55 protein-coding genes (2 of these 55 cut by a window edge) are annotated in these 55009 nt (G+C 71.1%); 21 read left to right on the top strand and 34 right to left on the bottom strand.

Annotation, left to right across the window (positions count from 1 at the left end; translation table 11 throughout):
* Nucleotides 1-896, top strand: the 3' portion of a protein-coding gene (locus ACIOD2_RS20150; protein ID WP_400539936.1) for a Gfo/Idh/MocA family protein. The gene continues 61 nt to the left of window position 1, outside the view; the window shows 896 of its 957 coding nt (coding positions 62-957); its start codon lies off the left edge, out of view; its stop codon occupies nucleotides 894-896.
* Between the two features lie 16 nt (nucleotides 897-912).
* Here the strand turns inward: ACIOD2_RS20150 and ACIOD2_RS20155 are convergent, their stop codons facing one another.
* Nucleotides 913-1638 carry a hypothetical protein gene (locus ACIOD2_RS20155; protein WP_400539938.1) on the bottom strand — a complete coding sequence of 242 codons (726 nt, stop codon included), beginning with the start codon at nucleotides 1636-1638 and terminating at the stop codon, nucleotides 913-915.
* Nucleotides 1635-2144, bottom strand: coding sequence for a SigE family RNA polymerase sigma factor (locus tag ACIOD2_RS20160; protein WP_400539940.1), 510 nt, complete (start codon nucleotides 2142-2144; stop codon nucleotides 1635-1637). The genes ACIOD2_RS20155 and ACIOD2_RS20160 overlap by 4 nt, the downstream gene beginning before the upstream one ends.
* Before the next feature lie 124 nt (nucleotides 2145-2268).
* Between ACIOD2_RS20160 and ACIOD2_RS20165 the strand changes: the two genes are divergently transcribed.
* The 3 genes from ACIOD2_RS20165 (at nucleotide 2269) to ACIOD2_RS20175 (ending at nucleotide 4121) form a co-directional block, all read left to right on the top strand.
* Nucleotides 2269-2898 carry a hypothetical protein gene (locus ACIOD2_RS20165; RefSeq protein ID WP_400539942.1) on the top strand — a complete coding sequence of 210 codons (630 nt, stop codon included), beginning with the start codon at nucleotides 2269-2271 and terminating at the stop codon, nucleotides 2896-2898.
* Nucleotides 2899-2952: 54 nt separating this feature from the next.
* A complete protein-coding gene (locus ACIOD2_RS20170; RefSeq protein WP_400539944.1) occupies nucleotides 2953-3546 on the top strand; it encodes a hypothetical protein in 594 nt (197 codons plus the stop codon).
* Between the two features lie 113 nt (nucleotides 3547-3659).
* Nucleotides 3660-4121, top strand: coding sequence for a hypothetical protein (locus ACIOD2_RS20175; protein WP_400539946.1), 462 nt, complete (start codon nucleotides 3660-3662; stop codon nucleotides 4119-4121).
* A 1-nt stretch (nucleotide 4122) separates the two neighbouring features.
* On the opposite strand, the gene ACIOD2_RS20180 is transcribed toward ACIOD2_RS20175, so the two are convergent.
* The 4 genes from ACIOD2_RS20180 to ACIOD2_RS20195 are packed head-to-tail and all read right to left on the bottom strand — an operon-like array spanning nucleotide 4123 to nucleotide 8060.
* The gene (locus ACIOD2_RS20180) at nucleotides 4123-4749 is read right to left on the bottom strand and encodes an acyltransferase (protein WP_400539948.1); all 627 of its coding nucleotides are present in this window, start codon (nucleotides 4747-4749) and stop codon (nucleotides 4123-4125) included.
* Nucleotides 4736-5941 carry a glycosyltransferase family 4 protein gene (locus tag ACIOD2_RS20185; RefSeq protein ID WP_400539950.1) on the bottom strand — a complete coding sequence of 402 codons (1206 nt, stop codon included), beginning with the start codon at nucleotides 5939-5941 and terminating at the stop codon, nucleotides 4736-4738. Before ACIOD2_RS20185 ends, ACIOD2_RS20180 begins: the two co-directional genes overlap by 14 nt.
* A gap of 32 nt (nucleotides 5942-5973) precedes the next feature.
* Nucleotides 5974-6903, bottom strand: a complete 930-nt coding sequence (locus tag ACIOD2_RS20190; protein ID WP_400539952.1) for an NAD-dependent epimerase/dehydratase family protein — start codon at nucleotides 6901-6903, stop codon at nucleotides 5974-5976.
* A 23-nt stretch (nucleotides 6904-6926) separates the two neighbouring features.
* A complete protein-coding gene (locus ACIOD2_RS20195) occupies nucleotides 6927-8060 on the bottom strand; it encodes a DegT/DnrJ/EryC1/StrS family aminotransferase (protein WP_400539954.1) in 1134 nt (377 codons plus the stop codon).
* A 127-nt stretch (nucleotides 8061-8187) separates the two neighbouring features.
* Between ACIOD2_RS20195 and ACIOD2_RS20200 the strand changes: the two genes are divergently transcribed.
* Nucleotides 8188-11289, top strand: coding sequence for a BTAD domain-containing putative transcriptional regulator (locus ACIOD2_RS20200; protein WP_400539956.1), 3102 nt, complete (start codon nucleotides 8188-8190; stop codon nucleotides 11287-11289).
* Here the strand turns inward: ACIOD2_RS20200 and ACIOD2_RS20205 are convergent.
* Both ACIOD2_RS20205 and ACIOD2_RS20210 read right to left on the bottom strand, forming a co-directional pair.
* The gene (locus ACIOD2_RS20205) at nucleotides 11267-11755 is read right to left on the bottom strand and encodes a nuclear transport factor 2 family protein (protein ID WP_400539958.1); all 489 of its coding nucleotides are present in this window, start codon (nucleotides 11753-11755) and stop codon (nucleotides 11267-11269) included. The genes ACIOD2_RS20200 and ACIOD2_RS20205 overlap by 23 nt on opposite strands.
* A complete protein-coding gene (locus ACIOD2_RS20210; protein WP_400539960.1) occupies nucleotides 11752-12348 on the bottom strand; it encodes a TetR/AcrR family transcriptional regulator in 597 nt (198 codons plus the stop codon). Before ACIOD2_RS20210 ends, ACIOD2_RS20205 begins: the two co-directional genes overlap by 4 nt.
* A gap of 95 nt (nucleotides 12349-12443) precedes the next feature.
* Here ACIOD2_RS20210 and lhgO point away from each other — a divergent pair, with 95 nt between their 5' ends.
* Nucleotides 12444-13628, top strand: coding sequence for an L-2-hydroxyglutarate oxidase (lhgO, locus tag ACIOD2_RS20215; RefSeq protein ID WP_400539962.1), 1185 nt, complete (start codon nucleotides 12444-12446; stop codon nucleotides 13626-13628).
* Here the strand turns inward: lhgO and ACIOD2_RS20220 are convergent.
* Both ACIOD2_RS20220 and serS read right to left on the bottom strand, forming a co-directional pair.
* Nucleotides 13625-14626: a DUF3558 family protein gene (locus tag ACIOD2_RS20220; protein WP_400539964.1), complete on the bottom strand. Its 1002-nt coding sequence runs from the start codon at nucleotides 14624-14626 to the stop codon at nucleotides 13625-13627. The genes lhgO and ACIOD2_RS20220 overlap by 4 nt on opposite strands.
* Before the next feature lie 71 nt (nucleotides 14627-14697).
* A complete protein-coding gene (serS, locus tag ACIOD2_RS20225) occupies nucleotides 14698-15960 on the bottom strand; it encodes a serine--tRNA ligase (RefSeq protein ID WP_400539966.1) in 1263 nt (420 codons plus the stop codon).
* 120 nt (nucleotides 15961-16080) lie between these two features.
* Here serS and ACIOD2_RS20230 point away from each other — a divergent pair, with 120 nt between their 5' ends.
* Nucleotides 16081-17373 carry an aspartate aminotransferase family protein gene (locus ACIOD2_RS20230; RefSeq protein ID WP_400539968.1) on the top strand — a complete coding sequence of 431 codons (1293 nt, stop codon included), beginning with the start codon at nucleotides 16081-16083 and terminating at the stop codon, nucleotides 17371-17373.
* Between the two features lie 166 nt (nucleotides 17374-17539).
* Here ACIOD2_RS20230 and ACIOD2_RS20235 read toward each other — a convergent pair whose 3' ends face one another.
* From ACIOD2_RS20235 to ACIOD2_RS20250, 4 genes are all read right to left on the bottom strand, one after another.
* Nucleotides 17540-18445: a haloalkane dehalogenase gene (locus ACIOD2_RS20235; RefSeq protein WP_400539970.1), complete on the bottom strand. Its 906-nt coding sequence runs from the start codon at nucleotides 18443-18445 to the stop codon at nucleotides 17540-17542.
* A gap of 70 nt (nucleotides 18446-18515) precedes the next feature.
* Nucleotides 18516-18968 (bottom strand): DUF350 domain-containing protein, encoded by a 453-nt coding sequence (locus ACIOD2_RS20240; protein ID WP_400539972.1) that lies wholly within the window; start codon nucleotides 18966-18968, stop codon nucleotides 18516-18518.
* A gap of 44 nt (nucleotides 18969-19012) precedes the next feature.
* Nucleotides 19013-20179: a glutathionylspermidine synthase family protein gene (locus ACIOD2_RS20245; protein ID WP_400539974.1), complete on the bottom strand. Its 1167-nt coding sequence runs from the start codon at nucleotides 20177-20179 to the stop codon at nucleotides 19013-19015.
* Entirely contained in the window at nucleotides 20180-20791 is a 612-nt protein-coding gene (locus ACIOD2_RS20250; RefSeq protein WP_400539976.1) for a hypothetical protein, read from the bottom strand.
* 94 nt (nucleotides 20792-20885) lie between these two features.
* Here ACIOD2_RS20250 and ACIOD2_RS20255 point away from each other — a divergent pair, with 94 nt between their 5' ends.
* From ACIOD2_RS20255 to ACIOD2_RS20265, 3 genes are all read left to right on the top strand, one after another.
* The gene (locus ACIOD2_RS20255; RefSeq protein WP_400539978.1) at nucleotides 20886-21926 is read left to right on the top strand and encodes a septum formation family protein; all 1041 of its coding nucleotides are present in this window, start codon (nucleotides 20886-20888) and stop codon (nucleotides 21924-21926) included.
* The gene (locus ACIOD2_RS20260) at nucleotides 21926-22276 is read left to right on the top strand and encodes a metallopeptidase family protein (protein ID WP_400539980.1); all 351 of its coding nucleotides are present in this window, start codon (nucleotides 21926-21928) and stop codon (nucleotides 22274-22276) included. Before ACIOD2_RS20255 ends, ACIOD2_RS20260 begins: the two co-directional genes overlap by 1 nt.
* A 107-nt stretch (nucleotides 22277-22383) precedes the next feature.
* Complete coding sequence (locus tag ACIOD2_RS20265; protein ID WP_400539982.1) at nucleotides 22384-22869, top strand: hypothetical protein; 486 nt, start codon at nucleotides 22384-22386, stop codon at nucleotides 22867-22869.
* Here ACIOD2_RS20265 and ACIOD2_RS20270 read toward each other — a convergent pair.
* From ACIOD2_RS20270 to pheA, 3 genes are all read right to left on the bottom strand, one after another.
* Nucleotides 22866-23510 carry a DUF4232 domain-containing protein gene (locus tag ACIOD2_RS20270; protein ID WP_400539984.1) on the bottom strand — a complete coding sequence of 215 codons (645 nt, stop codon included), beginning with the start codon at nucleotides 23508-23510 and terminating at the stop codon, nucleotides 22866-22868. The genes ACIOD2_RS20265 and ACIOD2_RS20270 overlap by 4 nt on opposite strands.
* A 121-nt stretch (nucleotides 23511-23631) precedes the next feature.
* Nucleotides 23632-24249 carry a histidine phosphatase family protein gene (locus ACIOD2_RS20275; protein ID WP_400539986.1) on the bottom strand — a complete coding sequence of 206 codons (618 nt, stop codon included), beginning with the start codon at nucleotides 24247-24249 and terminating at the stop codon, nucleotides 23632-23634.
* Nucleotides 24246-25154 carry a prephenate dehydratase gene (gene pheA / locus ACIOD2_RS20280; protein WP_400539988.1) on the bottom strand — a complete coding sequence of 303 codons (909 nt, stop codon included), beginning with the start codon at nucleotides 25152-25154 and terminating at the stop codon, nucleotides 24246-24248. The genes ACIOD2_RS20275 and pheA overlap by 4 nt, the downstream gene beginning before the upstream one ends.
* A 98-nt stretch (nucleotides 25155-25252) precedes the next feature.
* Here pheA and ACIOD2_RS20285 point away from each other — a divergent pair, with 98 nt between their 5' ends.
* The 3 genes from ACIOD2_RS20285 to ACIOD2_RS20295 all read left to right on the top strand — a co-directional run bounded on the left by ACIOD2_RS20285 (nucleotide 25253) and on the right by ACIOD2_RS20295 (nucleotide 27319).
* On the top strand, nucleotides 25253-25873 hold the full coding sequence (locus ACIOD2_RS20285; protein WP_400539990.1) for a macro domain-containing protein: 621 nt from the start codon (nucleotides 25253-25255) through the stop codon (nucleotides 25871-25873).
* Between the two features lie 114 nt (nucleotides 25874-25987).
* Nucleotides 25988-26920 carry a type I pantothenate kinase gene (coaA, locus tag ACIOD2_RS20290; protein ID WP_400539992.1) on the top strand — a complete coding sequence of 311 codons (933 nt, stop codon included), beginning with the start codon at nucleotides 25988-25990 and terminating at the stop codon, nucleotides 26918-26920.
* A gap of 210 nt (nucleotides 26921-27130) precedes the next feature.
* Entirely contained in the window at nucleotides 27131-27319 is a 189-nt protein-coding gene (locus ACIOD2_RS20295) for a hypothetical protein (RefSeq protein WP_400539994.1), read from the top strand.
* A gap of 30 nt (nucleotides 27320-27349) precedes the next feature.
* On the opposite strand, the gene ACIOD2_RS20300 is transcribed toward ACIOD2_RS20295, so the two are convergent.
* The 3 genes from ACIOD2_RS20300 to ACIOD2_RS20310 all read right to left on the bottom strand — a co-directional run bounded on the left by ACIOD2_RS20300 (nucleotide 27350) and on the right by ACIOD2_RS20310 (nucleotide 31400).
* Nucleotides 27350-28861 carry a hypothetical protein gene (locus tag ACIOD2_RS20300; RefSeq protein ID WP_400539996.1) on the bottom strand — a complete coding sequence of 504 codons (1512 nt, stop codon included), beginning with the start codon at nucleotides 28859-28861 and terminating at the stop codon, nucleotides 27350-27352.
* A gap of 186 nt (nucleotides 28862-29047) precedes the next feature.
* Nucleotides 29048-30391, bottom strand: coding sequence for a hypothetical protein (locus tag ACIOD2_RS20305; protein ID WP_400539998.1), 1344 nt, complete (start codon nucleotides 30389-30391; stop codon nucleotides 29048-29050).
* 88 nt (nucleotides 30392-30479) lie between these two features.
* Nucleotides 30480-31400, bottom strand: a complete 921-nt coding sequence (locus tag ACIOD2_RS20310; protein WP_400540000.1) for a nitrate- and nitrite sensing domain-containing protein — start codon at nucleotides 31398-31400, stop codon at nucleotides 30480-30482.
* Between the two features lie 134 nt (nucleotides 31401-31534).
* Here ACIOD2_RS20310 and ACIOD2_RS20315 point away from each other — a divergent pair, with 134 nt between their 5' ends.
* Nucleotides 31535-31852, top strand: a complete 318-nt coding sequence (locus ACIOD2_RS20315; protein ID WP_400540002.1) for a nucleotide pyrophosphohydrolase — start codon at nucleotides 31535-31537, stop codon at nucleotides 31850-31852.
* Here the strand turns inward: ACIOD2_RS20315 and ACIOD2_RS20320 are convergent.
* From ACIOD2_RS20320 to ACIOD2_RS20330, 3 genes are read right to left on the bottom strand one after another with little or no spacing between them, the layout of a single operon-like run.
* Nucleotides 31849-32154, bottom strand: a complete 306-nt coding sequence (locus tag ACIOD2_RS20320) for a DUF3024 domain-containing protein (RefSeq protein ID WP_400540004.1) — start codon at nucleotides 32152-32154, stop codon at nucleotides 31849-31851. The genes ACIOD2_RS20315 and ACIOD2_RS20320 overlap by 4 nt on opposite strands.
* Entirely contained in the window at nucleotides 32151-32558 is a 408-nt protein-coding gene (locus ACIOD2_RS20325) for a hypothetical protein (RefSeq protein WP_400540005.1), read from the bottom strand. Before ACIOD2_RS20325 ends, ACIOD2_RS20320 begins: the two co-directional genes overlap by 4 nt.
* Before the next feature lie 10 nt (nucleotides 32559-32568).
* Nucleotides 32569-33936, bottom strand: a complete 1368-nt coding sequence (locus ACIOD2_RS20330; RefSeq protein WP_400540007.1) for a PolC-type DNA polymerase III — start codon at nucleotides 33934-33936, stop codon at nucleotides 32569-32571.
* A 194-nt stretch (nucleotides 33937-34130) separates the two neighbouring features.
* Here ACIOD2_RS20330 and ACIOD2_RS20335 point away from each other — a divergent pair, with 194 nt between their 5' ends.
* Both ACIOD2_RS20335 and ACIOD2_RS20340 read left to right on the top strand, forming a co-directional pair.
* On the top strand, nucleotides 34131-34913 hold the full coding sequence (locus tag ACIOD2_RS20335) for a thermonuclease family protein (protein ID WP_400540009.1): 783 nt from the start codon (nucleotides 34131-34133) through the stop codon (nucleotides 34911-34913).
* 14 nt (nucleotides 34914-34927) lie between these two features.
* A complete protein-coding gene (locus ACIOD2_RS20340) occupies nucleotides 34928-37201 on the top strand; it encodes a helicase-associated domain-containing protein (protein ID WP_400540011.1) in 2274 nt (757 codons plus the stop codon).
* Here ACIOD2_RS20340 and ACIOD2_RS20345 read toward each other — a convergent pair.
* On the bottom strand, nucleotides 37198-37854 hold the full coding sequence (locus ACIOD2_RS20345; RefSeq protein WP_400540013.1) for a class F sortase: 657 nt from the start codon (nucleotides 37852-37854) through the stop codon (nucleotides 37198-37200). The two genes, ACIOD2_RS20340 and ACIOD2_RS20345, sit on opposite strands and share 4 nt — an antisense overlap.
* Nucleotides 37851-38345, bottom strand: coding sequence for an excalibur calcium-binding domain-containing protein (locus ACIOD2_RS20350; protein ID WP_400540015.1), 495 nt, complete (start codon nucleotides 38343-38345; stop codon nucleotides 37851-37853). Before ACIOD2_RS20350 ends, ACIOD2_RS20345 begins: the two co-directional genes overlap by 4 nt.
* A 303-nt stretch (nucleotides 38346-38648) precedes the next feature.
* Between ACIOD2_RS20350 and ACIOD2_RS20355 the strand changes: the two genes are divergently transcribed.
* Nucleotides 38649-39275, top strand: coding sequence for a response regulator transcription factor (locus tag ACIOD2_RS20355; protein ID WP_247059859.1), 627 nt, complete (start codon nucleotides 38649-38651; stop codon nucleotides 39273-39275).
* Between the two features lie 207 nt (nucleotides 39276-39482).
* Here the strand turns inward: ACIOD2_RS20355 and ACIOD2_RS20360 are convergent, their stop codons facing one another.
* From ACIOD2_RS20360 to ACIOD2_RS20380, 5 genes are all read right to left on the bottom strand, one after another.
* On the bottom strand, nucleotides 39483-40634 hold the full coding sequence (locus tag ACIOD2_RS20360; RefSeq protein ID WP_400540430.1) for a histidine kinase: 1152 nt from the start codon (nucleotides 40632-40634) through the stop codon (nucleotides 39483-39485).
* A 452-nt stretch (nucleotides 40635-41086) separates the two neighbouring features.
* The gene (locus tag ACIOD2_RS20365; protein ID WP_400540017.1) at nucleotides 41087-44797 is read right to left on the bottom strand and encodes an ATP-binding cassette domain-containing protein; all 3711 of its coding nucleotides are present in this window, start codon (nucleotides 44795-44797) and stop codon (nucleotides 41087-41089) included.
* Nucleotides 44794-45801, bottom strand: coding sequence for a cytochrome d ubiquinol oxidase subunit II (gene cydB / locus ACIOD2_RS20370; RefSeq protein WP_400540019.1), 1008 nt, complete (start codon nucleotides 45799-45801; stop codon nucleotides 44794-44796). Before cydB ends, ACIOD2_RS20365 begins: the two co-directional genes overlap by 4 nt.
* A gap of 204 nt (nucleotides 45802-46005) precedes the next feature.
* The gene (locus ACIOD2_RS20375; RefSeq protein ID WP_400540021.1) at nucleotides 46006-47481 is read right to left on the bottom strand and encodes a cytochrome ubiquinol oxidase subunit I; all 1476 of its coding nucleotides are present in this window, start codon (nucleotides 47479-47481) and stop codon (nucleotides 46006-46008) included.
* Nucleotides 47482-47560: 79 nt separating this feature from the next.
* Nucleotides 47561-48520 carry a S41 family peptidase gene (locus ACIOD2_RS20380; protein WP_400540023.1) on the bottom strand — a complete coding sequence of 320 codons (960 nt, stop codon included), beginning with the start codon at nucleotides 48518-48520 and terminating at the stop codon, nucleotides 47561-47563.
* A gap of 187 nt (nucleotides 48521-48707) precedes the next feature.
* Between ACIOD2_RS20380 and ACIOD2_RS20385 the strand changes: the two genes are divergently transcribed.
* Together ACIOD2_RS20385 and ACIOD2_RS20390 are read left to right on the top strand one after the other, a co-directional pair.
* Nucleotides 48708-49295 (top strand): TMEM165/GDT1 family protein, encoded by a 588-nt coding sequence (locus ACIOD2_RS20385; RefSeq protein WP_400540431.1) that lies wholly within the window; start codon nucleotides 48708-48710, stop codon nucleotides 49293-49295.
* Nucleotides 49296-49412: 117 nt separating this feature from the next.
* Nucleotides 49413-50084, top strand: a complete 672-nt coding sequence (locus ACIOD2_RS20390) for a DUF998 domain-containing protein (protein WP_400540025.1) — start codon at nucleotides 49413-49415, stop codon at nucleotides 50082-50084.
* On the opposite strand, the gene ACIOD2_RS20395 is transcribed toward ACIOD2_RS20390, so the two are convergent.
* The 3 genes from ACIOD2_RS20395 to ACIOD2_RS20405 all read right to left on the bottom strand — a co-directional run bounded on the left by ACIOD2_RS20395 (nucleotide 50081) and on the right by ACIOD2_RS20405 (nucleotide 52038).
* On the bottom strand, nucleotides 50081-50461 hold the full coding sequence (locus tag ACIOD2_RS20395; protein WP_400540027.1) for a DUF6188 family protein: 381 nt from the start codon (nucleotides 50459-50461) through the stop codon (nucleotides 50081-50083). The two genes, ACIOD2_RS20390 and ACIOD2_RS20395, sit on opposite strands and share 4 nt — an antisense overlap.
* 84 nt (nucleotides 50462-50545) lie before the next feature.
* Nucleotides 50546-51187 (bottom strand): helix-turn-helix domain-containing protein, encoded by a 642-nt coding sequence (locus tag ACIOD2_RS20400; protein WP_323325547.1) that lies wholly within the window; start codon nucleotides 51185-51187, stop codon nucleotides 50546-50548.
* Nucleotides 51184-52038 carry a hypothetical protein gene (locus ACIOD2_RS20405; protein WP_400540433.1) on the bottom strand — a complete coding sequence of 285 codons (855 nt, stop codon included), beginning with the start codon at nucleotides 52036-52038 and terminating at the stop codon, nucleotides 51184-51186. Before ACIOD2_RS20405 ends, ACIOD2_RS20400 begins: the two co-directional genes overlap by 4 nt.
* Before the next feature lie 85 nt (nucleotides 52039-52123).
* Here ACIOD2_RS20405 and ACIOD2_RS20410 point away from each other — a divergent pair, with 85 nt between their 5' ends.
* Complete coding sequence (locus tag ACIOD2_RS20410; protein WP_400540030.1) at nucleotides 52124-53296, top strand: homogentisate 1,2-dioxygenase; 1173 nt, start codon at nucleotides 52124-52126, stop codon at nucleotides 53294-53296.
* Here the strand turns inward: ACIOD2_RS20410 and ACIOD2_RS20415 are convergent.
* Nucleotides 53286-53567 (bottom strand): hypothetical protein, encoded by a 282-nt coding sequence (locus tag ACIOD2_RS20415; protein WP_400540448.1) that lies wholly within the window; start codon nucleotides 53565-53567, stop codon nucleotides 53286-53288. The two genes, ACIOD2_RS20410 and ACIOD2_RS20415, sit on opposite strands and share 11 nt — an antisense overlap.
* On the opposite strand from ACIOD2_RS20415, the gene ACIOD2_RS20420 reads away from it, so the two are divergent.
* Nucleotides 53452-55009, top strand: the 5' portion of a protein-coding gene (locus ACIOD2_RS20420) for a substrate-binding and VWA domain-containing protein (protein WP_400540032.1). It continues 173 nt past the right edge of the window; only the first 1558 of its 1731 coding nucleotides appear in the window; it begins with the start codon at nucleotides 53452-53454; its stop codon lies off the right edge, out of view. The genes ACIOD2_RS20415 and ACIOD2_RS20420 overlap by 116 nt on opposite strands.

The raw sequence follows: 55009 nt of genomic DNA on the forward strand, positions 1-55009 counted from the left end.
TCGCCGCCAACGAACGCGTCGACCTGGTCCGCGTGATCGATCCGCGCGAAGAAGCCGGCAAGGCCGTCGCCGAGCGGTACGAAACCCAGTGGACGCCGGAGATCGGCTCACTGTCCGATGTGGACGCGGTGGTGCTCGCCTCGGCCACCGAGGTGCACTACGACCTGGCGCAGGAGATCCTCGGCCAGGGCAAGCCGATGCTGGTCGAAAAGCCGGTCTGCAACAGCTACGAGAAGTCGCAGGAAATCGTTGCCCTGTCGAAGAAGCAGGGTGTCGCGCTGATGTGCGGGCTGCTCGAGCGCTACAACCCGGCGGTCATGACCGCGCGGGCGCTGGTGCAGGAGCCGATCCACCTGATGGCCCGCCGCCACGGCCCGTACGCGCCGCGCATCAAGACCGGCGTCGCGTGGGACCTGCTGGTGCACGACGTCGACCTGGCGATCCAGTTCTTCGGCGGCGCCGCGCCGGCGCGCGTGACGTCCGGCGCCGGGTACTTCCACCCGTCGTCGGTCGAGGGCGCCGAGGACGCCATCGAGACGGTGCTGTCGTTCCCGACCGGCCTGGCGACGGTGTCCGCGTCCCGCTTGGGGCAGAAGAAGGTCCGCTCGCTCGTGGTGTCCGAACTGGACCGGCTGATCGAGATCGACCTGCTGCGCCGCGACGTCACCATCTACCGGCACGTCTCGCACGACTCCGTCACCCCGGACGGCCTCGGCTACCGCCAGCAGACGGTCATCGAGATCCCGGAGCTGGTCACCGCCCGGGAGCCGCTGGCCACCCAGCTGGACCGCTTCTGCGACCTGCTGGAGGGCAAGGTCGACGCCGACACCGAGCGCGACCTGATCCTGCCTTCGCACCACGTCGTCGAGCAGGTGCTCACCCAGGCCGCCGCCTGACCGCGGAACCGGCTCGCTACTTGGTGAGCCGGTTCCCGTTCTTGTCGTAGGCGATCAGCGGGGTCAAGGACGCCGAGTCCGGGACGTCGGCGGGGTTGAACCAGAAGATGACCACATTCGGGTCCTCGGTCCAGTTCACCAGGTTCGCCTCCGCGGTCTTGCCGTGCACCGTCGTCGTGATCCTGGTGGCCTGGCCGACGAAGTAGCCGAACACCGGGATGACCTGGTCCTGCAGGACTTCGCCGCCGTCGGTGGCATGGAAGCCGAAGGAGCGGTCGGAGCCGCGGAACTCGTTGGTGGCCAGCACCGGTTCCAGGTTCCCGCCCTTGCGGAAGCCGGCGACCAGGCCGAAGTGGATGCCCGGCAGGATCTGCGGCTCGTCGACCGTCTTGGCGAAGATCACGATCTCCCCGGCCGCGGTGCTGATCCCGGTGCCGACGACGTCGCCCAGCGGCTTGGGCGGAGGCGAGCTGTCAGACGCCGGAGGCGGGACCGACGACGCCGAGGACAAGGGCGCCGGCGGTTGCGCGACCGGTGCGGAGGACGGCTGGCGCCACTGGACGGCGAACGCGACCACCAGGACGACGACGACCGCGGCGGCGAGCCCGCCGGTGGTCGTCAGGACCCGGCGGCGGCGCCGGATGCGGGTGCCGTCGGCCATGATCCTGGTCAGGTCCGGCTCGGCGAAGGGCTCGCTGGGCGGCTGCCGGAGCGCGGCGCGGAAGTCGTCGAGGTCGTTCATCGCCCGCTCCCTCCGATCAGCGTGTCTTCGGTGTCCGCTTCGATCCGCAGCTTGGCCAGGGCCCGCGAATTCGTGCTCTTCACGGTACCCAGCGAAACGCCGAGTTCGCGCGCTACGTCGGCTTCGGGCAGGTCGAAGAAGTGCCGCAGCACGACGACGGCGCGTTCGCGGTCGGTCAGCGTCTTGAGCACCGACGTGAGCCATTCCCGCTGGGTGACGGCCTGGTCGACGTCGACGCGGTCCGGCCCCTCGGGCATCGTCTCGGTCGCGTATTCGCGGATCGGGCGGCGCCAGCCGTCGATGACGTGGTTCATCAGCACGGTCCGGGCGTACCCGTAGGCGTCCTTGTGGCGGACCCGCGACCAAGCCGCGTAGGTGCGCGTGAAAGCGGTCTGCGCGGCGTCTTCGGCCTGGTGCCGGTCACCGGTGAGCAGGAACGCGGCGTGCGTGAGCCGGGCCGAGGACGCGCGCACGAAGTCCGCGAACTCGTCGTCACCGCGCGCCATGCGTCTCCCCTTTCGCCCCCAGCGACGGCCGGGCCCCGGAAAGGTTGCGCGGGCGCGTCTCAACCTTTTCGAGCGTACGCCCGTAATCCCCGGTGGCCGATCTTGCCTACGAGGGAGCAAACCCATGAAGAAACGCCTCGTCATCGCCGGCACCGTCGCCGTCGCGTGCGGCGCCCTGGCGGTGTCCGGCGTCCTGACCAGCGCGAACGCCGAGACGACGCCAGCCGCGCCGGTGACCGCCGCGGCGCAGCTGGCCGCGGCTCCGGTCTCGCCGCCGCCGACCCGGGCCGCCGCTTCGGAGCACGAGGTGCTCGGCGAGGTGATCGGCACCGGCATCCGCGACAGCTCCGGCGAGCTGGTCTTCTACGGCGTCAAGGTGACGGAACCGCGGCTCCCGCAGACGACGTTCGGCATCATGGGCGGCATCCGCGACGCGGCGGGCGGGCTCAAGGACGTGATCATCGTCAACGAGACCTCGGGCAGCGACAAGGCCCCGGGCTTCCACGGGGTGACCGGCGGCGCCAACCTCGACGGCCACGACGTCCCGAGCTTCGGCTACTACGCGGGTCCGGCGGCGAAGATCACGGCTCAGGTCGGGGGTGCTTCGGTGGTGGCGCACCAGGCCCGCTGGAGCGCGGACCCGAACGTCGTCGTGTTCTGGTTCGACACCGCGGCCGACCCGGGCCGGCTGCGCGCCTACAACGCGGCGGGTGACAAACTGCCGTCGGGACGCACGGACGTCGGCCACGGCTGAAACGTTGCGTAACCGATATCCTGCACTCGGTGACCGGGCGCTAGATTGTGCTCCGTGCGCACCTTGGGGGGAATCTTCGCCGCCGCATGCCTGCTGACCTGCGTCACAGCGTGTTCAGGCGGTTCCACGGCGGCGGCGCCGGCGATCACGTCGGCGTCGCCGTCATCCACTTCCGCGAGCAAGCCGAAGACGACCACGACGGCTCCGACACCGACGTTCGCGGCGGTCGTCTCGCCGGCCAAGGTGACGGCGGCCTGCCCGTTCCTCGGCGGGTCCGAAGTCCGGCAGCTCACCGGAAGGCCGGACGAGCGGGGCGAGGGCACCGAAGGCGCGCCGGAGAAGGTCGGTTCGGGCATGGCCTACCGGTGTTCGTACGGGCTGAACGGCGAGCTGTTCGTCGTGGCGATCCCGGGCGCCCAGAACCCGACGGCCACGATCGGCAAGCTCAACAAGGAGTGCATCGAGGCCGCGGTGCCGCTCCCGGGCATCGCCGAGTACACGACCCAGTGCAAGGGGCCGGACCACGAAGAGATGATCGCGGTGGGCAAGCGCGCACACGGCCAGACCCGGGTCGCGCAGTTCTACGTCCCGCTGACGCGCAGCGACGTGTACCTCTCGATCGCGAAGCTGCTCGGGGACCGGCTCTGATGCCCCGTATCGCGGGAGTTCTCGCGGCCTGTTGCGTGCTCACGGCGACGGCGTGCACGAGCGATCCCGCGCCGAGGCCCGTCTCGACGACACCACCGCCACCTTCCACCTCGGTGGCCAAGCCGACGACAACCGCACCGACGTTCACCGCGGTGGTTTCACCGGCCGACGTCACCGCGGCCTGCCCGTTCCTCGGGAACACGGAACTCGCGGAAGTCCTCGGCAGCACCGAGAAAATCCGGCAACCGATCGAAGTCGAGGCGAAGCCGGCCGGGCCGTCGAAGACCTACCACTGCTCGTACGCCCTCGGCGACCTCTACGTCACGGCCTTCGACAGCGACGAACTGCCGTCGCCGTTGATCGATCAGAAGCGGGAGAAGTGCGAGGGTGCGCCCTCGCCGATCCCGGGCGCCGGTGAGGTCGCGAGCCGCTGCGACGTCCAAGGCGGCACCGCCACGGTCGCGATCGCGAAGCGGAGCCACAAGCAGTCGCGGATCGCGCGCTTCGACCTTGCCAGCCGCACCAGGACGGACGCTTACACGAGCCTGGCGAAGTTGCTCGGCGACCGGCTCTGAGCTACTCGGTGAAGTCTCCCGACGGCGCGCCCCAGCCGGTGGCGTCACCGCCACGTTCCTCGGCCAGCTCGCGGCGGCGGGTGTTCTCCGCGCGTACCCGGTCCACTTCGGACTGGATGTACTCCTCGTCGTAGCGCTGGAACACGCGGGCCGGGTTGCCGGCCACCAGGGTGCGGGGCGGGACGTCCTTGGCCACCACCGAGTTCGGCTGGACCGTGGCGAAGTCGCCGATCGTCACGCCCGCCATGATGACGACCAGGCCGCCGATGAAGCAGCCCTTGCCGATCTTCACCGGCTTGCGCTCGATCAGGTCGCTGCCCGAGTGGTTCTGCAACGTCATGTTCGCGAGCCAGCTGGAGTGGGTGAAGATCAGCGTGTTCAGCCCGATGCTCGTGTGCTCGCCGATCTCGAGGCCGCCGCTCGCGTCGAGCGCGGCGCCCTCGCCGACCCAGCAGTGGTCGCCCATTTTGAGGTTCTCGGGGCTGATGATCTTGACGCGCTCGCGCACGCGGCACGTCTCGGGCAGGCCGTAGTACTTCGCCCGCTCGGCGTCGTTCATGTACTGCGAGACGAGCTCGGTCAGGATCTGCGGGCGCAGCCGGTGGCTGCGCTCGTCATCGAAGAACATCGGCTTCCGAGGCTTCCGTCACCAGTTTTTCGAACGTGCGCAGGTGTTCTTCGGCGACGACGTCGAGGCCGAAGTTCGACCGCACCATCTCGCTCTCGCGCTGCGCGATCACCGCCCGCCGCTCCGGGTCGTCGAGCAGGCCGATGACCGTCGAGGCCACGGCTTCCGCGTCGTCCGGGCGGACCAGCAGCACGTTCTCGCCGTTGCGCAGCTCGATGCCCGGGTAGTTGTCCTCGGTGACCGACGCGATCGTCGCCGTCCCCGAAAGCATCGCCTCCAGGGACGCCGTGCCGCAGCCGCCGTTGAGGTCGTGCGTCACGATGTCGGCCGCCGCGAAGTACGCCGGGACGTCCTCCTTCGGCACCGCGCCCGTGACGACCAGCGCCTCGGAGACGCCCAGTTCGGCGGCCCGCTTGAGGAACGCGTCGTGGTAGACACGGCCGACGATCACCACCCGCACGCCGGGGTGCTTGTCCAAAATGGACGGCAGGGCTTCGATGAGCGGCAAGCGGTTGCGCAGCGGGATGACGTGCCCGAGCGAGACGATCAGCGGCGCGTCGCCGATTTCGTGCTCCGCGCGGACGTCCTTCGTCACCGGCTTCGCGAAGTGGCCGGTGTCGACCGCGATCGGGAAGTACTCCGAGTTCGCGTCGCTGGTGCCGTAGCGCTCGACGCAGTAGTCGACACCGAGCTTGTCGAGGATGACGTACCGCGGCCGGATGTAGGCGAGGATCGGCCGCACGAGCACCGCGTCGAGCATCCGGAACACGCCGCCGTACAGCTTGTTGTCGCTGATCAGCAGGGTGTGGATGGTCAGCAGCACCGGGATGTTCCGCCGGCGCGCGTAGATCCCGGCCAGCCACGACAGGTCGAAGAACTGGCCGTGCAGGTGGATCGCGTCCGGCTTGAACTCGTTGAGCAGCTTCCACAGCCGCCGCCAGTTGCCCGGCCGCACCGACGCGAAGCTCATGTCGAAGTCGATCGACAGGCCGACCTGGGGCATCTTCGTGGCCGGGAGGCGGACGACGCGGTAGCCGTCACGCTCCTCTTCGGCCGGGGCGTCGGCGTAGGCGGCCGTGATCGCCAGGACCTCGTGGCCCTCTTCGACGAACTGCGCCGCCAGCGACGCCGACATGTGCGCGCTCCCGCCCACTCGCGGCGGGAAGAAGTTGTTGACCACCGCGATGCGCATCGCACGTCCTTGGGCAGGGCCCGCGGTGGTGCTCACTCGGAGTCCTTGACCAGCTGCCGCATGCCCTCTTCGACAGTGATCCGCGGCTCCCAGCCGAGCACGTCGCGGGCGCGGGTGATGTCGGCGGCGCGGCGCGTGACCAGCACGTCGCGTTCGTTGAACAGCGGCTCGACGTCGACGCCGACGGCCTCGATGAGGATCTTGGCCAGCGCGGCGATCGAGGTGTCGATGCCGGTGCCGATGTTGATCGGCAGGTTCGCCTGCTCCGACTCCAGCGCCGCGACGACCGCGCGCGCCAGGTCGGCGACGTGCACGAAGTCCATCGACTGGTCGCCGCGGCCGTCGATGATCGGCGGCTGGCCGGCGCGCAGGCGCTGGATGAAGTGGTTGATCACCGAGGTGTAGTAGGCCTCGATCTTCTGGCCCGGGCCGTACACGTTGAAGAAGCGCAGCGCGTTCCAGGACAGGCCCTTGGTGCGCTCGTAGAAGCCGAGCATGTCCTCGCCGGCGCGCTTCGAGATGCAGTACGGCGTGAGCGGCTTGAGCTCGTCGTCCTCGTGCATCGGCAGCCGCTTCGGCTCGCCGTAGACCGACGCGGTCGAGGCGAACACGAGTCGCTCGACACACTCGTCGGCGGCCGCGGCGAAGACGTTGTGGTTGCCGACCATGTTGATGTCGATCGACTCGGCCGGGTCGGCGATCGACTTGTTGATCGACACCGTGGCGAAGTGGATGACGTGCGTGCAGCCGCGCATGGCCTCGCGGACCGCGCCGCCGTAGCGGACGTCCTGCTCGACGAGCTCGACCTTGCCGGTGGCGACGAACTCGTCGACGCGCGCGCGGTCGCCGCGGGTCATGTTGTCGAAGATGCGGACGGTGTAGCCGCCCTCGATCAGCAGGGGGATGACGTGTGCGGCGATGAACCCACCGGCCCCGGTGAACAGGACCTTTTTGTCGGACACCAATTTCTCCTCGGTCGGTGGCTTCAGGACAGTGACTGCACGGCGGCGCGCACGACCTCGCCGACGCGCGCCACTTCGGCGTCCGTCAGGTTGGCGTGCATGGGGATGGCGAGCTGACGCGCGAACGCGTCGGCCGACACGGGCAGCGGGGTCTGGGGGCCGTAGATCGGCTGGAGGTGGGAGGCGTAGGTGCCGAAGTTGCACTGGACACCCTGCTCGCGGATGCGCAGGGCCAGCGTGTCGCGGCTGATCGACGGGGCGACCGTGAGCAGGTAGGCCTGCCACGGGTGCTCGCGGTCGGGCAGCTCGACGGGGACGGTCAGGGCGCTGACGTCGTCGAACGCCTCGTGGTAGCGCTTCGCGACCGAGCGGCGGGCGGCGAGCAGGTCCGGCAGGCGGTCGAGCTGGACGCCCATGATTGCGGCCTGCACGTCCGACATGCGGAAGTTGTACCCGAGCTCGTGGAATTCGGGGATCGGCAGCGTGTTCGAGCCTTCGCGGCTGATCGCCGGCTCGATGCCGTAGGTGTGCAGCTTGCGGGCGTGCGCGATGAGGTCTTCGCGGTCCGAGACGAGCGCGCCGCCCTCACCGGCGGTGATGCCCTTGCGGCCGTGGAAGGAGAACGCGGCGAGGTCGGCGAGGCTGCCGGCCGGGCGCGTCTTGTACGTCGCGCCCGCGGCGCAGGCGGCGTCCTCGAAGAGCCAGAGGCCGTGCTTGTCGGCGATCGCGCGGTACTCGTCGAAGTCGCCCGGCTGGCCCGCGACGTCGACGGCGAGGATGCCGACGGTCCGCGGGGTGATCAGGGCTTCGACGTGCGCCGGGTCGGCGCTGAAGACGTCCGGGCGGATGTCGGCGAACACCGGGGTGGCGCCGGCCTGGACGACCGCGTGGCCCGTCGCCGGGAACGTGTAGTCACCGACGATGACCTCGTCACCGGGCTGGACACCCAGCACCTTGAGGCCGAGGAAGAGGGCCGAACCGCAGTTCGCGGTCGCCAGCGCGTGGGCCGTGCCGGTGACCTGCGCGAACCGTTCCTCGAAACGGCGGCACGCCGGACCGGCCCCGGCCAGCCAGCCGGACCGGAAGACCTCGGCGACGGCGGCTAGCTCTTCTTCGCCCACGGTCGGTTGACCTAGGGCAATGCTGTCGGTCGGCATACCTCTCCCATTGCGTGGGGACCCGGCGAAGTGTATATACGCCGGATCATTCGGTTGACAGCCCCACGCCGAACCCCACTTTCGAGTGATCCCCACGGCGCCTCGCCGAACGTCTTACGCTGGGCACATGCGATTCGGGGTGCTGGGGGCCGTCGCCGCGTGGCGCCCGGACGGCACGCAGGTGGCGGTGGGCGGCCCGCGGTCGCGAACCCTCCTGGCGCTGCTCGCGCTCGAGGCCGGCCGGTTCGTCCCGGCCGAGCGGCTGATCGACGGGATGTACGGCGAGCACCCGCCGGACGGCGCGGCCAACGCCCTCCAGTCCCAGGTGTCCCGGCTGCGGACGGCCCTGAAGGACCTCGCGCCGGTCGAGTTCACCACGGCGGGCTACCGCCTCGACGTCGAACCGGACGAAGTGGACGCACTCGCCTTCGAACGGCTCGTGCGCGAAGGCCGTGCGCTGCTGAAGGCCTCGGAGCACGCACGAGCCGCCGACGTGCTGGGTGAAGCGCTGGCGCTGTGGCGCGGGGACGCCTTCAGCGACTTGGCGGACGCGCCCTTCGCCGTCACCCAGGCCACCCGGCTCGCGGAGCTGCGGGCCGAGGCGGCCGACGACCACGTCGAGGCCCGGCTGGCCCTCGGCCAAGCCGAGGACGTCCTCGCCGGGCTGCGCGAGACGGTCGCCGCGCACCCCCTGCGGGAGCGGCCGCGCGCGCAGCTCGTCCGCGCGCTGCACGTCGCCGGCCGGTCCGCCGACGCGCTGGCCGCGTTCGAGGACGCCCGCCGCACCCTGGCCGACGAGCTGGGTGCCGACCCCGGCCCGGAGCTCGCCGAGGTCCACCTCGCCGTGCTGCGCGGCGAGACCGAGAAGCCGACGATCCCGGCGCTGCCCGCGCAGCTGACCAGCTTCGTCGGCCGCGACGCCGAGCTGCGGCAGGTCTCGGAGCTGCTGGCGCGCGCCCGGCTCGTCACGCTGCTCGGGCCGGGCGGCACCGGCAAGACCCGGCTGGCGATCGAAACCGCCGCGGTCGTCGAAGGGCCGGTCGCGTTCGTCGAGCTGGCGCCCCACGGCGGCGCCGAGGTCGTCGGCGCGGTGCTCGGCGCGCTGGGCCTGCGGGACACCGCGCTGCGGCAGCGCGAGGCGCAGGACCCGGCCGACCGGCTGATCGCGGCGCTGCGCGACCGCACGACGTTGCTCGTGCTCGACAACTGCGAGCACGTCGTCGACGCCGCGGCCCGGCTGGCCGGGCGGCTGCTCGGCGCGTGCCCCGGCCTGCGGGTGCTGGCCACCAGCCGCGAGCCGCTCGGGATCACCGGCGAGCAGCTGGCGCCGGTGCCGCGGCTGGCCGTGCCGCCGCCCGGGACGTCCGCCGCACGGGCCGGCGAGTTCCCGGCCGTCCGGCTGTTCGCGGACCGCGCGGCCGCGAGCGACCCCGCGTTCGCCCTCGACGAGTCGACGATCGGCGACGTCCAGCACATCTGCGCCGCCCTCGACGGCCTGCCGCTCGCGCTGGAGCTGGCCGCGGCTCGCGTCCGGACGCTGCCGGTCGGCGAGATCGCGGCCCGCCTCGACGACCGGTTCCGGCTGCTCGCCCGCGGCAGCCGCACGGCCGAGGAGCGGCACCGGTCGCTGCGCGGTGTCGTCGAATGGAGCTGGGACCTGCTCGACGACGAGGAGCGGCGGCTGGCGCGGCGCATGACGGTCTTCCCCGGCGGCGCGACCCTCGCGGCGGCGGCCGAAGTGTGCGGCGCGGACGACGCCGTGCTGCCGGAGCTGGCCGACAAGTCGCTGGTCGAGGCCGTCGGCGGGCGGTTCCGGATGCTGGAGACGATCCGCGCGTTCGGCGCGGAGAAGCTCGCCGAAGCGGGCGAGACGGACACCCTGCACCGCGCACACGCCGAGTACTTCCTGCGGTTCGCCGAAGAGGCGGACCCGATGCTGCGGACGGCGGCGCAGCTGGACTGGCTGGCCCGGATCGACGCCGACTACGACAACGTCCTGGCGGCGCTGCGCTGGGCGGCCGACGCGGACGTCGTCATCGCGGTCCGGCTGGTCACGTCGCTGGCGATGTACTGGTGGATGCGCGGACGGCGGTTCGAGGGCGCGGTGCTGTCGCTCGAGGTCGTCAAGCGCTGCGGGCCGGAGGTGCAGGCGGAGTACCTCGAGGAGTTCCTGCTCTGCCTGCTCAGCGCCCTGGCCGGGATGCCGGGTGAGGAGGCGCTGGCGCCGTACGTGCCGCTGGCCCGCCGGTACGCCAGGGACTCGATGTGGTCGCCGCGGCACCCGATGCTGATCATGCTGCTGGCCGTCGTGATCGGGCCGCCCGCCGACGACGCCGAGATGTACGGGCGCGGCGAAGTGATGCTGGCGCACGGCGAGCCGTGGACGTGGGCGATGGTCCCGATGGGCCTCGGCCTGCGCTCGATGATGACCGGCGACCTCGTCCAGGCCGAGGAGGGCCTGCGCGAGGGCGCGCTGCAGTTCGGCGAGCTCGGCGAGCGGTGGGGTCTTTCGATGGCCCTGGACCACCTTTCGCAGCTGCTGAGCTGGCGGGGCGAGTACGCCGAGGCGCTGGTGAAGATGGACGAGTCGCTGGCGTTGATGCACCAGCTGGGCGCGACGGACGACGCCGCGGACCTGATCACCCGCCGCGCCTGGACCCGCCTGCTGCAGGGTGACCACGCGGGCGCGCGGGCGGACTACGAGCTCGCGGAGTCGACGGCCCGCCGGTCGGGCATGCCGGAGTCCCGCGCGGCGGCCTACATCGGCCTGGCCACCCTGTCCCGCTTGGACGGTGACCTGCCGACGGCCCGGTCGTGGTGCGAACGGGCGCTGGCGGAGTGCGAAGGCGGCTCGTTCGCGGCGGAGACGGCCCACGCGGCGGCGTTGATCTCGCTGGGCTGGCTGGCCCTGGGCGAAGGCCGGGTGTCCGACGCGGCCGGGCTGTACCGCGAGGCGTTGCAGGTCGGCCGCCGGTGGCACGCGGGTGACGTCGTGGCGTTCGCCCTGGAGGGCCTGGCCGGCGCGGCCGTCCACCCGGAACAGGCGGCGGTGCTGCTGGGCGCGGCGGCGGCCGTGCGCGGCACGGCGATCAGCGGCGACCCGGACGTCTCGGCGGTCCGGGCCCGGGTCCGAGAGTCGTTGGGAGCGGCGGGTTTCGAACAGGCCTACGTGGTGGGACTGGGGATGAGCGCCCAGAAGGCCCTGACTACGGCCGGGCTGGCGGACTGACCAGCGGGACCGCGTACCGGTCACCCGACTTCACCATCGCCAGCAGCGGTTTCGTCGCGACGCCGAGCACGCGCGCGGCCCACCGGCGGCCGTTGCGCCGGGCGATGTCCGGACCGAACCGGTCCATCAGCGCCACCAGCCCCGGCAGCGTCCGCACGAACAACGTCACTTCGCGGATCAGGCCCTCGTCGTCCAGCCGCAGCAGTGCCGCTTCTTCGATCGGCTCGCCGCCGATGCGTGCGGTGTAGACGACCACCCGGGTCCGCTCGTCGCCGACGTCCGTGTGGAAGCGGATCTCCGTCAGGTGCGAGTACGCCACCTCGATCAGCGCCCGCAGTTCGGCGTGCCCGGTGAAGCGCACCCGCGAAGTCAGCGGTGAGTGCAGCACCGCGTCCGCGGCGAACGCGGTCATCGCCAGGTCCACGTCGCCCGTCTCCGCGGCGGTCCGGTACGTCTCGGTGCTCATCGCTCCCCCTTGGTCAGTGCGGCCAGGCCGCGCCACAGCAGGTCCACCGTCAGCGCCACGACCTCGTCGCGCGGGACCTCGCGGTGGCGCCACCACCAGGTCGCCACCGCGTTCAGCGCGCTCTTGCTCGCGTCCGCCAGTACCTCGTCGGCCAGCGCGCGCGGGATGCGGGCGGTCAGGTCGAGGCTCGGGAAACCGTGGAACAGCGACGTCAGGTTGGCCGTCGCCCGGTGCTGGCCCGCCCGGTGCGTCGCCGCGACCGCCGGGTCCGACGGAGACTCCGCGAAGATCATCCGCCAGCCCCGCCCGTGGGTTTCGATCCACGCGAAGATCGCGGACACGCGGCTGCGCAGCAGCACCTCCGGGTCATTCGACGGCGGCAGCTCGGCCCAGCCGGCCAGCAGGTCGTCCACTTCGGACGCCAGCAGGGCCGCGTACAGCTCCGCCTTCGACGGGAAGTGGTCGTAGAGCACCGGCGTGCTGATTCCGGCCGCCGCCGCGACTTCGCGCATGCCGGCCGCGTCGTAGCCCGCCGAGGCGAACACGTCGGCGGCCGCGGCGAGGATCAGCTCGCGCCGCGCTTCCCGGGTCAACCGCTTACCTGACATCGGTTAGGTACGTTACCTGACGGACGTTAGGTAACGCCAGGAGGCAGCGCGGACCGGGGACTCGCGTAGCCTGGTCGATCGTGCGCAACGTGGTGGTCGTCGGGGGTGGGATCGTCGGTCTGGCCGTGGCCTGGGAGCTGACCAGGCGCGGGCTGGACGTGACCGTGCTGGAGAAGGAGCCGCGGTGGGCGGCGCACCAGACCGGGCACAACTCGAACGTCGTCCACGCCGGGCTCTACTACAAGCCCGGCTCCTTCAAGGCGCGGATGTCCGTCGCGGGCAACCGGTCCATCGTGGACTTCGCGCGCCAGTACGGCGTGCCGGTGGAGGTGTGCGGGAAGCTCGTCGTCGCCACCGACGAGAAGGAGATCCCCGCTCTCAACACGCTCGCCGAGCGGGCCGAGGCGAACGGTGTGCCCGCCAAGAAGATCTCGCCTGCCGAAGCGCGTGAGTACGAGCCGGAGGTCTCCTGCGTCGCCGCGCTGCGCGTCGAGTCGACCGGGATCATCGACTTCCCCGCCGTCTGCCAGGCGCTCGTGCGGCTGCTCGACGAAGCGGGTGTCGACCTGCGGCTGAACAGCCCGGCGCTGGCCATCCGCTCCGGCAGCAACGGCGGCGTCGAAGTGGCCACGGGCAACGACGTCGTCGTCGCGGACGGGCTCGTCAACTGCGCGGGTCTGCACTCCGACCGGGTCGCGCGGCTGGCCGGGCTGACGCCGTCCGCGAAGATCGTGCCGTTCCGCGGTGAGTACTACGAGCTCAAGCCCGAACGCCGCGGCCTGGTCAAGGGCCTGATCTACCCGGTGCCGGACCCGACGCTGCCGTTCCTCGGCGTGCACCTCACGCGCATGCTCGACGGCAGCGTGCACGCCGGCCCCAACGCCGTGCTCGCGCTGCGCCGCGAGGGTTACCGCTGGGCCGACTTCTCCGCGAAGGACGTCGCCGAGGTCGCCGCGTTCCCCGGCGTCTGGCGGCTCGCGAAGAAGTACGCGTTCCCGACCGGGCTCGACGAGGTGCGGCGCTCGTTCTCGAAGAAGCGTTTCGCCGCGAGCCTCGCCCGGCTCGTCCCGGCCGTCACCGAGGACGACATCGTCCGCCACGGCTCGGGCGTCCGCGCGCAGGCGATGCGCCGCGACGGCTCGCTCGTCGACGACTTCCTCATCGAGACCGCGCGTGACCAGGTGCACGTCCTGAACGCGCCGTCACCGGCCGCGACGAGCGCGCTGGAGATCGCGCGCCACATCGCCGACCAGGTGTCCGCCTAGCCCGGCAGGTTCGGCGTCACCAGCGGCAGGCCCTTCTTCACGAGGTCGCACGTCTTGGTGTCGTCCCCGACGAACCCGCTGACGACCTGCACCGACGACGTGTCCGTGATGGCCAGGGTCGCGCCGCAGGTCGCGCGGAGGCCACCCATGTTCGGGAAGATGCCCCACTTCTTGCCGCCGACGTCGACGGTCTCGGTCGCCGGGACGCCCTTCGCGCCGGGCCACTCGGTCACCGGGGTGCTCGGGCCGAACCAGACCTCGAACGCCTTCTGGCCTTCGTCGCCGTCGGTGTCGTCCCACAGGCAGAACGTCGCGTTCGGCACCGCGGAGGAGTTGTCCTTTTCGCCCTCGGGCTTGATGTTGGGCAGCTGCGCGACCTGATCCGGCTTCAGCATCGTGCACGGGTCGACCGACAGCAGCGGCCCGCCCGGCTCGGCCTTCGCCGGCCCCGTCGGGGTGATCGACGGCGCGTCCTGCCCGCCGGGCAGGTGCGCCGCGACCTGCGGGACCACCGCCTTGGCCAGCTCGCACGCCTTGTCCAGCGGCGGTTCCGAGACGCTCACGTACGCGAAGGACTTGTCACCGAGCAGCGCGTACAGCACGCAGTCGTCGCCGATGATCGACGGGTACTGGGTCCAGGTGAACCCGGCGATCTGCTGCGGCTCGGACTTCGGCACGGCGCCGGCGATGTACTCGTTGAAGTCGATGTCCGTCGTGTAGCCGACGTTGAGGAGGGCCGACGGCTCGACGTCTTCCTTCGTGCTCCACAGGCACATCGGCGTCTGGAGCCGGTCCTTGTTCTCCTGGACCGAGCGGCCCTTGGTCTCGTAGCCGAGGGCGTCGAGCTGGCCCTCGTCGAGCAGCGTGCAGGCGTCGATGTCCTTGACGATCGCACCCTGACCCGGCACCGGCGACGCCGATCCGCCGACCGCCACCGTGCAGCCGGACACCACGGTCAGGGCCGCCACGGCCACCACGACCTGCCACTTCACGCGCATACGTTGAGTCCTCTCCCGTTCGGCCCGCACGATACTGGGACGAACGGGAGAGCACCGGGGATCCGCCGGATTCAGCGCGGCGTGAGGACTTCCTTGCCGCCGACGAACGGGCGCAGCGCCTCCGGGACGCGCACGGAGCCGTCCTCCTGCTGGTGGTTCTCGATGATCGCGACGATCCACCGCGTGGTGGCGAGCGTGCCGTTGAGCGTCGCGGCGATCAGCGGCTTGCCGTTCTCGCCGCGGTAGCGGACCGAGAGGCGACGGGCCTGGAACGTCGTGCAGTTGGACGTCGAGGTCAGCTCGCGGTAAGCCTCCTGGCTCGGGACCCACGCCTCGCAGTCGAACTTGCGGTGCGCGGACGTGCCGAGGTCGCCGGTCGCGGTGTCGATCACCCGGTAGGGCACCTCGATCTTCGCGAGCATCTGCTCTTCCCAGCCGAGCAGCCGCTCGTGCTCGGCCTCGGCGTCCTCCGGCTTGGTGTAGACGAACATCTCGACCTTGTCGAACTGGTGCACGCGGATGATGCCGCGGGTGTCCTTGCCGTACGAGCCGGCCTCGCGGCGGTAGCAGGACGACCAGCCCGCGTAGCGCTTCGCGTCGTCGTTCAGGTCGAGGATCTCGTCGGCGTGGAAGCCGGCGAGCGGCACCTCCGACGTGCCGACGAGGTACAGGTCGTCGTCCTGGAGGTGGTAGATCTCGCTCGAGTGCTGGCCGAGGAAGCCGGTGCCGGCCATGATCTCGGGGCGCACCAGCGACGGCGTGATCATCGGCGTGAAGCCGTTTTCCAGCGCCTGCGCGATGGCCATGTTGAGCAGGCCGAGCTGCAGCTGCGCGCCGACGCCGGTGAGGAAGTAGAACCGCGAGCCGGACACCTTCGCGCCGCGTTCCATGTCGACGCCGCCGAGCGCTTCGAGCAGGTCGAGGTGGTCGCGCGGGGTGAAGTCGAACTTGGTGGGCTCGCCGACGTGCTTGACGACGGCGAAGTCGTCTTCGCCGCCGACCGGCGCGTCCGGGTGCACGAGGTTCGCCACGGTCCGGAAGAGCTGGTCGAACTCCTCCGACGACGTGTTCTGCTCCGCCTCGGCCGCCTTGACCTGGGCGGCGAGCTCCTTGGCCGTGGCCAGCAGCTGCTGCTTCTCCTCCGGCGGGGCCTTCGGGATCTGCTTGCCCAGGAGCTTCTGCTCGTTGCGCAGCTTGTCCGCGGCCGCGATCGAGGAGCGGCGCCGGGAGTCGAGGGAGAGCAGCTTGTCGACCACTCCTTCGTCCTCGCCACGGGCGCGCTGCGACGCGCGCACGGCTTCCGGGTCATCGCGCAGAGTCCTGGGGTCAATCACGAAGACAGAGGGTAGTCCGTACAGACTGTGCGTCCCTACTGGGTTATCCCGACAGTCTGATCGTTGAAGCGCTCTTCGCGGCCTCCTCATACTTCTGGGAGACCCCGAGGAGGCGCCCCGATGACCGACGAGCTGCTCGCCCGCCACCGCGCTGTGATGCCGTCCTGGATGTCGCTGCTCTACGAGGAGCCGATCGAGATCGTGCACGCGCACGACCGGCGGATGACCGACTCGCAGGGCCGCACCTACCTCGACTTCTTCGCCGGCGTGCTGACGAACTCGATGGGCTACGACGTCGCGGAGATCGGCGACGCGGTCCGCAAGCAGCTCGACACCGGCATCCTGCACACCTCGACGCTGTACCTGATCCGCTCGCAGGTCGAGCTGGCCGAACGGATCGCCGCGCTTTCGGGCATCCCGGATGCCAAGATGTTCTTCACCAACTCCGGCAGCGAGGCCAACGACACCGCGCTGATGCTCGCGACGCAGTTCCGGCGCAGCAACCAGGTGCTGGCGATGCGGAACTCCTACCACGGCCGCTCGTTCGGGACGGTCGCGATCACCGGCAACCGCGGCTGGTCGGCGTCGGCGCTGAGCCCGGTCAAGGTCAACTACGTCCACGGCGGCTATCGCTATCGAAGCCCGTTCCGCGACCTGTCGGACGCCGACTACATCAAGGCCTGCGTCGCCGACCTGGTCGACGTCCTGGACACGGCGACCGCGGGCGACGTCGCCTGCCTGATCGCCGAGCCGATCCAGGGTGTCGGCGGCTTCAGCCTGCCGCCGGACGGCCTGTTCCGGGCGATGAAGGAGGTGCTCGATTCCTACGGGGTGCTGTTCATCTCCGACGAGGTCCAGACCGGCTGGGGCCGCACGGGCGAGCACTTCTGGGGCATCGACGCCCACGGCGTCACGCCGGACATGATGACGTTCGCGAAGGGCCTCGGCAACGGCCTCGCGGTGGGCGGCGTGGTCGCCCGCGGCGACGTCCTCGACTGCTTCCAGGCCCAGTCGTTCTCGACGTTCGGCGGCAACCCGGTCTCGATGGCCGGCGCGACGGCCGTGCTCGACTACATCAAGGACCACGACCTGCAGGCGAACTGCGCGGCCCGGGGCCGTCAACTGCTCGACGGTCTGCGTGCCGCCGATTCGCCGATCGTCGCCGAGGTCCGCGGCAAGGGCCTGATGATCGGCATCGAGCTGATCAAGCCGGGCACGACTTCTCCCCATGTTCCGGCGGCCGCGCGAATGCTGGAGGAAACGAAGAAGCGCGGCCTGCTGATCGGCAAGGGCGGCCTGCACGGCAACGTCCTGCGGCTCGGCCCGCCGATGACCTTGACGGCAGACGAGGCCCAGGAGGGCTTGGACATCCTGGTCGACGCGCTGGCGGCCACCCACGCGGCACTCGCCTGAGCTGAGCAGCCCCCGATTCCAGCCTAACGGGAGGGCCTGACACTCCCGGGTCCGTGAAAGCCGTGAAGGCCACCTTGAGGGACTCTGAGTCCCTCAAGGTGGCCTTCACGGCTTTGGGCGAGCGGAACTGTCGGCCTGCCTCGGTAGCGTGGAAATCGGGGGCTGCTCAGCCCCAGACGAAGCGCACCACGTGCTCGGCCAGTTCCTCGCCGGCGTCTTCCTGCAGGAAGTGACCCGCGCCCGCGATCACCGGGTGCTCCAGGCCCTGCGCGCCCTTCAGGGACCGCTGCAGGACCGGGGCCAGGCCACCCGTGATCGGGTCGCCGTCGGAGAAGGCCACCAGGAACGGGACGTCCAGCTCCACGAGGGTCTTCCAGGCTTCGCGGTTGGCCGCCGACGCCGGGTTGTCCGGCTGGTAGGGCACCAGGCGGGGCATCGCCCTCGGCGCGGCCTTGTACATCTCGTTCGGGAACGGTGCGTCGTACGCCGCGCGCACCTCGGGCGAAAGCGAGGAGTTGCAGCCCGACTGGACGAACCGGGCGACGTCCAGCACCTGGGCCTTCTCGATGGCCTCGCGGAAGGCGTGCCAGACGGCCGGCATGTCGTGGTCGCCGGTCGGCAGGCCCGTGTTGGACGCCACCACACGCGCGAAACGCGAGGGGTGCTCCGCGACCAGGCGCAGCCCGATCAGGCCGCCCCAGTCCTGGCCGACGAGCGTGACGTCACGCAGGTCCAGGGCGTCGAACGCGAACCCGCGCATCCACTCGACGTGCCGGGCGTAGGTGTGGTCGACCATGTCGCCGGGCTTGTCGGACCGGCCGAAACCGACCAGGTCGGGCGCGATGGCGCGCAGCCCGGCGGCGGCCAGCACCGGCAGCATCTTGCGGTAGAGGTACGACCAGCTGGGCTCACCGTGCAGCAGCAGCACCGGTGGACCGTCCGCGGGGCCGGCCTCGACGTAGCCAACTCTGATCACGCCGCCGTGCGGGTCGTCGAGCTCGACGTACCGCGGCTCGAAGGGGAAGTCGGGCAGGTCCGTGAACCGGTCGTCCGGTGTCCTCAGCAGGCGCACGAACCCCACGCTAGTGGGAACAAGAGAGCCGGGCCACGCACGTGGCCCGGCTCACCTGGATGCCACCGGATCAGGAAATGCCGACCGCCACGACGAGGCCGAGGCCGATGTGCGCGGCCGCGACGACGATGCTCACCGGGGCGAACTTCTCGCTCTCGATGGTCGACGCCACGTCGATGCGGGTCGCCCACTCCAGCAGCCGGACGGCGACCACCTGGACGATGATCCCGAGCAGGCCGTAGACGAGCGAGGTGATCAGGCCCTCGGTGAGGTCGCTCGCCGAGTTGAAGATCGCCACGACGACGATGAACGACATCGCGAGCAGGCCGGACGAGGTCACGATCACCGCGTTCGGCAGGCCCGCGTGCACCAGCTTCGACAGCTTGCCGGGCGTGGTCCAGTCGATGGCGTAGAAGCCGGCGAACATCAGCAGCAGGCCGATGACGCCGTAGAGCAGGATCGCGCCGATCCCCCGCACGAGGTCGGAGCCGAACGTGTCGGACAGCGCAAGGGTCGTGTTCACGAGTTCTCTCCCAGGAAAAAGAGCTGATCAGCAGCGGTGTTGTATCACGACTCGGGGATGCGGTGTGGGACGAATGCCGCACCGTCGTCGGTGACCAGGCCGCCGGTCTCCCGGATGCCCAGCCCCGCGGAGCTGTCGCCGACGATCCACGCGCCGAGCGCCGGCCGGTAACCGTCGAACTCGGGCAGCGGGTCGAACGCCTGGTAGACGAACCCTTCGGCGCCGTAGACGCCGTCGGTCTGGGTCTCGTAGCCGGTGGCGACGATCTGGACGTTCGCCCCCTCGCGGCCCAGTTTCGGCTTGCGGACGTACTCGGTGAGGATGCCGGGGTCGTCGGCGAACGCGGGCAGCAGGTTCGGGTGGCCCGGGTAGTTCTCCCACAGGACCGCCAGCAGCGTCTTGTTGGAGAGGATCATCTTCCAGAGCGGCTCGACCCACAGCGTCCGCGGCAGCGACTCGACGGCGTTGCGGCCGAACTCCTCGTCGACCAGCCACTCCCACGGGTACAGCTTCAGCACGGTCGCCATCTGCTGCTCTTCGAGGTCGACGAACCGCTTGAGCACCGGGTCCCAGCCGACCTCCTCGATCGCCAGGCCCACGGTGTCCAGGCCGGCCTCGGCCGCCGTCTCCTGCAGGTAGGCCGTGGTGACGTTGTCCTCGCCGGACGGGTCGGCCGCCGACCAGGTGAAGTGCAGCTCGTTGGACGGCAGTTTGTCCTGCAGGAACGCCCACCGCTCGACGAGCTTCTCGTGGATCGAGTTCCACTGGTCGTCGTCCGGGAAGACGTCGGTCTTCCAGTGCCACTGGAGCAGCGAGGCCTCCAGCAGCGTCGTCGGCGTGTCCGCGTTGTACTCGAGCAGCTTCGCCGGCGACTTGCCGTCGTAGCGCAGGTCGAACCGGCCGTAGACGTGCGGGTCCTGCCGCTTCCACGACTCCGCGATGTGCGGCCAGACCCACTCCGGGATGCCGAAGCGCTGGTAGCCCTCGGTCGTCACGACGTTGTCGACTGCCTCCAGGCACATCGAGTGCAGCAGTTCGACGTCGGCTTCGAGCGAGAGGACCTCGTCCATGTCGAAGACGTAGTGCACGGACTCGTCCCAGTACGGCCGCACCCGGCCGCTGCTGTCACGGGCCGGCGTGCCGTAGACGAGCCCCTGCTCCTCGACGATCCGCTGCCAGTCGCGCCGCGGCTCACGCCGGTCCCGGTACACCTACGATCCCCCACTCTTGCCGGTGCCGCCGGTGCTCCCGGTGCCGCCGCTCTTGCCGCTGATGCCGAAGCCGCCGCGCTGGACGGACTTGCCCGACTTGGTGTTGACGCTGGTCCGCGACGACGGCGCGTCGTAGGAACCACCCGACACGCGCTGGCCGATGGTGCCGGAGCCGCCGTAGTTGTACCGGTAGCTGTTGTAGCCGCCCCCGCCGATCGGCAGGAACAGGAAGCCACCGCTGGAGTACCCGCCGTGACTGGTCACGTACGTCTCGTCGCAGTTGTCGTCGCCCTGGACGATGCCGTTCGAGTCGGTGCAGACGGCGGTGACGTCACCGGCCGGCTTCGCGACCGCGTAGAACGTCGCGACCAGGCCGACGAGCCCGACCGTGACGCCGCTGCCGATGAGGATCTTGCGCCGGGTGGCCGCCTTGGCGTCCGCCTGACGGGCCAGTTCCTCGTCGCGTTCTTCCTGGGCGAGCGCCTGCTGACGGGCTCGCTGTTCGGCGAGCGAAGGCTCGCGCCGTTGCGTGCTGGAGTCCTGGAACCTCATGGAACCGCGCTTCGGCGGCTCCGGGGGCGGCTGGTCCCCAGTGTTGTTGTCCTGCGTCATATACGCTCCGTAATCACCGGCCACCACGAAACCGTGACCACCCTAACCACCCGGATCGCGCACGTCTCGCGCGACGCGGGCATCATGGACTGCGATGTCTTCCAGCGCCGATCGGTTCCCCTCCGCCTCGCAGACGCTGCGCACCCGCGTCGTGATGGGCGGGATCTTCGCGGGCGCGCTCATCGCGCTCGCCCTCAGTGTCGTCTTCTCGTGGGGCGGCGGCATCACAGGCGGCGTCGGCGGAGGTGCCGGCAAGCTGTCGGCGGCCGCCGAAGAAGCCTTCCATTCACCCCCAGGCAGCTGCCTGACCTGGGACAACCCGGATGCGAGCGACGCGCGCAAGGTCGCCTGCACCGAGCCGCACCTGTTCGAGGTGACCACGCTCGTCGACATCGGCGCCCAGTTCCCGGAGGGCGCGCCGACGCCGACGCTGGAGCAGTGGCAGCAGATCGCCCAGCAGAAGTGCACCGCCGACGTGAAGCCGTACCTCGGGCACAACCTCGATCCGTACGGAAAACTCACGACAAATCTCCTGCGCCCGACGGTGTCGCAGTGGGACGACGGCGACCGCCAGCTGCGCTGCGGCCTGCAGTGGGCGGGTCCGGCCGGCAAGCTGCTGCCGACGAAGGGCCCAGCGAAGGGGCAGGACCAGTCGCTGGCCTTCGAGCCCGGCACCTGCCTGGCGCTGCAGGGCAAGGGCGTCGGCGACCCGATCGACTGCGCCAAGCCGCACTCCTACGAGATCGTCGCGACCCTCGACCTCAAGTCGAAGTTCAAGGACGCCTACCCGTCGCAGGACGACCAGAAGAGCTGGCTCGACACCGAGTGCACCAAATCGGCGTCGGACTACACCGGCGGCGCCGACCTCGACGCCAAGCACCTGATCCTCAGCTGGGACCTGCGTGAGCAGGAGAGCTGGGACGCCGGCTCGACCAAGGTCAACTGCAAGGTGGCGGCGCTGCTGCCGGACAAGAGCGGCCTGCTGGCCGTGACCGGCAGCATCAAGGCCGCGCCGGCGGGCACCGACGGCGGCCAGCCGGGTGACGGCCCGCCCGCCGACGGCCCGCCTTCGGACGGTGGCGGCGGCCCGGCGACGTCGAGCTCCGCGCCGCCGACCTCGAAGCAGAACGGCTGATGCCCGTCGAGATGAGCCGGGAGCAGTTCGAAGAACTGGTCTCGGAGGCCCTGGACGAGGTGCCGCCGGAGTTCGCGAAGGCGATGGACAACGTCGTCGTGCTGGTCGAGGAGTTCAACGACGAGGCGCCGGACATCCTCGGGCTCTACCACGGGATCGCGCTGACCGAGCGGACGTCGTCGTACGGCGGGGTGCTGCCCGACCGGATCTCCATCTACCGGCAGCCGATCCTCTCGATGTGCGAGGACGAGGACGAGGTCGTCGAGGAGGTCCTCATCACCGTCGTGCACGAGCTGGGCCACCACTTCGGCATCGACGACGCCCGCCTCCACGAGCTCGGCTGGGGCTGACCCCGCACCTCGCTGGATGACGAATCGGACTCAGCCGGGGCCTGGACGCACCAGGATCGGTGAATGTGAGCTGAAATACCTCATCACCCAGGCGGTGGGAGGCGGATATGCGCACCATGGACACCGGCACCGACGCCGAGCCCGACTACGACGAGCCTGCGGCCGACTCCGGCGACGCCGGTGAGGCCGCGGCGCCCGTGCCGCAGTCGCGCCGGCTGCTGGTGCTCTGCGCCGTGGCCGGCTTCGTGCTCGGCGGCGGCGTGCTCGGCCTGCTCTGGAGCCTGTCCGGGGTGCACGCCGGCGCCCTCGACGACGCCCTCGCGGCGTGCCAGTCGCTCGACCGCGTCGGCGAGCTGCCCGACACGAGCCGGGACGCGCAGCCGTCGCTGACCCCCGGTCTCACGCCGGAGCGGCTCCACCGGATGACCGCCGCGCGCGAGCTCTCCGCGGCGGCGGCCCAGGTGAACGCCACCTACCAGCCGCTGGCCGACCACATCGACGGGGTCAGCCGGATGGTGCTCAGCCTGCACTTCAACGACATCTCCGGGCAGCGGCACCTGGTCCAGGCGCAGGAGATCTGCGGCCGCCTCTAGGCCGGGTGCACCGTCTTCACCGCGAGCTGGTTGCCCGGGATCTTGGTGCTCGCGCAGCCGGTGCCCGGCGCCGCCACGAAGTTCGACGCCGTCTCCTGCGGCAGGTAGATCCGCAGGCCCTTGACGTCGGTCGGCTGGCAGGTCGCGGAGTCGAAGTTCCGCACGTTGACGAACTGGATGTCGGCGACCGCGGACTGGCCCGGGTTGAGCTTGACGGCGTTGCCCTTGGTGCCCTCGCGGAAGGCGTCCTTGCCGACCTGGTGCCCGTCGGTGCCGCCGACGTAGGAGACGCCGGGGAAGCCCTGGATCTCACACGGCTTGCCGCTGGAGTTCGTGATGACCAGCGAGCGGTACAGCGAGCCAGCCCCGGCGTCACCCTGGCCGAGCGCGAGCTTGACGTCCCCGGACTTGCAGAGCCCGTTGTCCGCGGGCGCGGCGACCGGTGAGGACGACGCCGGCGCCGGGTTGCTGGTGCTCGGCGTCGCGGTGGGGGCCGTGGACGAGGTCGGGGACTCGGACGTCGACGGCGTGGACGTGCTCGCCGCCGGGGTGGTCCCGCCACCGCCGCAGGCGCTGAGCGCGAGTACGCCCGCGGAAGCCGCGACGACCGGCAGCAAGCGCGAAAGCTTCGTCCGAACCATTTCAATCGCCTCCCTGGTGTGGTGCTACTGGGTAGACGTACGGGCCAACGACAGGTTGGTCTCGTTGTTAATTCCCCACCGAAAGTGTCCTAAACGTGACAGCATCACACTTTCGTGACGGTCAGAGAGGCGTGTCGACCCAGGTCAGGCAGTGCCACTGCCCCTCGGGCCGCGCCTGCAGCTCGACGATGCCCGTGTTCGGGATCAGGGCCGCATTGGCGATGTCGGCGTGGACGTTCGGGGCCAGCCATTCGGCACTCAGCCGGATCGCGCCGCCGTGGCTGACCAGCGCGACCACCCCGTCCGGGTCGGCCTGCTCGTGCTTGGCGCGCAGCCCGCCCACGGCGTCGAGCATCCGTGTGCGCACGCTCGTGCCGCTCTCGCCGCCGGGCAGCGACGGCTCCAGCTCGCCGAGCGTCCACTTCCGCACGGTGTCCATGTAGACGCGGATCGACGCGTGGTCGGTGGCGCCCTCCAGGTCGCCGGCGACGACCTCGTGGACCCCGTCGACGACCTGCACGTCCAAGCCGAACCGCGCGGCCAGCGGCGCGGCGGTCTGCTGGGCCCGGGTCGCCTGCGACGCGTAGACGGCGACGACCGGCTCCCCCGACAGGCGGCCGGCGAGGTCCGCGGCCTGCGACAGCCCCAGTTCGGTGAGCGGCGGGCCGGGCAGCGCGGTGTCGAGCGCGCCGCGGACGTTCCCGTCGGTCTGGCCGTGGCGGATGAGCAGCAGCCTCACGCCAGGTCCCCCTTGCGGACGGCGTCGGCCCACACGGCCGCGTCCACGAAGTCGTCGTTGCCGGCACCCGGCTGGATCGTCGTGCGGGTGTCGTCGGCCCGCGGGTGCGAGCCGAGGAAGCGCAGGTTGCGGCAGTGCCGGCGCAGCGCCGTCAGCGCGTCGAGGATCCGCGGCTCGGCCACGTGCCCCTCGAAGTCGATGAAGAAGCGGTACTCGCCGAAGTTGTTGCGGGTCGGGCGGGCGTCGAGGCGGGTCAGGTTGATCCCGCGGTCGGCCAGCGCGGTGAGCAGCTCGGCCAGCGTGCCGGTGCGGTTCACCGCGGCGGCCACCACCGACGTCCGGTCGGCGCCGGTCGGCTCCGGCAGGTCGCCCGGCGGGCGGACCAGCAGGAACCGGGTCGCCGCGTCGGTGACGTCGGCGACCTCGGTGGCCAGCACTTCGAGGGCGTAGTGCCGGGTGGCGACGGGCGCGCAGACCGCGGCGTCGAAGTCGCCCTGGAGCACACCGACCGCGGCTGCCGCCGTCGAGGACGACGCCACCGGCTTCGCGCCGGGCAGGTTCGCCTCCAGCCAGTCGCGGACCTGGGCGAGCGCGTGCGGGTGGCTCGCTACGGTCCGGATCTCGCGGTCACCCGGCCGGGTGAGCACGCTGAAGTGCACCGGCAGGATCGCTTCGGCGACGGCGACCAGCGGCGTCGACTCGCTGAGCGCGTCGAGCGTCGTGGGGACGACACCCTCGACGGAGTTCTCGATGGGGACGCACGCGGCGTCCGCCTCGCCGTTGCGGACGGCCGTCATCGCCAGCCGGACGGTCTCGACGGGAATCAGTTCTTCGCCGCCGGCGAGGATCCGCGCGGCCTGTTCGGTGAAGGTCCCCTGGGGGCCGAAGTATGCGATCCGTGACACAACACCCAGGTTACGGGGCCCGGGCGTGGCGACTTTCACTCGGACAGCCGGTACCGGCACCGGTTACGCCGGGTGGCATTTTTTGCGATGCTAGGAGCGTGACCGCCGACTCGGGCACGCACACCGGCCGTGAGGGCACCCACCCGCCGGTCTCCCCTCGCTCCCCGGAGCTGGTGCTGTGCGCCGTCGATGAACCACTCGCCACCGCCTGGACCACCGCCACGAAATCACTGGCCGGCCGGGTCCGGGTGCACCGCGGGTCGGTCCTCGACGTCGTCGCCCAGGCCGTGGTCAGCCCGGCCAACTCCTACGGCTGGATGCGCGGCGGCATCGACGCCGTCTACGCGCGGGCGTTCCCCGGCGTGGAACAGCACGTCCGCAGCGCCGTACTGGCGTTTCACGGCGGTGAGCTGCCGATCGGCGAGGCCGTGATCGTCGCGACGGGCGAGGCCGAGCCGGCGTGGCTGATCAGCGCGCCGACCATGCGGGAGCCCGGCGAGCTGCTGCCGCCCGACACCGTGCACCCCTACCTCGCGGCGCGCGCGGTGTTCCTGAAGTGGCGGGACGGCGAGCTCGACCACGGCCCGGTCCGCGAGTCCGTCGAGACGATCGCGATGCCCGGGCTCGGCACCGGCATCGGCGGGGTGGACCCCGCGACGTGCGCCCGCCAGGTCGCGGCGGCGTGGGACGACGTCTTCGGAAATCGTCACCCGCGGTGATCACCCCAAGATAGGGGGTGGACTACATCACAGCGCGTTCACCGGCCGTAAGCCCTACCGTTAATCGAGCAGGTGAACGTCCGCCAGTGCAGGCGACGGCCGGAGGAGTGTGCGATGACCCGGGTCCGCGAACTCAGCCCCTATGTCGAGCTGCACCGGGAACAGTGGAAAGAACTGCGAAGTTCGACGCCGTTGCCGCTGACGGCGGACGAGCTGCTGCGCTTGCGCGGCCTCGGCGAGCAGGTCGACCTGGCCGAGGTGGCCGACGTCTACCTCCCGCTGTCCCGCCTGATCAACCTCCAGGTCGCCGCACGTCAGCGGCTCTACGAAGCGACCACGACGTTCCTCGGTGACGACTCCCGCGGCACGAAGGTCCCGTACGTCATCGGCATCGCCGGGAGCGTGGCGGTCGGCAAGTCGACCACGGCCCGCGTCCTGCGCACGCTGCTCGCCCGCTGGCCGGACCACCCGCGCGTCGACCTCGTCACCACCGACGGGTTCCTCTACCCGGGCGCCGAGCTGCAGCGCCGCGGGATCATGCACCGCAAGGGCTTCCCGGAGAGCTACGACCGCCGCGCGCTGCTGCGGTTCGTCACCGAGGTCAAGTCGGGTGCCGAGCGCGTCGCCGCGCCGGTGTACTCGCACCTGGCCTACGACATCCTGCCCGGCGAGGAGCAGGTCGTGCAGCAGCCGGACATCCTCATCCTCGAGGGCCTGAACGTGCTGCAGCCCGGCCCGCGGCTGATGGTGTCGGACCTGTTCGACTTCTCGATCTACGTCGACGCCCACACCGACGACATCCAGCGCTGGTACGTCGAGCGGTTCCTGAAGCTGCGGCACACGGCGTTCGCCGACCCGGCGTCGCACTTCCACCACTTCGCCGGCCTGCCCGACGACGAGGCCCGCGCCGAGGCGCGGCACCTGTGGCGCTCCATCAACGAGCCCAACCTGATGGAGAACATCAAGCCGACCCGCCCCCGGGCGACGCTGGTGCTGCGCAAGGACGCCGACCACACGATCAACCGCGTCCGGTTGCGCAAACTCTGACACCGTCACCCCGTTCGTTCACCCACATGTCGTCTTTTCCACTGTGGGCGAACGGCCGAGCACGCGTTGTCGCTCTCGGCGCTCGTTTCTCGGCCGATCGGCCGAGGCGGGGCGTCCAGGCGTAACCGGTTGGCCGATACCGGAGGCCCGTTCCGGAAGCGACCCTGAAGGAGTCAGGAAAACGGCTCTGAGCTGGGGAGGAGGCCCGCGATGTTCACGATGATCCTCACGTGGGTCGGTGCGGTGCTCGGTCTGGCCCTGTTGATCGCGATGGCCGCCGGAACGTTCGTCGTCGACTTCGACGACCGGTTGCAGGAGCGCCGCCGGAAGACTGTGACCTCCGGGGCTACGCCCCGGGCCGGGGGCTTCGCCACCCGGACCCCCCAAAATCTCAGGTAGCCGTCGAACCGGCGGGCCCCATCCGCTGAGTCAGCCCAGTTCGGCCAGCGCTTCCAGGTAACCGTCGGCGTCGTATTCGAGCTCTTCCGATTCGAGCAGCGTGCCCGCCAGCGCGTCGATCAGCTGGTCGAAGATCTCCACGCGGTCCAGCTCGCCCTCCTGCAGGCGCTGCACGGCCTGCCAGGCTTCGGCGGGCTCGTCCTCCCACAGCTGGTCGACGACGGTGGCGCGCAGCACCAGCCGCTCTTCTTCCTCGTCCTCGTCCGCCTCGGCGATGACGAGCGCGCGGCGCTGCTCGGGGTCGCCCGGGTCGAGGTCGACCTCCTCGTCGCCGATCTCCGCCGTCAGCGACGGGACGGCGAACATCCGGCGTTCCAGCGCGTCGGCCAGCTCGGACGGCGACAGGTCGCCGACGTCGCCGAAGTAGCGCTCCAGCGGGGAGTCGTCTTCGTCGTTGTACTCGCCCAGGTACTCGGCGACGGCTTCTTCGAGGGCCGCGGTCGCCGTCTCGGTCAGGCCCTCCCGCTCGGCCGCCCACTGCGCCCAGGCCAGCACCACCGGCTCGACGGCGTCCTCGTGGTCGGCGTCGAGCTCGTACTCCTCGCCCAGCAGGCCCTCGAGGAACCGCGCGAGCTTCTCCGGGCCGACCCGCAGCGGGTTCGCCGGGTCGGTGCGCAGGCCGTGCTCCAGCAGCAGGCCGCCGATCGCGCGCGCCGAGTCGGCTTCCTCACCGCTCGCGACGACGAACTGCTCGACGACGGCCGCCCGCTCGTCGGCGGACCACTCGGACACCTCGGGCACGAGCGACGGCTCCGGCAGGGCGCGGCACCAGGTGAGCGCGACGGCGTGGAAGCGCGCGTAGTCCTCGCTGACGTCGGCCTCGTCGAGGTGGTCGGTCGCGTCGAGGCCGTCGGCGATCATGCGGTGCGCGTCGGCGGGGCCGACGGCCTCCAGCACGACCAGCTCCAGGTCGGCTTCGGCCTGGTCCCGCATCTCCTTGAGGACCTCGCCGGGCTGGTCGATCACCACGAGGTCGCGCACCCGGCCGCCCTCGGTGAAGTCCAGCAGCGCGAGCAGGCCGTGCACCTGGTCGCCGTGGGCGAAGACGATCAGCAGCGACGACTCGTCGCCGTAGACGTCACCGGTGCGCCAGCACTCGCCCGCGGTGACCCGGCCCAGGCCGCCGGCCCACGGCGGCGCGGGGATGCCGCGGCCGAGGACGGTCTCCAGGCCGGCGTCGGCGGCCTTGCGCTCGACGTCGGTCTCCGCGACGACGGCCAGCGCGGCCAGCAGCGCGGCCGCGCCCGGCGTGATCTTGCGCTGCGCAAAGGCGATCAGCTCCAGGCCGAGCGGCTCTTCGCCGTCTTCGACCGGCACGTCGTGGAATTGCCCGAGCACCTCGGAGGCGAGCAGTTCGACGTCCACCGCCGCCGGGTCGGCGCCCAGCGCCGAAAAGTCGTTCAGGACGTCCTTGAACAGACCGGTCACGCTGTGCGTGACGGGTTGGGGGGCCTTCTTGCGGGCGCGACTCACCGGGCTCATGTTCTTATGTTTTCATCGGGCCGGCGAGCAGGTCGCGGTGGCCCTGGCGCGGGTCCCGCCGGCTGCTCGACGGGGAGGCGCCGAGCCGGACGGCGGAACAGGGCCACCGCGACATCACTGGCCAGAAGCGGTGTGACCGCCTTGGCGGGCTCGATGCCGGATGCACGTGCAAACCGGTTCAGCCGGTCAACGAGCCGCGCGCGGGGAGGTTACGGCTTTCGGCAACGCGATGCGCGCGGTGCGGATTTCCGTGATCAGCCGGGTTTTCCGCTTGTGGGTTTCCGCCAGTACGGCGAGGTAAGCGGTGAATTCGTCCGGTGTCCCGGCGCGCTTGTGCAAGGTGCGCAACAGCTTCAGGCGGCGGGCGGCCTCCTGGTAGGCCTGGGGGTCCTTCCGCTCGATCAGCTCGTCGACCTCTTCGCGGAACACCGGGATCGTCTCGGCCGGGTGCTCGGTCGCCCGCAGCTCGGCCAGCTCCCGCGTGACCTGCGGCGACGCCCCGAACCGGACGCAGGCACGCCAGGCCTCGTCGGCGCGTCCGTCGTCCAGCAGGAGCCGGGCCAGCTCGTCGGCGTGCTCGACACCTTCGGCGGCCAGCTCGCGCAGGCGGGCCAGCGCGGCCCGGCGCTGGACCGGCCACTTGCCCGCGTCCGTCGCGGCTTCGCGCAGGGCGGCGTAGGTCTCGCGGCCCGGTTGCGCGTCGAACTCCTTGCGGCGCCGCGCAAGGTCGTCGTCCTCTGCGGGCGGCTGTGACGGTTGTGGCGCTGGGATGTTCTTGTGCGGCGTGAGCGCGCGGGCGGCGTGCGCGATGGCCTCGCTGTGGCGTCCCGCGGCCCGCAGCACGCGCACAATCTTGAGGCTGACCTCGCGCCGCGGCGGCTTGGCCGACAGGATCGCGACCAGCCCGTCGACGTCGCCGAGCACCTCGGCCAGCTGCTCCTGCAGCCGCTCGGCCACGTCCCGGCGGTGGCCGGGCCCGCTCGCGGCGAGCACGTCGTCCACAGTGGACTTGATCCGGCGCAGGCCGGATTCGCCCAGCGGCGCGGCGAACTCGGCGAGGTCGATGGCCGGGCGGCCGGGGCCGTCGAACTCGACCTCGAGGATCCAGTCGGCCAGCTTCTCCGGGTCCGGCGGCCGGGCGGCGCACGCGCGGGCGTACAGCTCGGCGGCGCGGTCCAGGCGTTCACCGAGGTCACCGGGGTGGTCGCCGGCCTGCTCGTACATCTCGCCGATGTCGTCGACCGTGCGGCGGGCCAGCGGCGCCAGGTCGGCGCGGCTGCCGACGTCGAGCATCCGCTGCAGCGTGTCGAGGACCGCGCCGACCTTCGCGGTGTATTCGACGTTCCCGTCGGTCACCGCGGTGTCCAGGAGCCGGTGCGCCTCGCTGACGTCACCGGATTGGGTGGCGGCGCGCAGTTCGAGCGAATGTCGTAGCTCAGGGTCGCGCTCGGCTTGGGCGTGCAACAGGTCCGCCAGCGTCTCCGCGTCCAAAGTGCGCAGGTAGGGGCGAAGATCCGAGTGGGGACTCACGCGCACCAGTCTGCCCGACGGTGCCGTCGCGGCGTGTGGGCCAACCGCGTGCTCTTTTCGGAGCAATACATGACTCTCCGTGATGTCGTCATCGGCGTCGCAAGTCCTCGAACACGGCTTTTTTCGGCCACGGCTCCGGCGCACGCGGCTCCGGTGACCGTGTGTGCCGGGGTCGTGGGATGGCCGTCCGGACCGTCGGCACCATGATCGGCACGACCGGCACCGGCACCCGCGCCACCAGCCGTCGCACGACGACCAGCAGGAGGACGGCGGAGAGCAGGATCGCCGTGCTCGCGGCGAGCGCGCCGGCGAGGGTGCGGCGGCCGTCGTCGAGGGTCAGCTGGACGGCGTACTGGCTCTGGCGGCTGTAGAGCACGCCGAGCTGCTGCGAGACGGTGTACGCGGCGCTGCGCCACGTGGATTCGGGGATGGGCAACGGTTCTCCGGCGACGAGCGCGTCCTCGACCGCGGCCAGCTGACTCCATTCGGCGCTGCGGGTGATCGACTCGTAGGCCTCCCGCCCGGTCTCGGTGAGCTGCCCGGAGACCTGCGCCAGCTGGGCCCGGTAGGCGGCCACGGCGGTGGTGAACGACCGCCGGGTCACGCTGTCCAGGCCGGCCAGCGCGAGGGAGTCGGCGCGGTACATGCCTTCCGCCACGCAGAGCAGGTCGACCGCGGTGGTCTGCTGGTAGGCGGATTCGGCGTCCGGCGCGCGGCGCGCGTAGTCGCGCAGGCCGGCGATCGTGGTGTCGATCCGCTGGGTGAAAATCGCGTACGCCGAAGCCCGGTGGTCGGGTGTCGCCATGGCCTCGCCCCGCTGCGCCTGCAACGAGACCACCGCGCGGGCCGTCCGGTCCGCCGCGGCCGCCGTCTCCGTCGCCTGCTCACGCGTCCGATCCGCTTGGTGGATCAGGAAAGCCGCGATCACGAGCGCGACGACGACAAGCGCGACCCCGGGGACGAACGCGATGCCCAGCATGCGTCCGCGCACGGATCGCAGGTACTTCAAGACGTTCCTTTCCCAGCACCTGGCCCCGCAAGCATCCCGACGACGGTCAACCTATTGAGTGAGAGATTCACCGGTCAACGCCAGTCCGCCATACGGCCGTTAGCGGTCCGTGACGACCGGGGAGAATCGGCCGCGTGACCTTCGACGACGTGACCCAGCGGCTGCGCGGCTTCGCGGCCGCCCGCTCCTGGGAGCCTTTCCACACCCCGAAGAACCTCGTGATGGCGCTGTCCGGCGAGGTCGGCGAGCTGACCTCGCTGTTCCAGTGGCTGACCCCCGAGGAGTCCGACGCGTGGCGCGCGGATCCGGCCCTGGAAGCGAACGTGCTGGACGAGATCGCCGACGTCACGCTGTACCTGCTCCAGCTGGCGGACCGCCTCGGCGTCGACCTCGCCGAAGCGGCGCACGCGAAGATCGACCGCAACGAAGTGCGCTTCCCGCCGCCCGCCTAACCCCAGAAGATGCCGTCGGGGTTGCGGTCGATCTCGGCCAGCAACGCCGGCGGCGTACTGGCGACGGGCGCGTCCGGATAGGTCAGCCACTGCCCGTCCCGATCCGCCCGGCGCACCGACCAGATCCCGTACTCGTCGAGGTGCAGCTGAGCGATCTTCTGCTCGGTCCACTCGGGCCCACGGCACTCCACGATCGTGACGGTCCGCCCCCGCGTCCGGCACTCGACCCGGACCTGACCCAGGACCCGCTGGGCACACCACCGTTCGATCTGCCGCAGCGCGAGTTCCGGAATCGCCGTCATGCCCCCAGTGAACCCGATCCGGGTTCAGAGCAGGGCGACAACCTCGTCATAAGTCGTGGATCCGCTCGACCACCGCGGTACCCCCGCGCCCCTGCACGACGACGTCGACACCCGCGTTCGTCCCACCGGCCACCCGCGCGGAAGTCCTCGATGTCGACAACGCGGGTGGCGAGCTGCGGCATGACGACGTCGTGCCCGGTCCGCAGGTGCGTCTCGGCCATGGCGGCGGTGAGCAGCTGCGCGGCCTTGAAGGTCTGGAAGAAGGTGTCCCGCCACCCGCCGATCAGGCAGACGACCCGATCGGTGTCGAGGTTCAGCACCCCGGGATGCCGTTCGGCGTAGGAAGCCGCGATGGTCGACTTCCCGATCCCGGTGGGCCCGTTCAAGTGGATCAGTTTCGGCACCGCACCGAGGCTACCGAGCAGCCGGCTCGGCCAGCCACCAGCCGCCGAGCAGCGCTCCGACCCCGAGCACGGCGACCACGATCCCGCCCGCCAAGGCCGCGCCGCCGAACATCGAGATGACGTTGATGAACATCAGCAGCAGCCCGACTCCCATCAGGATCCGCCCGCCGACGAGCTTCCTCGGCGCGGCCGCGGCCGGCCGGACCACCGGCGGCGCCTCGAAGCCGAGCGCGACCGGCGCCTCCCGGAGCCCGAGCACGACCGCGTCCAGTTCGGTGGCTCGCCCCAGCCGCGGCTCGTTCGCCGGGACCGTCGAGTCGGCCACGAGGTGCGTGACGCTTCCGGTCAGCTTCTTCGCCAGCTGGACGCCTTCCTCGAGCACGCGGGCCCGCAGCCGGTCCGCGGCGGCCGTCGTGCCGAGCACCAGGACCCGGGTCGGCTTCCGCCCCTCGGCCGGTCCGAAGCCGCCGAGGTCGACGCCGAGCGCGGTGGCCACCTGACGCAGTTCCCGCGCTTCCGCCGCCGTCACGACGCCGTCCCGTTCCGCGATCGCGCGCACCGCCGCCACGAACCGCTCGTGCGTCGCGCGCACCCGGGCCTCGTCCCACCCCGCTTCGGCCGCGAGCGCGGCCAAGGCCGCCACCTCGGGCAGCGAGAGGTGCTGGTCGGCGACGACGCCCGCGAGCAGGTCCAAGTACGCGTCCTCGCCAGCGACCCGGTCGACGGCCTCGGCCATCCACCCCGGTTCGCTCGCCGGGACGTCGACGCGCGGGCGCAACGGCCCCTCGGCGAACGTGGCCAGCGCGGGCAGCGCCGGCGCGGCGGCGAACGTGAAGCCGTGCCGTCCGAAGAGGCTGGTCGCCAGCCGCGCGACCGTGCGCGCGCCGCTCAGCGCCGGCTGCCCCGGCCTCGGCACCCCGAAGGCGCCGGCGACCGTGGCGAGCCGGAAGTTGGGCAGCCGGACGGCGGACCGCGCGGCGGCCAGCACGTCCACGCCCGGCAGCACCGGCGCGCGGGCGCCGAGCCGCGCGGCCTCGCTGCTCAGGAAGGCCGTGAGGACCGGCAGGTCGTGCGCCACGACGACACTGCCGCGGCAGAGGTTCAGCAACGACCCCAGCACCGCCCCGAACGACGGCGCGCCGTCCAGCTCCTCCCGCGTGATGCCGTGCAGGACGACCGGGCCGGGCGGCACCCCGGGCCCCGGGTCCACGAGGGTCGTCAATTCACCGATCACCACGCCGTCGGCGCGGACGCGCACGGCGGCCAGTTCGACGATCCGGCCCGGGCGCAGGCCGGTCGTCCGGATCTCCAGGGCGGTGAATTCGATGCCCTGCGCGGGGTAGCCGCCGGCCCCGAGCAGCGGGAGGGATTCGATCACGTCCGCCAGGTCGTTTCCCCACCGGCGTTTGTGACGCATTTTCGCGGCGGAAACGATGTTCGTGACGTGATCGTGACGGTGACATTCCGCCGGATAACGACTGGTGGTCGATCACGGCCCACCGCGTAACAACGGCGGGAGATTTCCCGAGTACACCGTCGGCACGTCGCGTTCGAGGAACGAGGGAAACCGGCATGAAGCGCCTACCGAATTGGCTGAAGATCGTCCTGGCCGCTTTCGGCGTCCTGTTCGTGCTCGGCGCCGTCTTCGGGAAGGCGCCCGAGCCGAAGCTCGCGGCCGCCACACCGCCGAGCACGGTTCCCACCAGCACGACCAGCGCGACGCCGACCCCGACGCCGGTCGCCGTGACCTACACGATCGGGACCGTCACGGACGGCGCGAACGTTGTGGTGAACGGCAGTGACGGCACCCGGAAAACGGTCCGCGTGCTCGGCGTCGTCGCCCCCGTCACGACGACCGGTTGTTACGCGGTCGAATCGCTGGCCTGGGCCACGTCGACCCTTTACGGGAAAACCGTCCAGCTCGGCGCGGAAACGGTGGACGGCGTCGCCGTGACACTGGCCGGCGGGCAGGATTACGCGGCTCTCGCCATCCAAAACGGTTATCTCAAGTACGCGACTAGTGCCGCGGCCCCGGCGCTCGCCGCCGCCGAAACCACGGCACGGCAGGCCGTCAGCGGCCTGTGGGCGCCGCCGTGCAACGGCGCCATCGACGTCCCGGCGCCGACCCCGACACCCACGCCGCAGCCGCCCGCGCCGGCGACCAAGGCCGCGCCCCCGAAGCCGGCACCTGTGGAAACCAACGAGGAAGCACCGGCCCCGGAACAGGATTCCGCCGCGTACTACAAGAACTGCAGCGCGGCCAAGGCCGCCGGCGCCGCGCCGCTGCACCGCGGCGAGCCCGGGTACCGGGCGGCGCTCGACCGCGACGGCGACGGCGTCGCCTGCGAACGGTGATCTAGCCTGGGCCGATGACCACCGCCGACGGACTGCTCAGCCGGCTCGCGGGCCTCGACCGGCAGGGCCTGGCGACGGTGCTGGCCCACCGGCCGGACGTGCTCGAGGAGCCGTGGCCGCGGCGGCTGGACGTCGTCGCCACGCGGCTGGCGTCGGCCGCCTCGGTGAACGCGGCCCTGCTCGGGTTGACGACGCCGCACGCGCAGGTGCTGCGGGCCCTCCAGCTGTGTCACGCGCTGGGGTTGCGGCCGACGCCGGTCGCCGAGGTCTGCCGGCTGCTCGGCGCGGAACCCGACGTCGTCGAGTCCTTTGTGGACGATCTCGAAGAACGGGTGCTGGCCTGGCGCGAGCCCGGCGGCGTCACGCTGCCGGAACTGCTGCACACGAGGAACTTCCGCCCCGACGGCCTCGGCCAGCCGGCCGCGGACCTGCTCGGCGAGCTCGGCACGACGCGGCTCGCGCAGCTGTCACGGGCCGTCGGGTTGCCGGCCGACGGACGGCGAGCGGAGCTGCTGCTCGGGCTCGTGCGGTTCTTCCGGGACGCCGACGGCCTGCGCGAGCTCGCCGGCACCGCGCCGGAACCGGTGCGGAAACTGTTGCGGGACATGGCCGAGGGCGTTCCCGAGATCAACGCCGTGACACCGCTGCCGGGCACCCCGGAGGCCTGGGCGTTCGAACACGGGCTCCTGTTCGGGACGTACTACGGCAGCGCCGCGATGGCCGTCGAGGTGTCGCTGGCCCTGCGCGGGCCGGAGCACCAGCTGTCGTTCACGCCGTCGGAGCCCGAATGCCCGCGAACGCACGTGGGCACCGAATCGGCCGAAGCCTCGTCGTCGGCCGCCGCGCTGCGGCTGCTCGACCGCGTCTCGGCGATCCTCGAACTCGCCGCCGCGGAGCCGTTTCCGCTGCTCAAGGACGGCACGATCGGGTCGCGGCTGATCAAGAAGGTGGCCAAGGACACCGGTGGCACCGCCGAAGAGATCGAGCTGGCCATCGACCTCGCCGTGCAGACGGGGCTGTTGCTGGTCCAGGAACCCGACCCGCCGCGGCGCGGCCAGAAGGCGGCCCCGCCCACACTCGAGCCGGATCCGGATGTCGTCCGCCCCGCACCCGCGTTGCTGCACCGCCTGCTGCTGACGACCTGGTGGGAGCCCGTGCGTCCGGACACCGACACGCAGGTGCGGCAGTTGGTCGTCCGGCTGCTGGCGCGGCTCGAGCCGGGCACCGGGATCACCGGCGCGGACGCGGTGACGGAGCTGGCCACGTGGCACGCGCCGATGCTGGTGACCGACGAATTCGCCGGACAGGTGGCCGTCGCGCTCGTCGAAGGCGAGCTGATGGGCGTCTTCGCGCACGGCGCCGTCACGGCCGCCGGGCGCGCCTTGCTCGCCCCGGAAAAGCTGGTGGAAGTCACCGAAGAGCTGGTTTCGCGCGCCCGCACGACGGCGTTGTTCGGCACCGACTTGACCGCGATCGTCCCCGGCTCCCCCGACGCGCGGCTCGCGACGCTGCTGGACCGCGCCGCCGACCGCGAGACCCAGGGCACGGCGACCAGCTGGCGGTTCTCGCCCTCGACCGTCCGGCGGGCCTTCGACCAGGGCGTGACCGCCGCCGAGCTGCTCGGCGAGCTGGGCGGGATCGCCTCCGGCGAGCTGCCGCAACCGCTGGTGTACCTGGTGAACGACGTCGCGCGGCGCCACGGCGAGGCGCAGGTGCTGGACGTCGCGAGCGTCGTCGTCGGCGAACCGGCCGTGCTCACCGAGCTCGCCGCGCACCGCAAGCTCGCGAAACTCGGCCTGCGTGCGGTGGCGCCGACCGTTCTTACGTCCACTGTGGACGCTTCCGGCACGCTCGATGCGTTGCGTGACGCCGGTTACGCGCCGACCCACCACACCGGCGACGGGAGCATCGTGCTGCCGTCCCGTGAGCAGGCCGAGCCGAAGGTCACCATCGGCGATCCGCCGGAGGCCACCGACCGGCCGTTCGACCCGCTGGACCACGCGGACCGGCTGCTGGCGGCCCCGCCGACCGGCCCGAACCTGCAACGCGGGCAGCTCGCGCGGGCGATGAGCGACCGCTACGCGGGGCGGCTCACGCCGAAGCAGCAGCAGCTCTGCTGGCAGCTCGAAGCCGGGATCCCGGTGGACGTCGTCTACCGGGCGGACGGTGCCGAGCCCGCGCACCTGGTCGTCGCGTACCCGGAGCTGGACGGCGCCGTGCTCGACGTCTGGTCGCTGGAAGACCACGGGTACCGCAGGCTCGAGCTGGCGCGCATCGACCTGGCTTAGGCCTCGACGGCGGTGAGCTTCGCGAAGGCCACGACGTTGTCGAGGTAGTTCCCGCTGGACCGGTCGAACGCGCCGCCGCAGGTGATGAGCCGCAGCTCGGGCTCCGCGGTGTCGCCGTACACCTCGTCCGTGGGGAAATCGGCCTTGGCGTAGCGGTCGACGCGGTAGACGGTGAAGACCGCCGTCCGGCCGTCGGAGCGGCCGACCCGGACCTGCTCGCCGGAACGCAGGTCCTTGAGCTTCGTGAACGCGCCAGGCACGTGCTTGTAGTCGACGTGCGCGGCCAGCACCGCCGGCCCGACCTCGCCGGGCGAGGGCGCGCCGGTGAACCAGCCGACGGTCGTCGCGTCGGGCGGGACCTCCAGCTCACCGCCCGGGGTGAGCCCGAGGTCGGCGATCGACTCCGCGCGCACCCCGATCGCCGGGATGGTCAGGGACGCCGGTTTCGCCGCCGGGAGCCCGCCGTGCGGCGGGGTGGTCGTGGTGCCGGCGCTCCCCGCGGCGTTCGTGAAGGAGGTGGACGGCGGCGGCGGCGCGACCTCGTTCGTCTCATGCGGCGAGAAGGCCAGGACGAGTGCCACGACCACGACCACGCCGAGCGCGGCGGCGACCGCCGCGATCGCCGGCCACAGCGGTGGGTGCGGCCGCCTCAACTCGCGCGCCGGCGCAGGTAGAGCACCATGCCACCGGACGTCGCCGCGGCGAGCACCGCACCGCTGAGCACGAGGAAGCCGGGGGCGCCCTGGTCGGGCTCGCCACCGCCGGTGGCGACGCCACCGACCGGCTTGACCTTGACCTGGCCACCCGTCGTGGCCTTCTTGGTGGTCGTCGACTTCGGGGCGGTGTGGGTCTTCGTCGACGTCGACGGCTGGTGGGCCGTCGTCGGCGTCGTGGTGTTCTGGACCGGGCGGTGCGGCAGGGTCTCGCAGGCGATGCCGTCCTTGTCGGAGTCCAGGTTGTTGGGGTCACCCGGCGTCGCGTCGAGGACTGCCTGCGCCTCCTCCTGGTACTGGAAGTTCCCGCAGTCGACGTCGCCGACCGCGAGGGGCGTCGCGAGCTGCGCGGAGGCGAGGGAGACGGGGCCGAGGAGAGCGAGCCCGGCGACGGCTGCGGCCGTCGTCAGGGCACGACGAAATAAGGACAACGGAAGTCCTTCCGGGGAAGAATCGGAGGCGAACACGGCACTGGCGCCGCGATGTGTGGTTAATATCGCGGCGCCGCCAGTGCTGTTACGGACGTTTCCGAAAATTCGCACGATCTCCCGGAAACGCCAGCACCCAACAAGAATCTCGGCGCCTCGTGATTCTTCCCCGGCGCGGTGATCGAACCACGTTGACCAGCTGTATTGCCTGTCCGGAAATTCGTTGTAATACGTACCGGTCGGAATGCCGGACGATCTTCGTCACCTCTTCGGGCGAATTCCCCACACACCACGTAACCTGTGGGTATGCCGATCCAGGTACTGCTCGTCGACGACCACGAACTGGTCCGCCGCGGGCTCCGTGATCTCCTCGGCGACGAGCCCGACATCGAGGTCGTCGCCGAAGCGGGCAGCGTCGAAGAGGCCTTGGCGGTCGCGATGCACGTCGAGCCGGAGGTCGCGGTGGTCGACGTCCGCCTCGGCGACGGCGACGGCATCACGCTCTGCCGCGAACTGCGTTCCAAGCCGAACCCGCCGGCGTGCCTGATGCTCACCGCGTTCGACGACGAGGAGGCGATGGTCGGCGCGATCATGGCCGGCGCCGCGGGCTACCTGCTGAAGCAGGTGCGCGGCCAGGACGTGGTGAACGCGGTGCGCGAGGTCGCGGCCGGCCGGTCGCTGCTGGACCCGGTGAGCACCGCGCGGGTGCTGGACAAGATGCGCCACCCGCCGACGGACGAGCTGGCCGCGCTGACCGAGCGCGAACGCGACGTGCTCGAGCTGATCGGCCAGGGCCTGTCCAACCGCGAGATCGCGGAGCGGCTCTTCCTCGCCGAGAAGACGGTCAAGAACTACGTGACGTCCGTGCTGGCGAAGCTCGGCATGCAGCGCCGGACGCAGGCCGCCGCCTGGGTCGCGCGCCGCGAAAAGTAACCGGACTGTCCGCAAGCCGCCGTTCGCTGGGTCCTTTTCAGGGCCCTGTCACCGTCAGCCATGCAGACCGGGGTTTCGCGCGCCCTGGATTCACTCGAACGTGAGTCGAATATATGTTCGAGAATTCGGTAAGATCCTTCCCGAGGACGTGGGAAGGAGGCTTGGATGACCCGAGAAGGGTGAGGGCGAGTCAGTCAGTCGGATGGTTCAGTCGAGTGGCAGGTCGAACGCGACGAGCGTGCCGAGGCTGGGTGAGGAGTTCAGGAAGAACTTCCCGCCCGCGGCGTCCGCGCGTTCGGCGAGATGGCGCAGGCCACGGGTGGCGACACCTTGGGGGACACCGGAACCGTTGTCCCGGACGCGGAGTTTGACGCCGTGCGAGTCCCTGGTCAGGGTGACGCGGGTTTCGCTCGCGCCGGAGTGTCTGACCACATTGGACAGTGCTTCGCGCAGGGCGGCCCGGATGTGGTCGGCCCGTTCGGCGGGGACGTCGGCGAACTCACCGGACAGCTCCAGGGTCGGCGGGTAACCGAGCAGCTCCCCCGCGATGCGGACCTCGCCGCGCGCCGACTCCGCGAGGTCGGCGGGCGTGCCGGTGTCGTGGCGAGGCTCCGGTGACCGAAGCGCGCGCACGGTCCCGCGGATCTCCTCGATGGTCTGGTCGAGCTGGTCGATCGCGTCGGAAAGCCGAGCACCGTCGGCCTGGGCGAACCGCTTGCGCATGTTGCGCCGAACCCGGTCGAGCTGCATCCCGGCGCCGTAGAGCCGCTGAACGATGACATCGTGAAGCTCCCGGGCGATCCGCTCCCGCTCCTCGTAGAGCGCGACACGGTGACGAGCGTTGGCGCCCTCGGCAAGCGCGAGCACCACCCCAGCTTGCGCGGCGAAGGCCACGAGCATCTCGACGGTTCCGGCGGAGAACGGCTCCCGCCCCCGCTTCCGGTAGACGGTGAGCGCCCCCAGCACCCGCCCCCCGGACCCGAACGGCGCGGCGGCAAAGGGCCCATACCCATGAAGCTCGACGGGTACGAAGGGCGCGGTCCGCGGATCGACGGTGAAGTCATCGCTGGCGATGGGCTCACCACCCCGAGCCACCCGCCCGGCAGCGGAGTCCGCGGGGAGGGAGAGTCCCCGCAGCGACTCGCCGGAGCCGGAGTTGGAAGCGCCGCCATCGCCTGCCGGGTTCGTGGCGCCGCCGTCGGTTCCTGGGTTCGCGGCGCTTCGGCCATCGACCCCTGGGTTCACGGCGCTGATGTCGGCTGCCGTGTTCGCGGTGCCCTCTTCAGCGGCCGTATTCGCGATGCCGCCATCGGACCCCGGGTTCCCGGCACTTCGGCCATCGGCCCCCGGGCTCGCGATGCCGCCGTCGGCCGCCGAGTTCACAGTGCCGCCATCGGCACTCGTGCTTGCGGCAGTTCCGCCGTCGGCCACCGAGGTTCGGTCGTCGCCGTCGGCGTCCGGGGCCGGTACGGCGCCGGGGATGGCGAGCGGCTCGTTGGCGGAGGAGTCCAGAGCACCGACCTCGTCGGCGATCGGAGCGGCGGCCGGGTGCGCGGCGGCGTAGTGCGCGGCCTCGACGACCACGCGGCCGTCGTCGGCGCTGACCATGGCCAGGCCCAGGTCGGCGTCGGCGAGTTCGGCCGCGCGCGCGACGACGGTGTCCAGCACCGCGCCCGGGTCGTCGCCGGACAGGGCGGTGCTGGTGATTTCGGTGGCGGCGGACAGCGCCCGCGCGGCAAGCGTCGGATCCATGAGTTCCGTCATTATCGCGCGGCGCGGCGGCGGCGCGGCAAGGACACAGCGGGAATCGATCACACCGGCACTCGCGTGAGGACTCGTCCGTCGCGGACCTCGAGGACGACGTCCGCGCCCTCGGCCTCGTCGGCCCGGTGCGTCACGTGCACGACGGTTCGCCCCGCGAGCGCCTCCCGCAGCCGCGCCCGCACGGCGCACGCGGTCGGCTCGTCGAGGTGCGCGGTGGGCTCGTCGAGCAGCACCAGCCCGGCCGACGGCGCCCCGAGCAGGGCGCGCGCCAGTGCGACGCGCTGCGCCTGCCCACCGGAAAGCCCGCTGCCCCCGCTGCCGAGCATCGTCCCGGGCTCGACGTCGTCGAGTACCGCCTGGTGCAACGCTTCGCGCAGCTGCTCTTCGGTCGCGGCCGGCCGCGCCAGCCGAAGGTTCTCCCCGACGGTGGTCGCGGCAAGCATCGGCTCCTGCGGCGCCCACGCAACGTCCTCGGGCACGCTGACCACGCCTTGCCGAGGCGCGAGAAAGCCGAGAAGCGCGGCAACCAGAGTCGACTTACCGGCCCCACTGGGCCCGACAACGGCGGCGTAGGTCCCGGGCGCCAGGGTCACGTCGACCCCGCGCAGCACGACGGGCCCCTCCGGCCACCCGAGGTCGGCACCGCGCAGCTCGACGGACGGCCGTTCGGCGGCAGTCGCCAGGTCAGCCGAAGATCCCGCGAACTCGACCCGAGCCGGTGGTTGCTCGGCGGGCCGGCGCGCGCCCGCAGCGGTCGACCCGACCAGAGAGCCCGCGGCACCATCCAACTCAGCCGATCGTCGCTCGCTCGACCGGCCGGACCCCTCGGCCGTCAACTCGACCCGAGGCCGACTGACAGCCGGTCGCCGCTCGGCAGCGCGGCCTGCCCCTTCGGCTGCCAACTCGACCCGAGGACGACCGGCAGCCAGTCGCCGCTCGGCGGAACGGCCTGCCCCTTCGGCTGCCAACTCGACCCGAGGCCGGCTGACAGCCAGTCGCCGCTCGGCGGAACGGCCTGCCCCTTCAGTTGCCAACTCGACCCGAGGCCGACCGGCAGCCAGTCGTCGCTCGGCCGAACGGCCTGACCCTTCGGCTGCCAGTTCGGCCAGGGACCCGGCGGCACCTTCAAAGTCGGCCGGTCGTGATGCGGTGGCCGTCGACTCCGCTTCTGCGCTCTCGTCGGGCGGGGACTCGGCCAGGCGGTGGCGCGCCTGCTTCAACGTGTCCCAGTGCTGGGCCACCGGCGGCAGCGTCGCCAGCACCTCCGCCAGCGCCAGCGGCACCAACGCCAGCAGTGGCGCCAGCACCGGGTCGAGCCGTCCCGCTGTCACCGCCTGGGCTGCGAAGGCCGTGCTCACCACAGCCGCCGCCCCACAGACCAGTGTCACCAAGGCCTCCGCCGCGCCTGCTCCGTATGCCTGGCGGCGTGCCTGTGTCGCCAACCCGGTGTCCGCCTCCGCGAGGGCACGGCGATGTTCCGCTGCCCGGCCGAACGCCAGCAGTTCAGCCGCCGCTTCGAAGAGGACCAGGACCCGGGCGGCGACGTCGCGTCGGCCGGTGGCCAGTGCCGATGTCGCCCGGCGCTCGGCTCGCAGTGCGACCAAAGGCGCGCACAACCCGAGGGCCACCGCCGTCGCGAGGGTCCAGCCCGCCGCGGGCAGTACCCATGCCTGGACGGCGATCGCACCGGCCGCGACCAGCGCGATCACCAGCGGCGGTGTCACCACCCGGGGCAGCAGGTCGCGCACCGTGTCGACGTCGGCGACCAGGCGTCGCTGTCCCTCGCCCGCGCGCAGGCTCCGCGCGGGCCCGAGGCGGACCAGGGAATTCCACAGCCGCTCGCGGAGGCGGCCGGCGATGCGGAACGCCGCGTCGTGCGTGACGAGGCGTTCGGCGTACCGGAGGCCGGCGCGGCTCAGGCCGAACGCGCGGACGCCGACGACCGCGACCGTCAACGTCAGGATCGGCGGCTGCTGGGACGCCTTGGCGATGAGCCAGCCGGACGTCGCGGTCAGCGCGACCCCGGCGAGCAGCGCCACCGCTCCCAGGAAGGCGCCGCCGAAGAGCCGCCCGTCGAGGAGGGCGCGCCAGGGCAGCGGCGGTGCGGCAACGTCTACTGTGGACAGCTCCGAAGAGTCCGGCGCAGAAGTCGACATATCGACCGCCGCGGTGCGTTCGTGGGCCGCGATCACCGCCGCGGCTCCGTTGTCGACGGCGCGCTGCACCGCGTCGAGCACGAGACGCGCGCTGGCCTGGTCGAGGTGGGCGGTCGGCTCGTCGAGCAGGAGCAGCCACGCGCCGTCGCGCACGCGGAGCAACGCCCGCGCGACGGCGACGCGCTGTTGCTGCCCCAGCGAAAGCTTCGCCACCGGGCGGTCCGCGAGCCCGGCCAGGCCGAGTTCCCCCAGCACGGCGTCCGAGCCCACTTCGTCGCGGACCGTGCCGCCGGTGAAGACCGGCGACTGCGGCACCCAGGCGACCTGCTCCCGCCAGCGCGCGAGGTCGGCGTCGGCGAGGTCCGTCGTGCCGACGGTGATGCTTCCGTCGTGCGCGGGGACAAAACCGAGGAGCGCCGAGAGCGTCGTCGACTTGCCGCCGCCGCTGGGCGCGCGGAGCCAGACCGTCTCGCCCGGGCGGACCGTGAACGTCTCGCCGTCCGGTGCGAATCCGCCGCGACGCGCCACCCGCAGCGAAGAAACCCGCAGGTCACGGCCATCAACGAGCGCGCTACCGGCGGACGGCGCGGGCACCGCCAGCAGGTCGGCAACACGACGGACCGCTTCGACGCCGTCCTCGCTGGAGTGGAACGCCGCGCCAACCGCGCGCAGCGGCTGGTAGCACTCCGGCGCGAGGATCAGCACGCCCAATCCGATGGCCAGCGGCAGGTGCCCGCCCGCGAGCCGGACGCCGATCACGACCGCCACCAGCGCGACCGACAGCGTCGCGATCAGTTCGAGCACGAACGCCGAGGAGAAGGCGACCTTCAACGTCTTGATCGTCGCGCGGCGGTGGCGTTCGGAGAGCTTCCGGACCGTCTCGGCCTGTGCGGCCGCGCGGCGGAACGCGGTCAGCACCGGCAGCACGCGCACCAGTTCGAGGAGCCGCTCGGACATCCGGTGCGTCGCGTCGGTGGCGCCGGCGACGCGACCGGCGGTGTACTTGCCGACCAGGATCGCGAACATCGGCAGCAGCGGCACGGTCAGCGCGACGATCACGCCGGACGGCCAGTCGGCGAACAGGATCGCCGCGCCGGCACCGAGCGGCACGACGGCCGCCGTCACCAGCGCGGGCAGGTACTCGCGGAAGTACGCGTCGAGCGCGTCGAGGCCACGGGTCGTCAGCGCGGTCAGCTCGCCGTGGCCGCGCCGGGCGATCCATTCGGGGCCGAGGCGCAGGGCGTGGTCGACGGCTTTCGCGCGCAGTTCGCGTTGCGCTGTCGCGGCCGCGCGAGCCGAGACCGTGCGCACCGCCCAGCCGGTGCTCGCGCGCGTCGCGACGAGCGCGAGCAGCGCGACCAGCTGGGCGGTGCGTCCCCCGGAACCTGCTCCGACGATCGCCGCGAGGACGTCGGCGAGCAGGAATGCCTGTGCCACCAGGGCGGCGGCGTTGAGGAACGACAGGAACCCCACCAGGGCCAGCGCTCGGCGCACGGCCGGCACAAGGGCCGGCAATGCGCCGAGCGGGCCCTTTCCCGGCCGCACCGAGTCCACTGTGGACTCCGAGGCGAGAAGAGGAGCGCGACCGGGAAGCTGCGTCATGGTGCGTGGACCGCCGGGATGTGCTGGGTGCCGATGCGCTTGCGGAACACCCAGTACGTCCAGCCCTGGTAGATCAGCACGGCGGGGGCGCCGAAGACGGCGACCCAGGTCATCACCGTCAGCGTGTACGGGCTCGACGCCGTGTCGGCGATGGTCAGCGTGTTGGCCGCGTCGAGCGTCGACGGCAGGACGTTCGGGTAGAGCGAGCCGAACATCGTGACGGCGGCCGCGGCGATCATGACCCCGAGCGCGGCGAAGGCCTGCCCGTCGCGGTCGGCGCGCAGCCGGAACCAGGCGACCGCCGCCGCGACGGCGGCGACGCCGAACGCGAGCAGCGTCCAGAGCGTGCCTCCGCGCCATTGGACGACCGCCAGGAACGCGACGATCGGCACCATCGCGAACGGCAGCAGCCGCAGCGCCAGGTGACGTGCGCGTTCCCGCAGGTCACCGGTGGTTTTGAGGGCGAGGAACGCGGCGCCGTGGGTGATCGAGAAGGCGGCGATGGCGACCGCGCCGAGCAGGGTGTCCCAGCGGAACGCTGCGAACGCGGAGCCGACCCGGTTGCCTTCGGCGTCGAGAGGCAGGCCGAGAACGCTCGTCGCGAGGACCAGTCCGACGCCGAGCGGCGGGATCCACGAGCCGATCATGATCACGCGGTCCCAGGTGCGGCGCCAGCGGTCGGAGTCGACCTTGCCGCGGTACTCGAAGGCGACGCCGCGGCCGATGAGGGCGAGCAGCAGGAGGAGAAGCGGCAGGTAGGCGGCGGAAAAGAGGCTGGCGTACCAGCCGGGGAAGGCGGCGAACATCGCGCCGCCGGCGACGATCACCCAGACCTCGTTGCCGTCCCAGACGGGTCCGATGGTGTTGACCATGACGCGGCGTTCGGTGTTGTCGCGCGCGAGGAACGGCAGCAGCATGCCAACGCCGAAGTCGAAGCCTTCGAGGAAGAGGTAGCCGGCCCAGAAGAAGGCGATGACGCAGAACCAGACGATCGCGAGGGTCATCGCACGCCTCCCGCTACCACGCCGGCCCGACATTTGCCTTCGGCCGGGCCTCGGTGGCCCTGAGTTATCCACAAGTGGTCGAGTTGTCCACAGATTTGCTGTGGGTAACCCGCGAGAGTGACCAAGCCGATACGCTGGGTTCGGGGCCGCCCCCCGGGACGGGTGGGGGCTGCGTTGCGGGCGGGTGTGCTCATGGTGGCCACCTCAGTAGGCGAACGCGAGCGTGTCGCCCGGTTCGTTGTCGTCGTCCGTGGGTTTCGGCGGGGGCATCACCGCGTCGACGCCGCCGCGGATGTACTTGCGCATCAGGTACAGCTCCACCACGCCGAGGGCCGCGTACACCGTGGTCAGCGCGATGAGTGACGTCCAGACCTCGCCCGTCGACAGGTGGGAGACGGCGCGGGCGGTGAACATCCAGACGCCGTCGACCCCCGACGGGTTGGGCGCAACCACGAACGGTTGACGGCCCATCTCCGTGAAGATCCAGCCCGCGCTGTTGCCCAGGAACGGGGTCGCGACACCGGCCAGCACCAGAAGCGGGAACCAGCGGCCCGTCGGGATGCGGTCGCGGCGGGTCAGCCACAGCGCCAGCAGCCCGATGCCCGCCGAAACCGCGCCGAAGCCGATCATCATGCGGAAGCCCCAGTACGTCACCGGGAGGTTCGGCACGTAGTCGATCGGCTTTCCCGCGAGCGATCCCAGGTCCGGGTCGTCCGGGTAGTTCGTGCCGTACTTGGCCTGGTACTCCCCGATCAGGTCCTCGACGCCCTTGACCTCGGTCTTGAAGTCGTTGTGCGCCAGGAACGACAGCAGCGCGGGCACGTTGAACGTCTTGACGTCCTCGCAGTTCGACCCCGCGACGTCGCCGATCGCGATGATCGAGAAGCTCGCCGGCTGTTCCGTGTGGCACAGCGCTTCCGCCGACGCCATCTTCATCGGCTGCTGCTCGAACATCAGCTTGCCCTGGGTGTCACCGGTGATCGCCAGGACGGCGAACGCGGCGATGCCGACCCAGCCGCCCAGGCGCAGCGACGTGCGCCAGACGTCCTGGTGGTCGCCGCGGCGCCACAGGTGCCAGCCGGCGATGCCGACCAGGAACGCCGCCGCCACCGAGAACGCGCCGGCCAGCGTGTGCGGAATCGCGGCCAGCGCCGTGTTGTTCGTCAGCACCGCCCGGATCGAGTTCATCGTCGGCTTGCCGTTCTCGAACGTGACGCCGACCGGGTGCTGCATCCACGAGTTCGCGGCCAGGATGAAGTAGGCCGAAGCCATCGTGGCCAGCGAAAACGCCCAGGCGCACGCCAGGTGGACCTTCTTCGGCAGCCGGTCCCAGCCGAAGATCCACAGGCCGAGGAACGTCGACTCGACGAAGAACGCGACGAGCCCTTCCATGGCGAGCGGCGCGCCGAAGACGTCGCCGACGAAGCGGGAGTACGCGCTCCACGTCATCCCGAACTGGAACTCCTGCACGATGCCGGTCACGACGCCCATGGCGAAGTTGACCAGCAGCAGCTTGCCCCAGAACTTGGTCATCCGCAGGTGCCGCAGCTCGCCGGTGCGGACCCAGCGGGTCTGCATCGCCGCGACCAGGATCGACAACCCGATGGTCAGCGGGACCATCAGGAAGTGGTAGACGGTGGTGATGCCGAACTGCCACCGCGCTAGCTCTAGGACCTCCACGTAGCTCAGCGTGCTCCGGACCCGGGAGCGCGACCAGTTCAACTGGTCCCGATGTGCCCAGGACCAACGTCCTGGGTGACTACAACCGGTCGAGTGCCTGCCGGGCCTCGTCGGCGACGGCGCGCCGCGGGCCGGCGTCGCCGAGCTCGAGCACGTGCTTCAGGGCCAGCGCGTACGCCGTGTCGAACGCCTTCTCCGCGTCGACCGGGATGTCCGGCCGGACGCCGACGCCCTCCCAGTTCTCCCCCGTCTCCGGGTGCAGCGAGCGCGCGATCGAGACGGTCACGTCGAGGTAGGTGTCCACCTTGTACTGCTCACGCGGGTGCGCGCCGCCGCGGCTGGCCTCGCCGACGGTCTTCGCGCGGCCCTGCTGCTGCAGGGAGAACGCGAGGTCCTCGCCGCCGGAGAACGTGCGCGGGCCGGTGAGGACCCAGATCGGCTTGGTGCCGCCGAACTTCGCGCCCGGCACGTACGGCAGCGTCCACATCTGGGTCGTCTTTTCGCCTTCGCGCTCGTAGATGTCGAGGTAGTGAACCTGCTCGTCGACCAGGTAGCTCTGCAGCAGCGCGCTCGTGCCGGGGGTGCCGCCGCGGTTGCGGCGCACGTCGAGCAGCAACGCGTCGGTGGGCGCCACCAGCGTCATCGCGGCCGAGATCGCGGGCCCGGACAGCTCGGCCGGGTAGAGCAGCGTCGTGTCGAGGTAGCCGACGTTGCCCGCGAGCCGCTGGACGGACGCGATGCCGAAGGCCTCCAGCTCGGCCTCGAGCCGGAAGGCTTCGGAGTCGACGGCCGCGTCGCCGTCTTCGGCGACCGGGTCGGCGTGGTGCCGCAGCCGCAGGTGCTTGTCGCCGTTCACCGACTGGAGGTCCTCTGTGACGGCCGTCGCGAACTCGGCGTCGCTCAGCTCCGCGTACGCGCCTTCGCCGAGACGTCCGCGAAGCACCTCCGCCAGCTTCGCCGCCACGTCCGGGAAGATGTAGTGCCCTTCCAGCCGGCGGATGACCTCGTTGACCTGCGCAGCGCGCTCCTCAGACCCCATGGTGAGCAACCTACCGCAGCCCACAACCGAAAATTCGGCATGCCGAAGAAAATTGTGCGACTTCCCTGGAAGGCAAATTCATGGCCGCCGATTCAGCAATTTCGCGCAAGCCATCAGCTTGCCTCCTTCTGAATGTCCCCTTTATCGTTGAAGTGAAAGGGGCGAAAGAATACTCATGACTACCGCGATGGTGGCGTTGATCAGCGCGTTCGGCCTGGTCCTCGCCGTGGAGCTGCCGGACAAGACGCTGGTCGCGACCTTGGTGCTGACCACCCGTTTCCGAGGTGGGCCGGTTTTCGCCGGGGTGTGCGCCGCGTTCGCCGTGCAATGCGTCATCGCGGTCGCGTTCGGCAGTGTGCTGACTCTCCTGCCGGACCTGGTGCTTTCCCTGGTCGTCGCGACGATGTTCGGTCTCGGCGCTTTCATGCTCCTTCGCGAAGGATTCAGCGACGCGGACGAAGCCGGCGAAGACGCTTCGCGCACGGGCCCCTCGCCAGCGTCCTTCGCACGCTCCGCGCTGACGTCCTTCGGTGTGCTCTTCGCCGCCGAGTGGGGTGACGCCTCCCAGCTCGCGACGGCGAGCCTCACCGCCCGGATCGGCAACCCCCTCGCGGTCGGCGTCGGCTCGTTCGCCGCGCTCGTCGTGGTCGCCGGGCTCGCGGTGTTCATCGGCGGCAAGATCCGCAACCGGATCAACCCGAAGCTGATCCAGCGGATCGCCGGGTTCCTGTTCGCCGGGTTCGCGGCTTTCGCCCTGCTCCAGCTGGCTTTCTGAGCCGGGCGTACAGGCCCTTCACAGGATCACGCGGTAACCTTTCGGGAACGAATGGGTGAGGGCAAGGTGAACACCACCTTGCCCTTCTCCATGTCCCCGGAGCCAGGAGAACCGCAGGTGACCTCGCCGAAGCCGTTGACCCACGCCGTCTCGCCCGTGCACGGGCGACTCGCGCTCGGGTGCATCGGCCTGGCCGTGGCCATCTCGATCGACCTGCACCTGCGCCTCTCCGGCCAGGTCAGCCCCATCTGGCAGACGCTCTCGGAGTACGTCTACGGCAAGCTCGGCAGCTCCTCGGCCGCGCCGCTGTTCAGCGCGATGTGCCTGGCGCTGTCGCTCGGCTCGGTCGCGCTGCTCACCGGCATCGCCAAGGCGCACCGCCCGGGCACCACGGCCGTCTGCGTGCTGATCGGCGTCTGGTCGGCCGGCCTGCTGGTGTGCGGGCTCGTGCCCGTCGATCCGGACGGGCAGGCGCGTTCGCTGTCCGGACAGGTGCACAACATCGCCGCGCTGACGGCGTTCGTCGCGCTGCCCGCCGCCGCGTTCGTGCTGACCCGCCGCGGCCGCGACCGCTGCCCGTGGGAGCCGCGCCGCACCACGATCCGGCGGCTCGCCACGGCGAGCTTCGCCAGCATCGGCATCGTGCTCGCCGGCTTCGTCTGCACGCTCGTCATCGGGCCCGCCCAGCAGGACATCACGCTCGGCCTGTTCGAGCGGCTGCTGTTCACCGTCGACGTCGCGTTGTTGCTGACCATGGTCCGGCCGCTGGTGGCCGTCTCCCGGCGTTAGTTCGCCTGACCCGGCCCGACCAGGATCGGCTCGACGCCGTGCCCGGTCAGCCACCACGACTCGTACGCCGGATCCGGCCACGCGGACAGCTCGGCGCCGTCGTCGAACGTCAGCACGAGGCTGCCGGAGCGCAGCCGCACCGCGGTCACGGTGCGGCCGAACAGGGCGAGCACCGGCGCGAGCGCGGGCCCGGTCGCCGGGGTCAGGTCGTGGCAGCGGCCCTCGGCGTCCCGCACCCGGAACGACGTCTCGACGACGAGTTCGGCGTCGACCCTGGCGTCCTCGCCCACCGGCTGGTCGACGAGTTCGAGGCGCACCTGGAAGTCGAACGCGGTCCGGCGGACCGCGCAGCCGACGAGTTCTTCGGGAACCTTCACCGCACCCCCGGACCGGGTCACGGCGGCTCTCCGGCGGGCCGCCTCCGGCGACCACGAGATCACATCCCGGCGCCGGTGCGCCAACTACGCGTCCGTTCGGAGCACCTCGGTCAGCCGAGCGGCCGCAGCCACCACCTGCGGCCCCACCTCGGCGGACTTGAGGGGTTCGAGGGAGACGACGCCGACGCTCGCGCGCAGCCCGGGCACCCCGCGGACCGGCGCGGCGACGCCGGAGGCGCCCGCTTCCAGCTCGCCCGACGAGGTCACCCAGCCGTCGCCGCCGGGGCGCAGGGTCATCGCCTTGCCGGCCGCGCCCGAGTTCAGCGCGTGGCGGCTGCCGACCCGGTAGGCGACGTGGAAGCTCGTCCAGGACGGCTCCACGACGGCCACCGCAAGCGCTTGCGGCCCCTGCGCGACCGACAGGTGCGCGGTCGCGCCGACCTTCTCGGCCAGCTCGCGCAGCACCGGCCCGGCGGCGTCGCGCAGCTGTGGCAGGACCTGCCCGGCCAGCCGGAGCAGGCCGACGCCGAGCCGGACCTTGGTGCCGTCGCGCCAGACCAGCCCGCGCTCCGAGAGCGGCACGAGCAGCCGGTAGACGGCCGCCCGGCTGGCCCCGATGGCCACGGCGAGCTCGGAGATGGTCGCGGCGTCGCCGCCGGCGTCGGCCACTGCCTGCAGCAGCGCCAGGCCCCGGTCGAGCGTCAGCGACCCCTCCCGGCTGGTCACAGCAAGCCGAGTTCGCCCATGTCGGCGACCGGCTCGTCGAACGACGCCGCCGCGTACGACGCGAAGAGCTCGCGAACGGCCTTCGCGGCGGGCTCGGACAGCGCGCGGGCCTCGTCGGCCAGCACCTGGCCGTCGGTCTCCTCCAGCGCCGCCCGGACGTCACCGCCGGAGAGGCTGCGGGCGGAGGCCACCAGCAGGTTGAGGAAGCCGTGGTGCACGAACCCGGTGCCCGGGTCCGCGTGCCGGACGGCGCGGTGCAGGCTGTTCGTCGCCTTGAAGGACGCGCCGCTGGACCCGCTGACGACGGCCAGGAAGTCCGCCACCTCGTCGACGCTCGGGAAGTTCTCACCCGCCTTGCCGCCGCAGCGGATCTTGGGCCAGCTCCCGTGCTCGATCACCTTGCGGACGCCGTCGAGCCAGCCGACGCCGCGCCGCGGCTCGACGACCCGGATGACGTCCTCGGGGACGAACTCCGAGACGCGCTCCAGCCACACCTCGTCGACGTCCGACGGCGCGGGCATCTCGACCATCCGCAGCGCGAGCAGCTCACTGCGCGACTCGACGATGGAGATCGCCTTCGGCACCCCGCCGAGACCGGTGTCGATGATCAAGGAAAGCGGCAGCGGCTGCTTCGGCTTGATTTTGATCAACTCGGTGATCAGCTCCGGCAGCCGGGACGCCTGACAGAGAAAAACCCCCAGTACACCTGCGTGTTCGGACTCCCGGCTCGCGAAATGCGCGCGCAGGGCTTCGGGCATGGCCGCATCGCCCGGAGGGAACAGCGCCGAGTCGTCGACGAGCCTCGCGAACAGGGGAGGAATCCCACGGGGGCCGGGGGGCGTGAGTTCCACAGCGCTTGACACGAATGACACGCTAGTAGCGTACGACATGAGGACAAAATCGTTCGCACAACGGACACGTCAGAAGGGGACGTCGATGCCTTACTACCGGCGAGTAGGCGAAATCCCGCACAAGCGGCACACCGCGTTCCGGAAGCCGGACGGCGGGCTCTACGCCGAGGAGCTGATGGGCGTCGAGGGCTTCTCCGCCGACTCCGCGCTGCTCTACCACCGCGGACTGCCGACGGCGATCGTCGACGCCGTCGCCGTCGAGGAGGACCGCGGCTCGCTCACCCCGAACCACCCGCTCAAGCCGCGGGCGTTCAAGACCCAGGACCTCAAGTTCGGCGGTGACACCGACGCCGTGACCGACCGGCGGCGGCTGTTCGGCAACGCCGACGTCACCATCGGGTTCGTCACGGCGACCGCGCCCAGCCCGCTGTACCGCAACGCGGCCGGCGACGAGCTGTTCTACGTCCAGGGCGGCTCCGCGACCGTCGAGACGATCTATGGCAGCCTCGAGGTCGGCGACGGCGACTACCTCGTCATCCCGACGTCGTGCACCTACCGCGTGCTCCCGCACGGCGAGGTCGGTCTCTTCGTCCTCGAGGCGCGCGGGCACATCGGGCCGCCGAAGCGCTACCTGTCGGCGAAGGGCCAGTTCCTGGAGCACTCGCCGTACTGCGAGCGCGACGTCCGCGGGCCGTCCGAGCCGCTGCTGGCCGACGGCGAGGACGTCGAGGTGCTCGTGCGCCACCGCGCCGGGCTGACCCGCTACACGTACGCGACGCACCCCTTCGACGTCGTCGGCTGGGACGGCTGCCTGTACCCGTGGGCGTTCAACATCGACGACTTCGAGCCCATCACCGGCCGTGTGCACCAGCCGCCGCCCGTGCACCAGACGTTCGAGGGCCCGAACTTCGTGGTCTGCTCCTTCTGCCCGCGGAAGGTCGACTACCACGCGGACTCGATCCCGGTGCCCTACAACCACGCGAACGTCGACTCCGACGAGCTGATGTTCTACGTGCGCGGCAACTACGAGGCCCGCAAGGGCTCGGGGATCGGCGTCGGCTCGCTGTCGCTGCACCCGTCCGGCTTCACGCACGGCCCGCAGCCGGGCGCGGCGGAGGCGTCGATCGGTGCGGAGTTCTTCGACGAAACCGCCGTCATGGTCGACACTTTCGCGCCGCTCGACCTGGGTGAGGCCGCCGACGCGTCCGAAGACCCCGGTTACGCGTGGACGTGGTCGCGCCGCGGCCCTAAGGGATAGTCAAGTTTCGGCAACGCGCCCCCAGTGCTCCCCCGCCGGCCGGATAATGGACTTTCCGGTCGGCGGAGGGGGCATTTTCGATGATCAATTCCCAGCCTGCTCGAAGAAAAAGAAAAATTCCTCCTTTCATCGCCGCGATCGTGGTGGCGGCCGGGTTGATCATCGGAATCCGGGCCTGGACCAGCGGATCCGACGAGGCTGACGCTCCGAAGTGCACCGGTGACGACGCGATTGCGCTGAACGTCGCGTCGTCCCCGGAAAAGGTCGGCATCGTCCAAGAAGCCGCAAAAGCCTACTCCGGACGGTCGGTCGCCGGACATTGTGTGGACGTGATCGTGAAGTCGAAATCGTCGGGCATCGCGATGCTGGCGCTGGCGAACGGCTGGAACGAAGCCACCGACGGCCCGCGCCCCGACGTCTGGACACCGGCCGCGAGCGGCTGGGTCAACCTGCTGCGCGTCAACGCCAAGGGCGACACCGGCTCGATCGTGCCCGACGGCAACCTGGAGTCGATCGCGAACTCACCGCTGACGATCGCGATGCCGAAGCCGATGGCCGAGGCGCTCGGCTGGCCGGCGAAGCCGATCGGCTGGAAGGACCTGGCGTCACTGGCCACCGACCCGGCCGGCTGGGCGAAGTTCGGGCACCCGGAGTGGGGCAAGTTCCGGCTGGGCAAGACGAACCCGAACATCTCGACGGCCGGCCTGAACGCCACGATCGGCGCGTACTACGCCGCGACCGGGACGTCGTCGGACCTCACCGCCGCCGCGCTCGAGAAGCCCGAGGCGAAGCAGTTCGTCACGAACATCGAGCAGGCGATCGTGCACTACGGCGACAACACGCTGACCTTCCTGACGAACCTGCAGAAGGCCGACGACCGGGGTGCCGCGCTGTCGTACATCTCGGCGGTGACCGTCGAGGAGAGCTCGCTGATCGGCTACAACCAGGGCAACCCGACCAACGACCCCACGAAGGTCGGCCAGCACGCGCCGCCGAAGGTGCCGATCGTCGCGATCTACCCGTCGGACGGCACGCTCAACTCCGACCACCCGTTCGTCACGCTGAACTGGGCCGACCAGACGCGCAAGCAGATCGCCGCGGACTTCCTCGGGTACCTGCGCGGGCCGGAGACGCAGCAGAAGTTCGCCGCGCTGGGCTTCCGGTCCTTCGACGGCAAGCCGGGCCCGCAGGTGACCACGGCCAACGGCGCGCAGCCGGACGCGAAGATCAGCTTCCTGCAGCCGCCGTCGCCAACGGTGCTGTCGAAGCTGCTGACCACCTGGACCGAGCTGCGCAAGAAGGCGAACGTGCTGCTGGTCGTGGACGTCTCGGGCTCGATGGGCGACGAGGTCAAGGGCACCGGCAAGAGCAAGATCGACCTGGCGAAGCAGGCCGCGATCGACGCGCTCGGCCAGTTCGTGCCGCGGGACCAGGTCGGGCTCTGGCAGTTCTCGACCCACCTCGACGGCGACCGGGACTACCAGGAGCTGCTGCCGGTCCAGGCGCTCGGCACGGGCGGCAAGGAGACGCTCGCGTCGCGGCTGAGCGGGCTCACGCCGCAGGCCGGCACCGGGCTGTACGACTCGTCGCTGGCCGCGTACGAGTACATGAAGGCGCACGTCGACCCGACGGCGATCAACGCCGTCGTCGTGCTGACCGACGGCCGCAACGAGGACTCCGGCGGCGTCGACCTCGATCACCTGCTGCCGCAGC

It is taken from the genome of Amycolatopsis sp. NPDC088138 (genome assembly GCF_044741685.1).
Taxonomy (GTDB): domain Bacteria; phylum Actinomycetota; class Actinomycetes; order Mycobacteriales; family Pseudonocardiaceae; genus Amycolatopsis.

Excerpts from the sequence above, each read along its gene's own strand:
- ACIOD2_RS20335 (WP_400540009.1), top strand. The coding sequence starts at position 34,131 with ATGAAGCGCCTACCGAATTGGCTGAAGATCGTCCTGGCCGCTTTCGGC.
- ACIOD2_RS20205 (WP_400539958.1), bottom strand. The coding sequence starts at position 11,755 with ATGAGCACCGAGACGTACCGGACCGCCGCGGAGACGGGCGACGTGGAC.
- ACIOD2_RS20320 (WP_400540004.1), bottom strand. The coding sequence starts at position 32,154 with ATGACGGCGATTCCGGAACTCGCGCTGCGGCAGATCGAACGGTGGTGT.
- ACIOD2_RS20250 (WP_400539976.1), bottom strand. The coding sequence starts at position 20,791 with ATGACGCAGGACAACAACACTGGGGACCAGCCGCCCCCGGAGCCGCCG.
- ACIOD2_RS20200 (WP_400539956.1), top strand. The coding sequence starts at position 8,188 with ATGCGATTCGGGGTGCTGGGGGCCGTCGCCGCGTGGCGCCCGGACGGC.
- ACIOD2_RS20300 (WP_400539996.1), bottom strand. The coding sequence starts at position 28,861 with ATGAGCCCGGTGAGTCGCGCCCGCAAGAAGGCCCCCCAACCCGTCACG.
- ACIOD2_RS20340 (WP_400540011.1), top strand. The coding sequence starts at position 34,928 with ATGACCACCGCCGACGGACTGCTCAGCCGGCTCGCGGGCCTCGACCGG.
- ACIOD2_RS20155 (WP_400539938.1), bottom strand. The coding sequence starts at position 1,638 with ATGAACGACCTCGACGACTTCCGCGCCGCGCTCCGGCAGCCGCCCAGC.
- ACIOD2_RS20160 (WP_400539940.1), bottom strand. The coding sequence starts at position 2,144 with ATGGCGCGCGGTGACGACGAGTTCGCGGACTTCGTGCGCGCGTCCTCG.
- ACIOD2_RS20265 (WP_400539982.1), top strand. The coding sequence starts at position 22,384 with ATGCGCACCATGGACACCGGCACCGACGCCGAGCCCGACTACGACGAG.
- ACIOD2_RS20295 (WP_400539994.1), top strand. The coding sequence starts at position 27,131 with ATGTTCACGATGATCCTCACGTGGGTCGGTGCGGTGCTCGGTCTGGCC.
- ACIOD2_RS20185 (WP_400539950.1), bottom strand. The coding sequence starts at position 5,941 with ATGCGCATCGCGGTGGTCAACAACTTCTTCCCGCCGCGAGTGGGCGGG.
- ACIOD2_RS20180 (WP_400539948.1), bottom strand. The coding sequence starts at position 4,749 with ATGTTCTTCGATGACGAGCGCAGCCACCGGCTGCGCCCGCAGATCCTG.
- cydB (WP_400540019.1), bottom strand. The coding sequence starts at position 45,801 with ATGACCCTCGCGATCGTCTGGTTCTGCGTCATCGCCTTCTTCTGGGCC.
- ACIOD2_RS20410 (WP_400540030.1), top strand. The coding sequence starts at position 52,124 with ATGCCTTACTACCGGCGAGTAGGCGAAATCCCGCACAAGCGGCACACC.
- ACIOD2_RS20230 (WP_400539968.1), top strand. The coding sequence starts at position 16,081 with ATGACCGACGAGCTGCTCGCCCGCCACCGCGCTGTGATGCCGTCCTGG.
- ACIOD2_RS20255 (WP_400539978.1), top strand. The coding sequence starts at position 20,886 with ATGTCTTCCAGCGCCGATCGGTTCCCCTCCGCCTCGCAGACGCTGCGC.
- ACIOD2_RS20220 (WP_400539964.1), bottom strand. The coding sequence starts at position 14,626 with ATGCGCGTGAAGTGGCAGGTCGTGGTGGCCGTGGCGGCCCTGACCGTG.
- ACIOD2_RS20365 (WP_400540017.1), bottom strand. The coding sequence starts at position 44,797 with ATGACGCAGCTTCCCGGTCGCGCTCCTCTTCTCGCCTCGGAGTCCACA.
- ACIOD2_RS20270 (WP_400539984.1), bottom strand. The coding sequence starts at position 23,510 with ATGGTTCGGACGAAGCTTTCGCGCTTGCTGCCGGTCGTCGCGGCTTCC.
- ACIOD2_RS20380 (WP_400540023.1), bottom strand. The coding sequence starts at position 48,520 with ATGGGGTCTGAGGAGCGCGCTGCGCAGGTCAACGAGGTCATCCGCCGG.
- ACIOD2_RS20415 (WP_400540448.1), bottom strand. The coding sequence starts at position 53,567 with ATGCCGACCTTTTCCGGGGACGACGCGACGTTCAGCGCAATCGCGTCG.
- ACIOD2_RS20195 (WP_400539954.1), bottom strand. The coding sequence starts at position 8,060 with ATGCCGACCGACAGCATTGCCCTAGGTCAACCGACCGTGGGCGAAGAA.
- ACIOD2_RS20385 (WP_400540431.1), top strand. The coding sequence starts at position 48,708 with ATGGTGGCGTTGATCAGCGCGTTCGGCCTGGTCCTCGCCGTGGAGCTG.
- ACIOD2_RS20260 (WP_400539980.1), top strand. The coding sequence starts at position 21,926 with ATGCCCGTCGAGATGAGCCGGGAGCAGTTCGAAGAACTGGTCTCGGAG.
- ACIOD2_RS20165 (WP_400539942.1), top strand. The coding sequence starts at position 2,269 with ATGAAGAAACGCCTCGTCATCGCCGGCACCGTCGCCGTCGCGTGCGGC.
- coaA (WP_400539992.1), top strand. The coding sequence starts at position 25,988 with ATGACCCGGGTCCGCGAACTCAGCCCCTATGTCGAGCTGCACCGGGAA.
- ACIOD2_RS20355 (WP_247059859.1), top strand. The coding sequence starts at position 38,649 with ATGCCGATCCAGGTACTGCTCGTCGACGACCACGAACTGGTCCGCCGC.